Source organism: Paenibacillus stellifer (assembly GCF_000758685.1).
GTDB classification, from domain to species: Bacteria; Bacillota; Bacilli; order Paenibacillales; family Paenibacillaceae; genus Paenibacillus_AQ; species Paenibacillus_AQ stellifer.
Genome location: NZ_CP009286.1, coordinates 5,581,827 through 5,639,497, shown reverse-complemented (window position 1 = coordinate 5,639,497; position 57,671 = coordinate 5,581,827). Strand labels below are relative to the sequence as shown.

Annotated in this window: 53 protein-coding genes, 2 pseudogenes and 1 riboswitch (2 of these 56 cut by a window edge); of the genes and pseudogenes, 41 read left to right on the top strand and 14 right to left on the bottom strand. The window is 51.2% G+C overall.

Going from position 1 to position 57,671, the window contains the following annotated elements; genetic code table 11:
- From PSTEL_RS25795 to PSTEL_RS25715, 17 genes are all read left to right on the top strand, one after another.
- Positions 1-811, top strand: partial view of an LCP family protein gene (locus tag PSTEL_RS25795; RefSeq protein ID WP_038699815.1) — the 3' portion only. The gene continues 218 nt to the left of window position 1, outside the view; 811 of the gene's 1,029 nt are visible here — the last part of the coding sequence; its start codon lies beyond the left edge, outside the window; the stop codon is at positions 809-811.
- 146 nt (positions 812-957) lie between these two features.
- Complete coding sequence (locus PSTEL_RS25790) at positions 958-1,383, top strand: CBS domain-containing protein (protein WP_038699813.1); 426 nt, start codon at positions 958-960, stop codon at positions 1,381-1,383.
- A 152-nt stretch (positions 1,384-1,535) separates the two neighbouring features.
- Positions 1,536-2,549 (top strand): transposase, encoded by a 1,014-nt coding sequence (locus tag PSTEL_RS25785; RefSeq protein ID WP_156995731.1) that lies wholly within the window; start codon positions 1,536-1,538, stop codon positions 2,547-2,549.
- Positions 2,546-3,127, top strand: a complete 582-nt coding sequence (locus PSTEL_RS25780; RefSeq protein ID WP_038692815.1) for a hypothetical protein — start codon at positions 2,546-2,548, stop codon at positions 3,125-3,127. Before PSTEL_RS25785 ends, PSTEL_RS25780 begins: the two co-directional genes overlap by 4 nt.
- Before the next feature lie 167 nt (positions 3,128-3,294).
- Entirely contained in the window at positions 3,295-3,597 is a 303-nt protein-coding gene (locus tag PSTEL_RS25775) for a MazG-like family protein (RefSeq protein WP_179944947.1), read from the top strand.
- Between the two features lie 6 nt (positions 3,598-3,603).
- Positions 3,604-4,518 carry a DUF2232 domain-containing protein gene (locus PSTEL_RS25770; RefSeq protein ID WP_038699809.1) on the top strand — a complete coding sequence of 305 codons (915 nt, stop codon included), beginning with the start codon at positions 3,604-3,606 and terminating at the stop codon, positions 4,516-4,518.
- An 11-nt stretch (positions 4,519-4,529) separates the two neighbouring features.
- Positions 4,530-6,530: a DHH family phosphoesterase gene (locus PSTEL_RS25765; protein ID WP_038699807.1), complete on the top strand. Its 2,001-nt coding sequence runs from the start codon at positions 4,530-4,532 to the stop codon at positions 6,528-6,530.
- A complete protein-coding gene (rplI, locus tag PSTEL_RS25760) occupies positions 6,527-6,973 on the top strand; it encodes a 50S ribosomal protein L9 (protein WP_038699806.1) in 447 nt (148 codons plus the stop codon). The genes PSTEL_RS25765 and rplI overlap by 4 nt, the downstream gene beginning before the upstream one ends.
- Position 6,974: 1 nt before the next feature.
- Positions 6,975-8,336 carry a replicative DNA helicase gene (gene dnaB, locus PSTEL_RS25755; RefSeq protein ID WP_038699804.1) on the top strand — a complete coding sequence of 454 codons (1,362 nt, stop codon included), beginning with the start codon at positions 6,975-6,977 and terminating at the stop codon, positions 8,334-8,336.
- Positions 8,337-8,550: 214 nt separating this feature from the next.
- Positions 8,551-9,837, top strand: a complete 1,287-nt coding sequence (locus PSTEL_RS25750; protein WP_038699802.1) for an adenylosuccinate synthase — start codon at positions 8,551-8,553, stop codon at positions 9,835-9,837.
- A gap of 334 nt (positions 9,838-10,171) precedes the next feature.
- Positions 10,172-10,882: a hypothetical protein gene (locus PSTEL_RS25745; RefSeq protein WP_038699800.1), complete on the top strand. Its 711-nt coding sequence runs from the start codon at positions 10,172-10,174 to the stop codon at positions 10,880-10,882.
- A 337-nt stretch (positions 10,883-11,219) separates the two neighbouring features.
- Positions 11,220-12,749 (top strand): M23 family metallopeptidase, encoded by a 1,530-nt coding sequence (locus PSTEL_RS25740; RefSeq protein ID WP_052099070.1) that lies wholly within the window; start codon positions 11,220-11,222, stop codon positions 12,747-12,749.
- 424 nt (positions 12,750-13,173) lie between these two features.
- A complete protein-coding gene (gene yycF / locus PSTEL_RS25735; RefSeq protein WP_052099067.1) occupies positions 13,174-13,905 on the top strand; it encodes a response regulator YycF in 732 nt (243 codons plus the stop codon).
- Positions 13,905-15,737, top strand: coding sequence for a cell wall metabolism sensor histidine kinase WalK (gene walK / locus PSTEL_RS25730; protein WP_038699796.1), 1,833 nt, complete (start codon positions 13,905-13,907; stop codon positions 15,735-15,737). Before yycF ends, walK begins: the two co-directional genes overlap by 1 nt.
- On the top strand, positions 15,734-17,026 hold the full coding sequence (locus PSTEL_RS25725) for a YycH family regulatory protein (protein WP_038699794.1): 1,293 nt from the start codon (positions 15,734-15,736) through the stop codon (positions 17,024-17,026). The genes walK and PSTEL_RS25725 overlap by 4 nt, the downstream gene beginning before the upstream one ends.
- A gap of 27 nt (positions 17,027-17,053) precedes the next feature.
- The gene (yycI, locus tag PSTEL_RS25720; protein ID WP_038699792.1) at positions 17,054-17,785 is read left to right on the top strand and encodes a two-component system regulatory protein YycI; all 732 of its coding nucleotides are present in this window, start codon (positions 17,054-17,056) and stop codon (positions 17,783-17,785) included.
- 38 nt (positions 17,786-17,823) lie between these two features.
- On the top strand, positions 17,824-18,630 hold the full coding sequence (locus PSTEL_RS25715) for an MBL fold metallo-hydrolase (protein ID WP_038699790.1): 807 nt from the start codon (positions 17,824-17,826) through the stop codon (positions 18,628-18,630).
- Here the strand turns inward: PSTEL_RS25715 and PSTEL_RS25710 are convergent.
- Positions 18,599-18,805 carry a hypothetical protein gene (locus PSTEL_RS25710; RefSeq protein WP_038699788.1) on the bottom strand — a complete coding sequence of 69 codons (207 nt, stop codon included), beginning with the start codon at positions 18,803-18,805 and terminating at the stop codon, positions 18,599-18,601. The genes PSTEL_RS25715 and PSTEL_RS25710 overlap by 32 nt on opposite strands.
- A gap of 299 nt (positions 18,806-19,104) precedes the next feature.
- Here PSTEL_RS25710 and PSTEL_RS25705 point away from each other — a divergent pair, with 299 nt between their 5' ends.
- The 14 genes from PSTEL_RS25705 to rlmH all read left to right on the top strand — a co-directional run bounded on the left by PSTEL_RS25705 (position 19,105) and on the right by rlmH (position 32,731).
- Positions 19,105-20,343 (top strand): S1C family serine protease, encoded by a 1,239-nt coding sequence (locus PSTEL_RS25705; protein WP_038699786.1) that lies wholly within the window; start codon positions 19,105-19,107, stop codon positions 20,341-20,343.
- Positions 20,344-20,630: 287 nt separating this feature from the next.
- On the top strand, positions 20,631-20,831 hold the full coding sequence (locus tag PSTEL_RS25700) for a cold-shock protein (protein ID WP_038699784.1): 201 nt from the start codon (positions 20,631-20,633) through the stop codon (positions 20,829-20,831).
- 299 nt (positions 20,832-21,130) lie between these two features.
- Positions 21,131-21,361, top strand: a complete 231-nt coding sequence (locus PSTEL_RS25695; RefSeq protein WP_038699782.1) for a cold-shock protein — start codon at positions 21,131-21,133, stop codon at positions 21,359-21,361.
- Positions 21,362-21,594: 233 nt separating this feature from the next.
- Positions 21,595-22,983: a cytochrome ubiquinol oxidase subunit I gene (locus tag PSTEL_RS25690; protein ID WP_038699780.1), complete on the top strand. Its 1,389-nt coding sequence runs from the start codon at positions 21,595-21,597 to the stop codon at positions 22,981-22,983.
- A 4-nt stretch (positions 22,984-22,987) separates the two neighbouring features.
- Positions 22,988-24,007 carry a cytochrome d ubiquinol oxidase subunit II gene (gene cydB / locus PSTEL_RS25685; protein WP_038699778.1) on the top strand — a complete coding sequence of 340 codons (1,020 nt, stop codon included), beginning with the start codon at positions 22,988-22,990 and terminating at the stop codon, positions 24,005-24,007.
- Entirely contained in the window at positions 24,007-26,034 is a 2,028-nt protein-coding gene (locus tag PSTEL_RS25680) for an ABC transporter ATP-binding protein/permease (protein WP_038699776.1), read from the top strand. Before cydB ends, PSTEL_RS25680 begins: the two co-directional genes overlap by 1 nt.
- A complete protein-coding gene (locus PSTEL_RS25675; RefSeq protein WP_038699773.1) occupies positions 26,031-28,067 on the top strand; it encodes an amino acid ABC transporter ATP-binding/permease protein in 2,037 nt (678 codons plus the stop codon). The genes PSTEL_RS25680 and PSTEL_RS25675 overlap by 4 nt, the downstream gene beginning before the upstream one ends.
- A 144-nt stretch (positions 28,068-28,211) precedes the next feature.
- A complete protein-coding gene (locus PSTEL_RS25670) occupies positions 28,212-28,523 on the top strand; it encodes an HTH domain-containing protein (RefSeq protein ID WP_038699772.1) in 312 nt (103 codons plus the stop codon).
- Positions 28,524-28,713: 190 nt separating this feature from the next.
- Positions 28,714-28,881, top strand: a complete 168-nt coding sequence (locus tag PSTEL_RS27295; protein ID WP_084065344.1) for a CxxH/CxxC protein — start codon at positions 28,714-28,716, stop codon at positions 28,879-28,881.
- Between the two features lie 262 nt (positions 28,882-29,143).
- Positions 29,144-30,454 carry a Keratin, type I cytoskeletal 18 gene (locus tag PSTEL_RS25665; RefSeq protein ID WP_038699770.1) on the top strand — a complete coding sequence of 437 codons (1,311 nt, stop codon included), beginning with the start codon at positions 29,144-29,146 and terminating at the stop codon, positions 30,452-30,454.
- 163 nt (positions 30,455-30,617) lie between these two features.
- A complete protein-coding gene (locus PSTEL_RS27820) occupies positions 30,618-30,788 on the top strand; it encodes a hypothetical protein (RefSeq protein ID WP_156995969.1) in 171 nt (56 codons plus the stop codon).
- A gap of 107 nt (positions 30,789-30,895) precedes the next feature.
- The gene (locus PSTEL_RS25660; RefSeq protein ID WP_038699768.1) at positions 30,896-31,267 is read left to right on the top strand and encodes a VOC family protein; all 372 of its coding nucleotides are present in this window, start codon (positions 30,896-30,898) and stop codon (positions 31,265-31,267) included.
- Between the two features lie 106 nt (positions 31,268-31,373).
- Positions 31,374-31,793, top strand: a complete 420-nt coding sequence (locus tag PSTEL_RS25655; protein WP_218917600.1) for a pyridoxamine 5'-phosphate oxidase family protein — start codon at positions 31,374-31,376, stop codon at positions 31,791-31,793.
- A gap of 458 nt (positions 31,794-32,251) precedes the next feature.
- A complete protein-coding gene (gene rlmH, locus PSTEL_RS25650; protein WP_038699763.1) occupies positions 32,252-32,731 on the top strand; it encodes a 23S rRNA (pseudouridine(1915)-N(3))-methyltransferase RlmH in 480 nt (159 codons plus the stop codon).
- A gap of 143 nt (positions 32,732-32,874) precedes the next feature.
- Here rlmH and PSTEL_RS25645 read toward each other — a convergent pair whose 3' ends face one another.
- Together PSTEL_RS25645 and PSTEL_RS29025 are read right to left on the bottom strand one after the other, a co-directional pair.
- On the bottom strand, positions 32,875-33,354 hold the full coding sequence (locus PSTEL_RS25645) for a DUF4365 domain-containing protein (RefSeq protein WP_245625038.1): 480 nt from the start codon (positions 33,352-33,354) through the stop codon (positions 32,875-32,877).
- A 474-nt stretch (positions 33,355-33,828) separates the two neighbouring features.
- Positions 33,829-34,179 (bottom strand): DUF6431 domain-containing protein, encoded by a 351-nt coding sequence (locus PSTEL_RS29025; protein WP_425415251.1) that lies wholly within the window; start codon positions 34,177-34,179, stop codon positions 33,829-33,831.
- A 169-nt stretch (positions 34,180-34,348) separates the two neighbouring features.
- On the opposite strand from PSTEL_RS29025, the gene PSTEL_RS25640 reads away from it, so the two are divergent.
- The 3 genes from PSTEL_RS25640 to PSTEL_RS25630 are packed head-to-tail and all read left to right on the top strand — an operon-like array spanning position 34,349 to position 38,014.
- Complete coding sequence (locus tag PSTEL_RS25640) at positions 34,349-35,806, top strand: spore germination protein (RefSeq protein WP_038701724.1); 1,458 nt, start codon at positions 34,349-34,351, stop codon at positions 35,804-35,806.
- Complete coding sequence (locus PSTEL_RS25635) at positions 35,782-36,918, top strand: GerAB/ArcD/ProY family transporter (protein ID WP_245625037.1); 1,137 nt, start codon at positions 35,782-35,784, stop codon at positions 36,916-36,918. The genes PSTEL_RS25640 and PSTEL_RS25635 overlap by 25 nt, the downstream gene beginning before the upstream one ends.
- Position 36,919: 1 nt before the next feature.
- Positions 36,920-38,014: a Ger(x)C family spore germination protein gene (locus PSTEL_RS25630; protein WP_038699759.1), complete on the top strand. Its 1,095-nt coding sequence runs from the start codon at positions 36,920-36,922 to the stop codon at positions 38,012-38,014.
- Between the two features lie 840 nt (positions 38,015-38,854).
- Here the strand turns inward: PSTEL_RS25630 and PSTEL_RS27810 are convergent.
- Positions 38,855-39,301, bottom strand: coding sequence for a hypothetical protein (locus tag PSTEL_RS27810; RefSeq protein WP_156995965.1), 447 nt, complete (start codon positions 39,299-39,301; stop codon positions 38,855-38,857).
- Between the two features lie 716 nt (positions 39,302-40,017).
- Here PSTEL_RS27810 and PSTEL_RS25625 point away from each other — a divergent pair.
- The 3 genes from PSTEL_RS25625 to PSTEL_RS25615 all read left to right on the top strand — a co-directional run bounded on the left by PSTEL_RS25625 (position 40,018) and on the right by PSTEL_RS25615 (position 43,658).
- A complete protein-coding gene (locus PSTEL_RS25625; RefSeq protein ID WP_038699757.1) occupies positions 40,018-41,895 on the top strand; it encodes a DUF2075 domain-containing protein in 1,878 nt (625 codons plus the stop codon).
- Between the two features lie 24 nt (positions 41,896-41,919).
- On the top strand, positions 41,920-42,642 hold the full coding sequence (locus tag PSTEL_RS25620; RefSeq protein WP_038699755.1) for a restriction endonuclease: 723 nt from the start codon (positions 41,920-41,922) through the stop codon (positions 42,640-42,642).
- A 131-nt stretch (positions 42,643-42,773) separates the two neighbouring features.
- Positions 42,774-43,658 (top strand): GNAT family N-acetyltransferase, encoded by an 885-nt coding sequence (locus PSTEL_RS25615; protein ID WP_038699753.1) that lies wholly within the window; start codon positions 42,774-42,776, stop codon positions 43,656-43,658.
- A 13-nt stretch (positions 43,659-43,671) separates the two neighbouring features.
- Here the strand turns inward: PSTEL_RS25615 and PSTEL_RS29020 are convergent.
- Both PSTEL_RS29020 and PSTEL_RS25610 read right to left on the bottom strand, forming a co-directional pair.
- Positions 43,672-43,877 (bottom strand): annotated as a pseudogene (locus PSTEL_RS29020) (helix-turn-helix domain-containing protein); the annotation flags it as partial.
- A gap of 109 nt (positions 43,878-43,986) precedes the next feature.
- On the bottom strand, positions 43,987-44,559 hold the full coding sequence (locus tag PSTEL_RS25610; RefSeq protein WP_052099064.1) for a DUF4352 domain-containing protein: 573 nt from the start codon (positions 44,557-44,559) through the stop codon (positions 43,987-43,989).
- Between the two features lie 300 nt (positions 44,560-44,859).
- Between PSTEL_RS25610 and PSTEL_RS25605 the strand changes: the two genes are divergently transcribed.
- Together PSTEL_RS25605 and PSTEL_RS25600 are read left to right on the top strand one after the other, a co-directional pair.
- The gene (locus tag PSTEL_RS25605) at positions 44,860-45,867 is read left to right on the top strand and encodes a LacI family DNA-binding transcriptional regulator (protein WP_038699751.1); all 1,008 of its coding nucleotides are present in this window, start codon (positions 44,860-44,862) and stop codon (positions 45,865-45,867) included.
- A 16-nt stretch (positions 45,868-45,883) separates the two neighbouring features.
- Positions 45,884-46,219 (top strand): hypothetical protein, encoded by a 336-nt coding sequence (locus PSTEL_RS25600; protein ID WP_156995964.1) that lies wholly within the window; start codon positions 45,884-45,886, stop codon positions 46,217-46,219.
- Positions 46,220-46,375: 156 nt separating this feature from the next.
- Here PSTEL_RS25600 and PSTEL_RS25595 read toward each other — a convergent pair whose 3' ends face one another.
- Positions 46,376-47,827, bottom strand: coding sequence for an IS1182 family transposase (locus tag PSTEL_RS25595; RefSeq protein ID WP_038692958.1), 1,452 nt, complete (start codon positions 47,825-47,827; stop codon positions 46,376-46,378).
- 92 nt (positions 47,828-47,919) lie between these two features.
- Here PSTEL_RS25595 and PSTEL_RS25590 point away from each other — a divergent pair, with 92 nt between their 5' ends.
- Positions 47,920-48,684, top strand: coding sequence for an amidohydrolase family protein (locus PSTEL_RS25590; protein WP_084065498.1), 765 nt, complete (start codon positions 47,920-47,922; stop codon positions 48,682-48,684).
- Between the two features lie 52 nt (positions 48,685-48,736).
- Here PSTEL_RS25590 and PSTEL_RS25585 read toward each other — a convergent pair.
- The 6 genes and pseudogenes from PSTEL_RS25585 to PSTEL_RS25560 form a co-directional block, all read right to left on the bottom strand.
- Positions 48,737-50,164, bottom strand: a pseudogene (locus PSTEL_RS25585) (MDR family MFS transporter).
- A 216-nt stretch (positions 50,165-50,380) separates the two neighbouring features.
- Complete coding sequence (locus PSTEL_RS25580) at positions 50,381-51,790, bottom strand: HAMP domain-containing sensor histidine kinase (protein WP_052099058.1); 1,410 nt, start codon at positions 51,788-51,790, stop codon at positions 50,381-50,383.
- Positions 51,778-52,440, bottom strand: a complete 663-nt coding sequence (locus PSTEL_RS25575; RefSeq protein ID WP_038699747.1) for a response regulator transcription factor — start codon at positions 52,438-52,440, stop codon at positions 51,778-51,780. The genes PSTEL_RS25580 and PSTEL_RS25575 overlap by 13 nt, the downstream gene beginning before the upstream one ends.
- A gap of 30 nt (positions 52,441-52,470) precedes the next feature.
- Positions 52,471-53,238, bottom strand: a complete 768-nt coding sequence (locus PSTEL_RS25570; protein ID WP_038699745.1) for a lantibiotic immunity ABC transporter MutG family permease subunit — start codon at positions 53,236-53,238, stop codon at positions 52,471-52,473.
- A 1-nt stretch (position 53,239) separates the two neighbouring features.
- Positions 53,240-53,968, bottom strand: a complete 729-nt coding sequence (locus tag PSTEL_RS25565) for a lantibiotic immunity ABC transporter MutE/EpiE family permease subunit (protein ID WP_038699743.1) — start codon at positions 53,966-53,968, stop codon at positions 53,240-53,242.
- A gap of 1 nt (position 53,969) precedes the next feature.
- A complete protein-coding gene (locus PSTEL_RS25560) occupies positions 53,970-54,677 on the bottom strand; it encodes a lantibiotic protection ABC transporter ATP-binding protein (RefSeq protein WP_038699742.1) in 708 nt (235 codons plus the stop codon).
- A gap of 228 nt (positions 54,678-54,905) precedes the next feature.
- Positions 54,906-54,985: riboswitch (glycine riboswitch) on the top strand.
- A gap of 131 nt (positions 54,986-55,116) precedes the next feature.
- On the opposite strand from PSTEL_RS25560, the gene PSTEL_RS25555 reads away from it, so the two are divergent.
- The gene (locus PSTEL_RS25555) at positions 55,117-56,490 is read left to right on the top strand and encodes an amino acid permease (RefSeq protein ID WP_038699740.1); all 1,374 of its coding nucleotides are present in this window, start codon (positions 55,117-55,119) and stop codon (positions 56,488-56,490) included.
- Positions 56,491-56,552: 62 nt separating this feature from the next.
- Here the strand turns inward: PSTEL_RS25555 and PSTEL_RS25550 are convergent, their stop codons facing one another.
- Positions 56,553-57,671, bottom strand: partial view of a histidine--tRNA ligase gene (locus PSTEL_RS25550; RefSeq protein WP_038699738.1) — the 3' portion only. The gene runs 171 nt beyond the window's last position; 1,119 of the gene's 1,290 nt are visible here — the last part of the coding sequence; its start codon lies beyond the right edge, outside the window; the stop codon is at positions 56,553-56,555.

Genomic DNA, 57,671 nt, shown 5'->3' with positions numbered 1-57,671 from the left:
CGTGATGCTGCTCGGTACGGACCAGCGCAAGAACGAGACGGCCCGTTCCGATACGATGATCTATGCGGTGGTAAGACCGAATGATTACAAGGTGCTGTTGATTTCCATACCGCGTGATACGTACACGGAAATTATCGGTCATGACGACAACAAGAAAGACAAGATCACCCATGCCTATGCTTTCGGTGGCCAACAGATGGCGAAAGACACGATGGAGGCGCTGCTCGGTCACGATATTCAGTATTATGCCACCATCAATTTCAATGGTGTCAAGGATGTTGTCGATGCGCTGGGCGGACTGCCGCTGCCGATCAAGAAGACGATCGAGAACAAAGGCAAGGACCATGAGAAGTTCACCATTGTCGGCGGTAAGGATCTGTACAATGGCGAGGATTCGCTCAACTATGTCCGTTACCGGGAAGACAGCGACTTTAACCGTACGAAGCGCCAGCAGGTCTTCATGGATGTATTGGCGAACAAGATGCTGTCGCTGGGGCAGATCAGCAAGGTGAATGATCTGCTGAGCATTCTGGGCGAGAACTTCAAGACGGATATGCCTCCGACGATGATTACCGATCTTGCCAAGAAGTTCATCGGCGGCAAGGAAGCGGATATTTCAAGCTTTACCGTAATGGGTGAGGGAACGAAGATTGACGGCATTTATTATGATCTGGTCGATGAAGAAGACCTGAAGGAAGCGAAGGCCTTGATCGACAATTGGATGAACGCCTCCACTCCGGTAGACCAGTTGATCGAGCCCGGAAAGGCAAGCAACGCGCTGGAAGCAAAGGCGACCTCCGCGGCTCAGTAAAGCCCTTTCAATTTATGAACATTGAGCGAACATAGAATCAAACCAAGCAGCAGCCCAGGTTAGGTAACCGGCTGCTGCTTGCCGTTCGTATGGTATACTGGAACAAAAAAAGATTTCCTGGGGGACTTTTGAGGAGGACCTGGATAATGAATATTGCGTTTTTTTTGCTGCCCAAGCAGGAGGTGGCCTGTGTGACGCTTGACTCCACGCTGCGCCAGACGCTGGAACGGATGGAGCATCACAGGTACACGGCCGTTCCCATTTTGAACTCGGACGGCGGATACGCCGGCACGGTAACGGAAGGCGACCTTCTGTGGTATATGAAAGACTCGGGAGGCAAGGTTGCGTTCGAGAATGCTTCTAAATTTTTGCTGAAGGACGTGCCGCTGAGAATGAGCAACAAAGCAGTGTCCATCGATGCGGATATGGAGGATTTGATCAATCTGGCCAAGGTGCAGAACTTTGTGCCGGTTGTCGATGATATGAACCGTTTTATCGGGATCGTGCGGCGCAGCCAAATTATTGAATACTGCGAGAAATTTGTTACCCGCCAGTCGCTGGAGTCCATGTAGCGGGCGGGCCGCCCTGAAGCCGATCAGGCCTGCATTTCCAGCCGAGGGAATGCGGGCTTTTTTCAAAAAAAACTACGCCTGCCCGTTTTACTAACGTTGGCAGAATACAAGCACAAACCGGGTAATAGAGGGTAAGGAAGGAGGAGGTTATAATGCCTTCAACCAAAAACCGAATTACTCCGGAACAACGGATCTACTTTCACAGTGAATTGCGGCAATGTCCGCATTGTGGCACCAAACTCAAGCGGCATCATACCGCTTGGCATAAATACGTGAATACATTAAGCGGCATCTATGACGTGTGGAATATGGCCTATGCCTGTCCGAATTCGGAATGCCCCTATCCCGGATCGTATTATCGCTCAGCTGAAGCCGATGCGCTAGTCATGAAGCATACCTCATATGGGTTTGACGTCCTCGCGCTTGTAGGCGAACTTCGTTTCAAACATCACTACACCTTGTCTGAATTGCATGAGGAATTGAATCGACGGGGCGTTGTCACCTCCGAGCGTAATTGCGAGCGGCTGTATGAGCGTTATCTCACGCTGCTTCGCGCTTCCGTCACCGACCATCTCCGGGAAAACTTGAAAGAAGTAGTCCGTGAACACGGCGGATTACTGCTATCCATGGATGGCATACAGCCTGAGAAAGGCAATGAAACTCTGTATGTGGTCCGCGAAGGATTCAGTGGAAGCATTCTGGCCGCGCAAAACCTCAAAAGCGGCAGCGCCGAAGAATTGAAACAACTGCTGAGACCCGTGGAAGCTTTAGGTTTTCCCATAATTGGACTGCTCAGCGACGGCCAACATTCTATCCGCCTGGCGATGTCCGGCCTGTGGCCGGAAGTACCCTACCAATACTGCCAGTACCATTACCTGAAAGACATTGCCAAACCGGTCGTGGAGTTGGATCGCAAACTCAAAACCGGGATTAAGAAAAACTTACGTGGTATTCGCGAACTGGAAAAACAAGTTCAGGCTGACCCTTCCGAAGAAGCAACCCTCGCTAAAGATTACCTGGCCGCTGTGCGCTCCGTTCTGCTCGAAGACGGCAACCCACCGCTCGACCTTCCCGGAGTACGAGTGTTTGAAGAAGCAGAAGCGATCCGAAATTCCTTGAAACGAAGCGCTAAAAAAGGGGGTTCACCTACAGCGAGAAACTCTTGAAGCTGTTTGAAAAACTGGATTCCTTCCGTCCTGCATACCGAAAGGTAAAGCGTTGGTGCCAGCCTCTTGAGGATGCCGCCCATATTTTGGGTGCTCCGTCTGGGACAAGCAGTGAGACAACGCAAGTTCGAATGAACTGGCTGAAGTTCGAACTAAGAGCGAAGTTTATCCGAAAAGAAGACCAGCCCATGGTGGAGAATTTCGAACGGTATACAACCGGATTTTGGACGGGACTGTTTGCTTGCTACAACACCGCTTATCTTCCCCGGACGAATAACGACCAGGAACGCTGTTTCCGCCGAACGAAGACCCGACACCGCCGAATGACGGGTCTTCGTAGCTGGAACCGGTATCTTTGGCGTAATGGCGAGTTTGTGATTTGGGTAGAGGATGCCTTGATGCAAGAAAATGTGCAGCACCGACTTCAGCAGGTTCCTTATGAAACCTACTTTCAGGAACGGCGTCAATGGGAATCCCGACTGCTTGAAGGAACGAAACGGCTCCGGTTTCGACGAGAGCCTCAGCAGTATTTAGCTCAGCTTGAACAACGCGTCTGTTCGTTAGTTGGGCAGGCGTAGAAAAAAAACAGGAATATATCCCGCTAAACGCTCGTGTCTGAACGATATCGCCAGCCCTTAACATTGAGCCGTCATCACCGGGGAGGGGCCATCAGTGTGGCATGGTATCATTTATGATATAATGGAGAATAAAGCTTTTTCCCGGAGGTAGAAGAGACGTGTCCAATATGCCGAAGGATTTGGATGTAGCCAAGCGGGCCAAGGTCATTGAATGGCTGAAGACCGAGGTCATCGATCAGGTTTCACGGTTGTTCAAAGCATTATGGGAGGGCAGCACCTCACGGGTCAGCGACAGCTTGGCGAGCCTCATTATGAGCTCTTATATTCTGGGGCGCAGGCTTGGCATATCATATCGCGACCTGGACGACGCGCTGTTGGAGAAGCTGAAGAAGCACCGGCAGGAAGGTCACCAGCTGGAAGATTGGTATCAGGATATATCCGCACTAGAAGAACATATGCGTAAGAGGTGAACATAGTTGAAATATCGCTGGACATCCCTGGCCTGGAGTGTTGCCTATCTGCTCCTGCTGTTATCGCTGTCAACCCCATTCATTATTATTACAACTTTGTTTTTGATGGTACCGGCCGTTGTATTGTTCGCGACGTTGAACGTGAGGCAGTTTATCTTAACGATTCTGCCAGTTTGGCTTATTCTGGGGATCATCAATCCGATATATATCGTGATTGCCGCCTACCTGATTATTCCCGCTCTTGTCATGGGACGGTGGTATAAAAGGAAGGCTCCGGCTCTGTCAACGATGCTGGCCGGCGCGATAACGCTGATGGGCGAGTTCCTGCTGCTGCTTCTGCTCGGCAAGACGCTGTTTCAATTCGATCTGTATTCCTACGTCTATGATGTGCTCAACGAAATGCGCACGATGGCATTGTCGCCGATACAGGAATTCGGAATGGGCGGCATTCTGGGGGATAGCTCCGATATCAGCAACAACAGCCGGGCCTTTATCCAGGTTATCCCGCTTGCGCTCATTATGGGCTCTGCCCTGATCACGGTGGTCACGCATTCGATTGTGAGACCGATTCTGGCAAGCATGGGCTATGCATTGCCGAAGCTGAAGCCCGCAAGGGAGTGGAGAATTCCCAAGTCGTTCATCTGGTACTATCTGATTGCTACAGTGCTGCAGCTGTTCTTCTATAATTCGAGCAATAACTTTGTGCTCATGATTACGGATAATTTGGTGCCGCTCTTACGGATCTGCTTCATTTTGCAGACAATCGGCTTCTTCTTCTTCGTCGCCCATGAGCGGAACTGGAACAAGATTTTTCCGGTTGCGCTTTCGGTAATCGCCATCCTGCTGCCTCCGATCTGGATTATCGGGATCATCGATCTGGTGGCGCCGGTGCGTGAAATGGTGTCCAAATCGAAACGATAGGGTGAGTGCTCATGCCAAAATTTTTGCAACGGCGCTGGCACGGCTATCACACCGTTTGGGCGTTCTTGCTGCTGCTGGTTCTGGTTATTGCCGTCAGTATATATAACTGGGTGCTTGGCGTAGTCTGTCTGTTCCTGGCCGGCACGCTGTGCATCACCATGTTGAAGACAGAGCTGTCATTTCGGCGCAATCTGGTGGAGTACATCAACAGCCTTACTTTCCGCATCAAGCGGGTGGAAGGCGAAGCGGTCAGCACTCTGCCGCTGGGTATTATTCTGTACGGCGAGGACCGGAATGTCGAATGGAGTAACCGCTACGCCGGAGAGATCTTTGCGCGGAAATCGCTGGTGGGCGATCTGCTGCCCGATTTGCTGCCGGATTTGGGGCCTGTGATGGTCCCGCCCGTGAAGCGGGAAGTCGGCAAGGACGGAGTTCAGAAGGACATCCGATTGGAAATTGGGGTTGACCAACGTTACTATCAGGCGGTGCTCGTACCGAGCGAACGGCTGCTGTATTTGTTCGAAATTACCGATCTGGTCGATCTGCGGCAGCGCTATGAAGAAGAGAAGCTGGCTCTTGGCATCCTTCTGATGGATAACCTTGACGAGGCCGCTCAGGGAATGGATGACCAGCAGCGAACCTCGCTGATCGCGAAGGTTACAAGTGAAATTACCGACTGGGCGAGACAGTTCGATGTATACCTGCGCCGCTTGTCGTCGGAGCGGTATTTGATGCTCCTGAACCACCGCAGCCTGCAGGCGCTGGAGGAGAGCCGGTTCGTCATTCTGGACGAAGTCCGGGAAATGACGGCCGATCTGAAGGTGCCGATGACGCTTAGCATCGGCCTTGCCTTCGGCGCCGAGTCCGCCAGCGAGCTCGGCGCTCTGGCTCAGTCGAGCCTTGATATGGCGCTCGGCAGAGGCGGTGACCAGGCCGCCGTCAAGGCAGGCCAGCGGCTGTCCTTCTATGGCGGCAAGACGAACGCCGCCGAGAAGCGGACCCGGGTGCGGGCACGGGTCATCGCGCATGCGCTGCGCGACCTGATGCAGGAGAGCGACCGGGTCATCATTATGGGCCACCGCAATCCCGATATCGACGCGGTCGGTGCGTCGATTGGCCTTCTGCGGGCGGCCCAGATGTACAATGTCGAGGCCGATATTGTGCTGGACGGCCCGAATCCCTCCATTACGCGCATGCTGGAGCAGCTGAAGCGGGATGAGGAGCTGTACAGCTCGTTCATCAGCACGGAGCAGGCGCTGCAGGTCATGACCGAACACACGCTGCTGATCGTGGTCGATACGCACAAGGCTTCCATGACGATGGAGCCGCGGCTTGTGCAGTACGCCAGCCGGATCGTGGTTGTGGATCACCACCGCCGGGGCGAGGAGTTTATCAACGAGGCGGTGCTTGTGTACCTGGAGCCATATGCATCCTCGACATGTGAGCTCGTGACCGAGCTTCTGCAGTATATCCACGAGAAGGTCAAGCTCAGCACGCTGGAGGCGACGATGCTGCTGGCGGGGATTACGGTCGATACCAAGCATTTCGCGCTGCATACGGGGTCGCGGACGTTCGAAGCGGCAGGATTTCTCCGCCGCTTGGGGGCCGATACCGTCCTTATACAGCGGATGCTGAAGGAAGACCTTCAGGAGTACATCTCCAAAGCGGAAATTATCAAGCATGCCCGAATGGTCTACGACCATATTGCGCTCGTCGTGACGGAGGCCGGCATGAAAATTCCACAGCTGCTGATCGCCCAGACGGCAGACACGCTGCTCGGGATGACGAATGTTCTGGCCTCGTTCGTGATCAGCGAGCGGACAGATGGCCTGATCGGCATCAGCGCCCGTTCCCTGGGACGAATGAATGTGCAGGTTGTAATGGAGAAGCTGGGCGGAGGAGGCCATTTGACGAATGCCGCGGCACAGCTGGAAGGAACATGCAAGGATGCAGAGGCCAGACTGCTGGAGGTACTGGCAGAAATTGAATCGAAAGAGGGTCTGTTCGAATGAAAGTGATATTCATCAAGGATGTTAAAGGACAAGGCAAGAAGGGACAAGTCAAGGAAGTATCGGAAGGCTATGCAACGAACTTCCTGCTGCCGCGCGGCATGGCGCGGCCGGCAACGGATGGCAACGTGAAGACGCTGGAGAATCAGGCAGCAGCCGAGCAGCGCCGCAAGGAGCAGGAGAAGGAAGAAGCGCAGAAGCTTGGCGAGAAGCTGAGTGCCCTGACGCTAGACATGAAAGCGAAAGCCGGAGAAGGCGGCCGGCTGTTCGGCGCCATTACGAGCAAGCAGATTGCCGAAGCGCTGGCCAAGCAGAACAGCATTACGATCGACAAGCGCAAGATTGAGCTTGAGGAGCCGATCCGCCATCTGGGAACGACTCAGGTTCAAGTGAAGCTTCATACGGAAGTCAAAGCTGTGCTGAAGGTCCAGGTTACGGAGGAATAGTATGGGCGGAGATCTCTTTTTCGATCGGGTTCCCCCGCAGAATCTGGAAGCGGAGCAGGCGGTCATCGGCGCAATTCTGCTGCAGGATGAAGCGCTGATTACCGTCATGGAGCGGGTGAGCACCGAAGACTTCTACGACAAGCCGCATCAAATGATCTTTGAAGCGATGATACAGCTCGGAGAAGAGAATCAGCCGATTGATTTGGTGACCCTGACAGCCAAGCTTCAGGATAAGGGAGAGCTCGAGGATATAGGTGGGGTCAGCTATCTGGCCAAGCTGGCGCATGCCGTGCCGACGGCTGCCAATGTGGACTATTACGCTCAAATTCTCGAAGAGAAGGCCATGCTCCGCCGGCTGATTCGCACGGCGACGCAGATTGTCAGCGAAGGCTACAGCGGCGGCGAGGATGTTGCCGGCATGTTAAGCGATGCGGAGCGGCGCATTCTTGAAATCTCCAACCGCCGGAGCGGCAGCGGCTTTATCGCTATCCGGGATGTGCTGATGGAGGTGTTCGAACGGGTCGAGCTGCTTCACCAGAACCGGGGGGGCACTTCGGGCATTCCTTCAGGCTTCGCCGATCTGGACCGGATGACGAACGGCTTCCAGCGCAACGACCTGATCATTGTGGCAGCCCGTCCTTCCGTCGGCAAGACGGCGTTCGCGCTGAATATCGCCCAGAACGTGGCCGTGCGGGCCAAGGAGACGGTTGCTATATTCAGTCTGGAAATGTCCGCTGCCCAGCTCGTACAGCGTATGATCTGCGCAGAGGCGAACCTGGATGCGAATCTGATGCGTACCGGCGACTTCAAGAGCGACGACGATTGGTCCAAGCTCACGATGGGCATTGCATCGCTCTCGGAAGCGGAAATCTATATTGACGATACGCCAGGGATTACTGTAGCCGATATCCGGGCCAAATGCCGGAGGCTCAAGAAGGAGAAGGGGCTCGGGATGATTCTGATCGACTATCTCCAGCTGATTCAGGGCCGCGGCAAGAGCGGGGAGAACCGCCAGCAGGAGGTCTCGGATATTTCCCGGACACTGAAGCAGATTGCGCGTGAGCTGGACGTTCCGGTCATTGCGCTCTCCCAGCTGAGCCGTGGCGTCGAGCAGCGGCAGGACAAGCGGCCGATGATGTCGGACCTTCGCGAGTCGGGCTCAATCGAGCAGGATGCCGATATTGTGGCGTTCCTGTACCGGGACGACTACTACAATCAGGAGACCGAGAAGAAGAACATTATCGAGATCATTATTGCCAAACAGCGTAACGGTCCTGTGGGGACCGTGGAGCTGGTGTTTCTGAAAAACTTCAACAAGTTCGTTAACTACGAGCGTACTCATGCCGAACCGTTCGCCGGTTAAGGATAGTTCTGACAATTTCCGAACGATTGCACATTTACCCGTGCAATCGTTCGTTTTTATTTGACTTTGAAAATAACGGCTGTTACACTGATAATTGTGCTTTAGCGGATTAAACCGTCTAAGGCGACCGTTTGGGGCTGCTTAACCAGTATGATTTTAAGAGGCCCTATAAGAAAATAATGGTGCCGACAGCAGCACCTACGGAGGAATGAACATGTCAACGGTAGTCGTTGTGGGAACACAATGGGGAGACGAAGGCAAAGGCAAAATCACGGACTTTCTGGCAGAGCGTGCGGATGTGGTCGCCCGTTATCAAGGGGGCAACAATGCCGGCCACACGATTCTGATTGACGGCAAGAAATTCAAGCTCAGCCTGATCCCATCGGGCATCTTCTATAAGGAAAAAACCTGCGTTATCGGCAACGGCATGGTGATCAATCCGGCCGCACTGATCGACGAAATCAACTATATTCACGAGAACGGCTTCGATACGGATAATCTGAAGCTCAGTGACCGCGCCCATGTCATTATGCCTTACCATATGGTGCTTGATGCGCTGGAGGAAGACCGCAAGGGTCCGAACAAGATCGGCACAACCCGCAAAGGCATCGGCCCGGCTTACATGGACAAAGCAGCCCGGGGCGGCATCCGAATCGCCGATCTGATGGATGCGGAGGAGTTCGAGCTGAAGCTGCGTCACCTGATGAACGAGAAGAATCAGGTCATCACCCAGGTATACGGCGGCGAGCCGCTGGATGTCGAAGAGACGCTGAAGCAGTATCTGGAATATGCGGAAGTGCTCCGCCCTTACGTAACTGATACTTCGGTCGTGCTGAACGATGCGATCGATGCAGGTACCAAAGTGCTGTTCGAAGGCGCCCAGGGCGTCATGCTCGATATCGACCAGGGCACATATCCGTTCGTCACATCGTCCAATCCGTCGGCGGGCGGCGTCTGCATCGGCTCCGGAGTCGGACCTTCCAAGATCAAGCAGGTCATCGGGGTAGCCAAATCGTACACGACCCGTGTCGGCGACGGTCCGTTCCCGACCGAGCTGAATGACGAGATCGGCGATCTGATCCGCGAGACCGGACATGAATACGGAACTGTAACCGGACGCCCGCGCCGCGTAGGCTGGTTCGACAGCGTCGTTGTCCGCCATGCACGCCGGGTAAGCGGCCTGACCGGCCTGTCGCTGAACTCGCTGGACGTGCTGAGCGGTCTGAAGACGGTCAAGATCTGCACAGGCTACAAATACCGCGGCGAAGTCATCACCCACTATCCGGCAAGCCTGAAGATGCTGGCGGAATGCGAAGCGGTGTATGAAGAGCTTCCGGGCTGGGACGAGGACATCACCTCGGCCAAGACGCTGGAGGATCTGCCGGTGAATACCCGCAGATATGTGGAGCGCGTCTCCGAGCTGACGGGCATCCCGATCGCCATCTTCTCCGTCGGCCGCAACCGCGAGCAGACGAACCAGGTGCTGCCGATTTACGAATAATCCAGCAGAAGTACGGATGAAGTACGGATCAACCCGCCGGAGCCAGCGCTCCAGCGGGTTTTTTAAGCTATTAGGCCAAACCCCCGTAAGCGGCGTCCAGTTCATCGCATCACATCACATCGCAATACATCGCAATACATCGCAATACATCGCAATCACATCGTTCCGTACACTCCGGATAACCATAACAGGCAACTGGCCAATTTGGATAAGCCCGCTTCTCTACACGTTTCTCCCGGCCCTTATCGGGCATACTGAAGAATAGCTGATCTATGCCCAACCGGGCATGATGAAATACGCGAGATCATGTGCCAGTTACAGGGGAGAGATGAACATGAAATGGGTAACACGCGGGCTGGGCATTTGCCTGATCGCGGTGCTGGCCGGGAGTCTGACTATACTGACAACGGGTGTTGTCGTCAACGCCTATGTCCGTTCTGTGCTGAATGAAGTCGGCTTGAAGGTGGAGACGCCGGGTCCGGGCTTTGGCGGTATGTTAAGCGCGCTGCTGGGAACTGGAGATTCCAAGACAGCCGACAAGGGCGACGGGGCAGACAAGAATAAGCGGGACGGCTCGCAGACGGCACTGGGCACGGCCGGGGCCGAGCCTACGCCATCGGCTTCAGGTTCATCCAGTGATGAGGCCGCTGTGGCTTCAGCGGATTCCGGCGGGGCGGTGCCCGCAGCAACAGCGCAGAGAAGCGGAGCCACCGGCGGGAAGGAGCAGGCTCAGGACGATGCGCTGCCTGTTATGGGCGCCGTATCTGAAGACAGTGCAGCCGGGAGCGACCAGCAGCTTGTCATAACACCGGACGATATGAAGGACATCAAGAAGAATCTGCCTTCCGAGGATAAGGTGAGTATTTTCAACATTTTGATGAACAAGGTCCCTCAGGAAGAGATGCAGAAAATATCCGCCGACATGGAGAACGGGCTGACGGAGCAGGAGGTCGCGGAGATCCAGTCGATTATTTCCAAGTACGTCACCCAGGAGGAATATAACAAGCTGATGGCGATGCTGACTGCGGATTCCAGTGCGCCGTAGCATGGCAATTTCAAGCAGAATTGCGTTGAACACCTTGTGGGTGAAGAGGGAACCAGCCTAATAAAACCGGGAGAAACCGGCACGTAAAGCGGAAGTACGAGCTTTCATGCCGGTTCTTTGTGTGCCGTGCCAAAGTTGAAATGTCTCTTTCGCCTGTGTTAAAGTAAACAGGGACCTGATTTGGTTAATTTTTTGTAACTTATTCCACGTCATTCGAATGCGCTTGCTTAAGCGCTCAGCATATACTTTCTGCTCACGCAAAAAAGAGATCAAGCGGTCTTACCATAGTCCCGGCTGCTTAAGGCGGTATAAGGGACAGGCTGAAAGGGAGAGTTTCATGATAGGGAAGAACGACTTCCAGGATTGGAAGGGGCATGTGCCGTCTTCCGGCCTGGTGACAGGACAATCGGAGGACGAGGCCGGCATGGTGCATACGCCGCCGGAGAAGCGTTCCCGCCGCCGGGTGCGCCTCGCCTGGCTGGGTGCCGTTGCCGGTATTGCGCTGGTGGTCGTCTCCACCGCCGGAGTCCGCCAGCATTACGTCGAAGCCAATACGGAGAGCTATTACCGGGTTCTGCTGCATGGCAAGGATATCGGAACGCTCTATAACAAGGATGATTTGCAGACCCTCTTCAAGACGAAGCAGCAGGAATATCAGGACAAGTACCCGGATGAAGTGATGGTGCTCCAGACGGACGGCATTACGACGGAAGCGGCGAGAGCCTACAAGCCGGAAGTGAATAGCGAAGCGACGCTGGATAAGCTGGGTGATATGCTGAAGGCTTATGCCGTAGGTGTACAGATGGTGGTCGACGGCAAAACGATTGGCGTTGTGAAGGACCAAGAGACGGCAAGCGCCGTCCTGAAGGGCGTGAAGGACTATTACATATCCGGAGAGACGGAGGCTGCAGCCGCCAAGTCGAAGCTGACCCGGACGGCCGCTTCAGCGGCTTCCGCCACTTCCGGAGGTGATGTACAGTCGGCGGATATTCGCGAGAAGATTTCCATCGTGCCCATTAAGGCCGATCCGAATAAAGTGCTGGATGTGAAGGAAGCCGTCAAGGTGCTCACCCAGGGAGTCGAATCGCCGCTTGTCTATACTGTCCGTGAAGGCGATACGATTTCCAGCATCGCCAAGCGCTATGGCGTGACGCAGAAGGAGATTTATCAGAACAATCCTGATGTGAAGGAACTGACGCTGCAGATCGATGACGAGCTGAAGCTGACGGTTCCCCAGCCTCCGGTAACGGTCGTAACGACCGAGACGGCGAAGGAGACCATCGTCACAGAGCCCGAGGTGGAGGTTCGCACAAGCAGCCTGCTGCCGAAGGGCAAGGTCAAGGTCGTGCGTCCGGGACAGACCGGACTGAAGGAAATGCAGTACCGGCTGACCAAGGAGAACGGAGAAGTCGTCAAGGAGGAATGGCTCGGACAGACCGTTCTGAAGGCTTCGCTGCCGACTGTCGTGTACCGTGGAACGAAGGTGGTCGGCGTCGGTTCGGGCGGCTTCGCCTGGCCGGTTAGCGGAGCGGTGATCTCCAGCAGCTTCGGCGAACGCTGGGGAAGAGCGCATAAAGGCGTCGATCTCGTCTCCGGCAATCGTACGATCAAAGCGGCCGATGCCGGAACCGTCACCTTTGCCGGTGTCCAGAACGGATATGGCAATGTCGTCGTAATCAGCCATGGCAACGGGTACGAGACCTACTACGGCCACTTAAGCAAAATTCTCGTCTCTACCGGCCAGAAGCTGAGCCAGGGCGAGTCGATTGGCATTATGGGAAGCACGGGGCGCTCTACGGGCACTCATTTGCATTTCGAAATCCGCAAGAGCGGCACGGCGCTGAACCCGCTAAAATTTTTGAACTAAAATTGCAATAAGATTTGGAAGAGCCGTCCGGCAGCCGCCGGGCGGTTTTTGTTGAGAAGAGAGAATGCTACAGGCCGGCGGGGGTTCCGTAAACACCTGAATCCGCTTCGACTGCCTTGGCTGCCCTGTTCGCCTTGACTGCCCCGTGACCACCCTGATTATCTTGACTGCTCCGACCGCCACAACTGCCCTAGCTGCCCTAGCTGCCCTAATCACCCCGACTGCCTTGACCGCTTCGATGGCTTCAACTACCTTGATTGCCTCGATTGCAACTAACGCTTCGAAGCCAAGTCTTCACGGTGCGGGGTTATTTTGCTATCAGGGGGACTGCGTGTATACTTCGTAGGATGTGACGCCAGAGCAGGTATGTTAAAATAAGAAGGAAGAATCCTATAGTAACAATGAAGGGTGAAACGGTGGAATTATGGCGATGGGAACGATTCTGGTTGTAGACGACGAGCAGCCGATTGCAGATATCTTAAAGTTTAACCTCGAAAAAGAAGGATACGAAGTAGTATGCGCCTTTGACGGGATCAGTGCTGTGGATCTGGCTCTGTCCAAACGGCCCGACCTAATGCTGCTGGATCTCATGCTGCCCGGCAAGGACGGCATGGATGTGTGCCGTGAGGTACGCTCCGCGCATCTGGATATCCCTATCATCATGCTGACCGCCAAGGACGGGGAGATCGACAAAGTGCTCGGCCTTGAGATGGGCGCGGACGATTATGTGACCAAGCCGTTCAGCACGCGCGAGCTGCTGGCCCGGGTGAAGGCGCAGATGCGGCGGCAGAACAAGCCGGTTCCGGCAGAGACAGCCAGCGGGCCTGAGGAGAGCAAGCAGGGCATCCATCATTTCGATCTGTTCATCGATACGGACATGTATACCGTCTATAAGAACGGGGAGCCGCTCGATCTGACGCACCGTGAATACGAGCTGCTGTATTATATGGTCCGCCATGCCGGCAAGGTCATGACAAGGGAGCATCTGCTTCAGGCGGTGTGGGGATTTGAATATTTCGGAGACGTCCGGACCGTCGATGTCACCATCCGGCGGCTTAGAGAGAAAATTGAGGAGAATCCGAGCAAGCCGGAATATATCTTCACGCGCCGCGGGCTCGGTTATTTGATGCACAGTCCCAAAAACGGAGGATTGTGATGAAAGGGATGTCCTTCTTCCGGACAATTCAAGCGAAGCTGATCATTATTTACGTGCTGCTGATTCTGATTGCGATGCAGCTGATCGGCGTGTATTTTGTAAGCTCCATGAAGAATTCGCTGACCGACAACTTCACGAAGGATCTGAAGGCCCGGGCGGAGATGCTGTCCATCCTGACGGCGGATAAGTTCGGCAGCGAAGCGGGCGGCGCGGACGAGGACTCCTCGGTCGACAGCCTCCGCGGCATGGTGAACAATCTGTACATCAGCGGTGCGGAAATTCAGGTGCTGGATGCCAGCGGCAAAATCATCACGACCTCGATTCCATCGCAGACCGATTATGTGGGACAGCGCAACACGCAGACCGTGGTCAGCCGGGCGCTCCAGGGAATTGGCGACAACGAGGAATATATCACCGGCGACGACAATGTGCGGAAAAAGGTTGTGGCCAAGCCCGTATGGCTTGGCGGCAAGGTGGTCGGTGCCATCTACATCGCCGCTGACATGAAGGATCTGTATGCGACGATAAGCCGGATCAACAGCGTGTTCATCTCCGGCATGCTGATTGCATTGACGCTGACGGCGGTGCTGGGCGTCATTCTGGCTCATACGATAACGCAGCCGATCAAGGAGATGACCCGGCATGCCACGGCGGTCGCCGAGGGCAGCTTCGACCGGAAGATGCCGATCTTCGGCAGCGACGAGATCGGCCAGCTCAGCAAGGCGTTCAACTATATGACAGGCAGGCTGAGAGACGCGCTGTCCCAGAACGAGGAGGAGAAGGAGAAGCTCGCCTCCATTCTGACGAATATGAGCGACGGGGTTGTCGCAACCGATGAGACCGGCCGGGTCATCCTGATGAACCGCCGGGCTTCGCTGATGCTGGGCTGCTCGGAGAAGCCGCTGCCTGCAGGACTGCGGCTGGAGGGGTTGCTCGGCCTGGCCCCTGACCAGACGATGGCTCTGGAAGGCGGCATGGCGCAGTCGACCATGCTGCGGCTGGGCGAGGAGGAGGAAGAGAACCCGAACATCGTCCGGGTCACCTTCACGCCGATTCACCGGCGCGAGGGCGGTACAGCGGGCACGATTGCCGTGCTGCAGGACGTGACCGAGCAGGAGAATCTCGAGGCTTCCCGCCGCGAGTTCGTTGCCAACGTCTCGCATGAGCTGCGTACGCCGCTGACAACGATCAAGAGCTATGCGGAAGCGCTCGATGACGGCGCGCTGGAGGACCCGCAGCTCGCCGGACGCTTCGTCGGCGTCATCCGCAGCGAGACGGAGCGGATGATCCGTCTCGTTACGGATCTGCTGCATCTGTCGCGCTTCGATTCGCGGGAAGCGCAGCTGCGCTACCAGGAGACCGATATCGCCGAGATGCTGGAGGATGTGGCGGACCGCTTCTCCTTCCAGATCCGGCAGAAGCGGATCTCGATCAGCACCGTTGTGCGACGGGGCGTCACAACGGCCTGGCTGGACCGCGACCAGATCGATCAGGTGCTTGGCAATCTGGTCTCCAATGCGCTGAAGTATACGCCCGAGGGCGGGCGTATTGAACTGGAAGCGGGGAAGAGCGAGTTCGGGATGCTGGAGGTGTCCGTTCAGGACTCCGGCATCGGCATCCCGAAGAAGGATATCGAGCGCATCTTCGAGCGCTTCTACCGGGTGGACAAGGCCCGCTCGCGCAATATGGGCGGCACCGGACTCGGGCTGTCCATTGCCCGGGAAATTGTGAAGGCGCATGGTGGGGCGATTTGGCTTCAATCAGAGCTGAACCAGGGCTCCAAGGTAACCTTTACGCTGCCTCTTAACACGCAAAGGGGGGAGCGGGCATGAAGGAACGGGTGAAATCCTGGATTCTGGCGCTGCTGGTCCTGAGCAGTCTGGTCGAGAGCTATTATCTCGTCTACCGGCTGCCGGGCAGCGATTCGGCCGTATTCTCCGAGAATCTGTATGTGAAGACCGACAACATGGGTCCTGAGGAGAAAGCGGAGAATCTGCTGTATCCGAGCCGGATGGTCATTCATCTCGGTAACGGCAAGCATACGCTGTTCTACCCGAGCTCCACTTTCTATAACTTGATCCTGACGCGGCTGAAGGGGCGCAGCTTTGAGAGCTTTCAGCGCCGCTCTGTCCAGGATTTCGACTGGGCCAAAATCCGGACCGAGAATCCGGGCATCGAGCTATCCTTCGGCTCCGGGATTCCCGTCGCGCTGCTGCAGCGGGTTATGCAGTTGTCGCCGGACTCTCTGTTCGAGGAGGAGAGCATCAACCGGATCTGGATCTACACGGCGAAGAATGATTCGAAGCCGCATGCCGTCTTTTTCAGCACAAGGGGAGATATCGTCTACGAGGCCGCCAAGGCGGACCTTACCGTTCAGGACGTGCAGCAGCATGTGGATTTCGGCAAGTCGTGGACGCCCTATACGACAGTGAACGGCAGTTACTATGTGCCGGAGAGCAGCCTCACTTTGCTTCAGGCCGAGATGCCCTCCGGGCTGTATACGGTGGAGCAGATGCAGAGCAGTCTCTTCTTTGACGCAGGCAGCACCCGGTATATACTGGAAAAAGATGGTTCGGAAATCTACACGGACAGCAAGCGCAGTCTTCAGGTCGACGAAGACCGGAAATGGATGAGCTACAGCGATCCGACGGCACTGCCGGCCGGGGAGAGCACCGATGCCAAGGATGTGCTGGAGGCGGTTGATTTCGTCAATCAGCACGGCGGCTGGAATGGAACGTACCGGTTCCAGTCGTCGCAGGAGAGCGACCAGGACCGGACGGTCACCTTCCAGCGGTATTTCGGCTCCTATCCATACGGAGCCTATCCGGTGCTGGATCAGCCGCAGCTTCATTATGGGCTGATTCACCTTCAGCTTCAGCAGGGCACGGTGACGGCCTATGAACGGTCCCTCATGTACAGCCAGGAGGCTGAGGGCACCAAGAAGGTGACCGAGCTGCCGGGAGGGGACGAGCTCCGTGCGAAGCTGGCGGTAGTCTCCAAGGGCACATCAATTACCGATTTGTATCCGGTCTACAAGCCGGTGGAGAAGGAGAAGAACCTGGAGCTGGTGCCGGTCTGGCAGGTTGTGCTGGGCAATGGAAATACCGTGACGCTGGAATGAGGACATATGGACAAAGGAGGGAAGTTCATGGATTGGGGAAGGGCCAAAAGCGTGCTGATCTACTCGTTTCTGCTGCTGAATCTGCTGCTGTGCTACCAGCTCTGGGTTGATCTGCGCGATCAGGCGAGCGCCAGCATGGACTTCACCTCCTTGTCGGACGCTACCCAGCAGATCATGAAGCAGAAGGATATCCGAATCCTGTCTCCGATACCGGCGAATACGCCGCAGCTTCCCGACATTACCTACCGCTATTCGGCAGGCGAGGGGGACGGGAAGGTGAAGCTGGACCAGCCGGTCGACAGCAAGCTGATCTTCACTTTCTCCGAGTTGAGCGCGGCACTTCAGGATGAAATTCCGGATATCGGAAATTTCCGGTTCGATTCGCTGGAGAGCGAGGGCGGCGTGTTCGTGCTCCATCCGCTAGTCGACGGCAAGTGGCCTCTGTTCAGCGTGAAGCTGGAGCTGATCTACGACAATCAGAAGATCGTCGCCTACCGGCGTCCGCAGATCGAGATCGGCGAGAATGGAGCAGGCAAGGTTCAGAAGGTGCTGCCGGCGTCGAAGGCGCTTGGCAGTCTGATTGAGAAGTTCTTCCCGCAGGGAGCAGCGGTGAAGGAAATCGAGCTCGGTTATTACGGCGAGCTGTTCAATTCGGAGAACCAGGTGGCGGCGCCGATGTGGCGGTTCATGCTGGAGGACGGCAGAACGTATTATGTGAACGGCATCAGCGCCGATATCATCAGTCCCAAGACGCCTTGAGCAGATAGTCTGGGATGAATATAGAGGGGAAGACAACGATGGGAATATCATTTACGGTGCTGTCCAGCGGCTCCACCGGTAACGCTACGGTCATACGGGGCGGCGGCAAGACGCTGATGATTGATGCGGGCCTCAGCGCGAAGCGGATTGATGAGCTGATGGCCATGCGCGAGATGAAAGGCGATGAACTAGCCGGCATCCTCGTGACGCATGAGCACTCCGACCATATCAAGGGGCTTGGAGCGGTGGCGCGCAAATATAATCTGCCGATCTATGCCAATACGAACACATGGGGAGCAATCGAGAAGAGCATCGGCAGCATCGAAGAGCATAACCGGCATACTCTGGAGACCGGGGAGCATCTTGACTTTGGGGACATGCGGGTCGAGTCGTTCGCCATCTCGCATGACGCCGCCGAGCCGGTCGGCTACAACTTCTATGTTGGCAAGGAGAAGCTCAGCGTGGCGACAGACCTGGGCTATGTCAGTGAGAAGGTGCGGATGGCAATCTCGGACGCTGATGTTCTCGTGCTGGAAGCCAATCACGACATAGAAATGCTCCGGATGGGGCGCTATCCCTGGAATACGAAGCGGCGGATTCTCGGCGATATGGGCCATTTGTCCAATGACGCGGCCGGCGCTGCGCTCAGCGAGATTTTGACAGGACGCACGAAGCGGACCTATCTTGCCCATCTAAGCCGCGATCATAACATGATCGATCTCGCGAGAATGTCGGTGCGCGCGGCAATGGAGGACCGAGGCTGCTTCTACAAGGACAGTGAGTTCAGACTGTGCGATACGTACTATGACCGGCCTACGCCATGGGATACGGTGAGCGAATCATAAGCTGGTCCAGCTCGGACATCTTGCCCTCAAGCTCACGGCGGGTAATGAGTTCTTTCTCGATCATGAGCTCGATCAGCGCGCTTAGAGTAAGCGTGAGATGGTAGTGCTCGTCCTTGAGATCGCCGAGCTTGCCGATAAACTGCACCAGATCCATACTGTTGAGTGAAGATTCCATGCCTCATTTCACAACCTTTATATGGGAATTTTTATTTTTGCCGGAACAGACCGCATCTTCCCGCCGCTGTGATACAATAGGAAGGCGAAGCGGAGCCCAGAGATTCGGATGCTGTATGGAAGAGCGTCTGGGGGCGTTCTCCGTCTGCATGCAAGCTATGAATATTCGCACTTTGCGTCTATTATTTTCTATTAGTATAGTCGAGGCTGCTGCCATATATTCCTTGAGATTATGATGAACGGGCACGGAAATGCTGCTTCATGCTTGATGCGGGAGTTACAGAGGGGAGAGAATGACGAATGGGACTGTTTGATGATGATTTCTATTCAACCAAAGTGTCCAGAAGGAGAGAGCAGAAGGCCTCCAAGCAGCCGATGCCCCGAGGATGGTCGGCACGGAGCAAGAGCCGCAATCTGTCCACCCTGCAGATTTCCGCCATCAGCTCAATCATCAGCGCGGTTGTTGCGGTTCTGCTGTTCAGCCTCGTGACCGGACAGCTGACCCATGACAAGTCCGTCCTGCCCGCTGTCATTCAGAACGTCAAGCCGAGCAGCGGCGATCCTTATGACCGCATTGTGCAAGCGGCGGCGGCTGTCCGTCCTGCGGTCGTCAGCATTATCAACCATAAAGAAGATACCGCAAAGAGCCAGCTTGACGAGTCGGCGCTCGGCTCGGGCGTGATTTATAAGAAAGCGAACGGGAAGGCTTACATTATCACCAATAACCATGTCATTTCCGGCGCAAGCAAGCTGGAGATCGTCATGGTGGACGGGGAGACCCGCAAAGCCGACCTTATCGGAGCGGATAAGGTCAGCGATCTGGCCGTGCTTACGGTAAATGCGGACGGCATTAACACTGTGGCGAAGATGGGCGATTCATCCAAGCTGCAGCTGGGTGAGACGGTCATCGCCATCGGCAACCCGCTCGGTCTGGGCGACACGTTGACCTCCGGCATTGTCAGCTACACGAACCGGACGATACCGGTGTCGCTGAACCAGGACGGTGTGTACGACTGGGAGCAGGAGGTCATCCAGACCGATGCGGCCATCAATGAAGGCAACAGCGGGGGCGCGCTTGTGGATTTGAACGGCCGGGTTATCGGCATCAACACCATGAAGATTTCCGATACCGGCGTTGAAGGCCTCGGATTCGCCATTCCGGCCAACCATGTCGAGAAGATCGCCGAGGAGCTGGCCGCGAATGGTAAGATCGTCCGTTCCTATCTTGGTGTATACTCCATGGATCTGAACAACCCTTACGTGCCGCTCGACGAGAACCAGCGCAAGTCGCTCAACCTGCCGAGCAGTGTAACCGAAGGGGTAGTCGTTCTCGATGTCGTAGGCCCGGCGAAGGAAGCGGGACTCAAGCTGAACGACGTAATCACGAAGTTCAACGGCCAGACGATCGATTCGACCATCAGCCTGCGCAAATACCTGTACGACGACACGAAGGTTGGCGACTCCCTTGTCATCACGTTCTACCGGGACGGGGTCGAGAAAGAGATTACCGTGAAGCTGGAGCAGAAACCGGAGGAATAATTCCGGAAGATCCCGGATATAATGATAAGGCATTCCTTTCAAGACAGGCCGCAGCCCTTGATGAATGAGGGTGAGCGGCTTGTTGCGAGAGGTGCTGAGCCTTAACTCAGCTTGCCTTTAGGGCTGTGATGTGTTACTATGATCTAAATCATATGTTATGCTCGAACCCGAATTTTCACATTGAAAAGGGTTGTCGGATTGGCGGAAAGCCTTTTTCAATGTGTGAATTTTTTCTTTGTTCAAAGACAAAAATAACATGTTAATTTCTCTTTTGGAGGCTATACACAATGCAAACAGGTACAGTTAAATGGTTCAACGCAGAAAAAGGCTTTGGCTTCATCGAAGTTGAAGGCGGAAGCGACGTATTCGTACACTTCAGCGCAATCGTCGGCGAAGGCTTCAAAACGCTGGACGAAGGTCAACAAGTTGAATTCAACGTTGTTCAAGGCAACCGCGGACCGCAAGCTGAGAACGTTGTAAAACTGTAAATCACCCCAGCCGTCCCGCTTGTCATAAAGTCGGGGCGGCCTTTTTTTAAAAATGTAGGAATGCTTGAACATCACCTTATACTTGGCTTTCTATTTCGCGGTAAACGTCCGTCGTCTGCAAGGCGCCGCCAGGCGTTTATCCTTGGATATAAGAATGTATTGGCTGCACTGTCCATCAGGATGGAGCGGTTTCTTTCTGCGGATAGGAGAGCGGGTGTATGGTGCCGCTTTGATCCTATAGATGCATGCGTCTAACCTTTTGCCCAAGCAATTTAGCGAGAGAAAGGGAGGGAACGGCAATGAACTACCGGAAGAAGCCCATGGAAGAGATACCGGAAGAGATGACGGCCGTATGGTCCTGCACGAACGATGATTGCAACGGATGGATGAGAGACAACTTCACGTTTGAAGCTGCGCCGACCTGCCCTTTATGCCAGGCTCCGATGGAGCAGGGAACAAAAATGCTTCCCCAGCTGTACAATTCAAACGGCGATCTGAAGTCGCTGAAAAAAGGAATCTCCATTTCCTAAACGAACATCTTGTTCCTCGCTATAGAGAAATAGAATGCCAATAGAGATAAAAAGACAAAAGACGGAAAACCGTCTTATTTTTTTTGCTTTTTTCTATATCTTTTGTGATCAATGTCACAAATTTATTGATTTTAACCGATAAAAAGCCTGTTGATGTGTGACATATATCACAATCTATCGCTTTAAATTTTGACAGAATAAAAGCAATTAAACGGGGGGAAGGAAGGGAAACCATGGACGTTCTAATGCTGTCGCGCATGCAGTTTGCGTCGACAACGATTTTTCACTTTTTCTTTGTGCCTGTCACGATCGGATTATCATTCATCATCGCGATCATGGAGACCATGTATGTGCGCAAAGGGGACGAGGTATACAAACGGATGGCGAAATTCTGGGGCAAGCTGTTCCTGGTCAATTTCGCTATTGGCGTGGTTACCGGTATTCTTCAGGAATTCCAGTTCGGCATGAACTGGTCGGATTATTCCCGATTTGTCGGAGATATCTTCGGAGCGCCGCTGGCGATTGAAGCGCTGCTAGCGTTCTTTCTGGAATCGACGTTCATCGGGATCTGGATCTTCGGCTGGGAGAAGGTCTCGAAGAAAATCCACCTGCTCTCCATCTGGTTCGTAGCCATCGGCACAACGCTGTCCGCGTTCTGGATTCTGGCTGCGAATTCCTTCATGCAGCATCCGGTAGGTTATACGATTAACAACGGGCGGGCGGAAATGAACGATTTCCTCTCCCTGATCACGAACGGCCAGGTTCTGGTAGAGTTCCCGCATACGGTGCTCGGCGCTTTCGCCACCGGTGCGTTTCTGATCATCGGCATCAGCGCATTCAAGCTGCTGAAGAAGCAGGATACGGACTTCTTTAAGCGTTCCTTCCAAATTGCAGTGATTGTTGGTGTTATCTCCTCCATCGGCGTTGCCTTTGCCGGACACTGGCAGGCTCAGTATCTGGTCAAGACACAGCCGATGAAGATGGCCGCGTCCGAAGGACTTTGGGAGGACAGCGCCGACCCTGCGCCATGGACTGTTGTGGCCAGCATTGACCCAGAGAACAAAATGAGCAGTCATGAGCTCAAGGTTCCGTACGTCCTCAGCTTCCTGTCTTACAGCAAGTTCTCGGGTTCGGTCAAAGGGATGAACACGCTGCAAAGCGAATATGAGCAAGCTTATGGTCCCGGAGACTATATTCCGCCGGTCCGCACAACGTTCTGGAGCTTCCGGATTATGATTGCGGCCGGTATGGCCATGATTTTCATTACGCTGTGGGCAATATATTTGATGTGGCGCAAAAAAATGGATCAGCCGAACACGAAGTTTATGCGGATCTGCCTTACCGGTCTGCTGCTGCCGCCGATCGCCAACACCGCAGGCTGGACGATGACCGAATTCGGGCGTCAGCCTTGGACCGTATTCGGCCTCTTGACGACCGACAAGAGCGTCTCGCCGAATATTACATCCGGGCAGGTGCTGTTCTCGCTCATTACTTTTAATACCGCATACGCCGCACTGCTTATCGTGCTGATCTATCTGTTCGTCAAGGTAATCAAAAAGGGACCGAATGGCGTCGACGAGGAGTCGGAGCATTCGACAGATCCTTATAATACGAAGGAGTGATACCATGCTCTCACTTAATGAACTATGGTTTGTGCTGATCGCGGTACTCTTCGTCGGATTTTTCTTCCTAGAAGGCTTCGACTTCGGAGTCGGCATGCAGTCTCAGCTGCTGCCGGCCAATGAGAAGCAGCGGCGGGTCATGATCAACTCGATCGGCCCTTTCTGGGATGCCAACGAAGTATGGCTGATCACCGGGGCGGGCGCAATGTTCGCGGCGTTCCCCAACTGGTACGCGACGCTGTTCAGCGGCTTCTACGTGCCGTTCGTATTTGCTCTGTTCGGCCTGATTCTGCGCGGCGTCGCCTTCGAATACAGAGGCAAGGCACAGTCGGCGGGCTGGAGAAAAACCTGGGACCTGTCCATTCTGATCGGCAGCTTCCTGCCGCCTTTCCTGCTGGCCATCGTGTTCGCGAGCTTCATCAAAGGGCTGCCGATTGACGGCGATATGCAGATGCATGCCTCCTTCTTCGGCGATATCGTCAATGTCTACACGGTTCTTGCCGGCTTGACCGTTATTCTGCTCTGCAATGTGCACGGCCTGCTCTTTACGGCGCTGCGCACCTTCGGCGAGCTGCAGGACCGGGCGCGCAAGCGGGCGCAGGTGCTGCTGCTGCCGACAGGCGCACTGCTGCTGGCATTCGTCATCATGACGTACTTCGAGACCGATATTTTTGAAGTTCGCGGAATCCTGCTGTGGGCGATTGTCTTGCTTGGCATTGTGGCGTTCGTGCTGTCCGGTTACTTCTGCAAGAAGAAGCGCGACGGCTGGGCCTTCGGCATGACGGGCGCGGTGCTTGGCCTCTCGGTAATCTCCGTCTTCGTGGGCCTGTTCCCGCGGGTTATGGTGAGCTCGCTCGGCGAGGCGTTCAACCTGACAATCACAAATTCGGCTTCCGGCCATTACTCGCTCAAGGTCATGACGATTGTGGCGCTCACGCTGCTTCCGTTCGTGCTGGGCTATCAGATCTGGAGCTACTTCATCTTCCACAAACGGCTTAGCGACAAGGAGACTCTGGAATATTAATGGATAAAAATTTGCTTGGGTATAAAGGAGTCAAGCCAGTCTTTCTGGCGGTAGGCTTCCTGACCCTGGTGCAAAGCTTATCCATCCTTCTGCTGGCGAAGTCGCTCGCGGAAGTCATCTCCGCGCTGTTCGCGGGCGATCCGCTGAAGGAACAATGGGGCACTGCGCTGTTGTTCCTTCTTGCGTTTCTGGTCCGCCATGCGTGCGGACAGCTCATGAGCGGGCTGGCCTACCGGTTCGCGGAGAAGACTAGCGGCGACATGCGCCGGAGGATGATGGAGAAGCTGTTCCGGCTCGGACCGCGTATGGCCGGAGATCAGGGAACGGGAACGCTGGTTACGCTGGCGCTTGAAGGCGTAACCAAGTTCCGCACCTATCTGGAGCTGATCATTCCCCGGATGGTTGGAATGGGAGTGACGCCATGGGTGCTGCTGCTGTATGTGTTCCTGCAGGACAAGACAAGCGGGATCATTCTGACCTTGACGATGCCGATCATCGTGGTCTTCATGATTCTGATCGGCACGACCGCACAGAAGCATATGGACCGCCAGCTGGCGTCGTACCGGACGCTGTCGAATCACTTCGTCGATTCGCTGCGCGGCCTGGAGACGCTGAAATTCCTCGGACGGAGCAAGAGCCACAAGCGCTCCATCGCCGAGGTCAGCGACCGCTACCGGTCGGCGACGATGAAGACGCTGCGGGTGGCGTTCCTGTCTTCGTTCGCGCTCGACTTCTTCACGATGCTGTCGGTCGCTTCCGTCGCCGTCAGCCTCGGTCTTCGCCTGGTGAATGGCGATATGACGCTTGTGACCGGACTTACGATTCTGATTCTCGCCCCGGAGTACTTTTTGCCCGTGCGGCTCGTAGGCGCGGACTTCCACGCCACGCTGGACGGCAAGGAGGCGGGAGAGAAGATGAAGAGTATTATTGATAAAGTTGAGGAACAGGTTACGTTGATCGGGGAGAAGACCGCCCCGGTTCAGGCAGGGACAGCCGGGGCAGCGACTGCTTCTGGACAGACAGTAACGGCCGGACAAGCGCTGCTGGCTGAACAAGCGGTGCCGGCTGAACATGCAACGCCAGCCGAACATGCAGCGCTGACTGAACATGCAGCTCCGGCTGAACATGAACAAGCGAAGCAAGGCGATCGGACGGAATTCTCCGGAGCGATAGAGGAGAGTGAACCGTCCATAGGAGACGGAAAGAGCCGAGACGGTCAGACAATTGCCCCGTCCGTCTCGGACACTCCGTTTGCTCCGCCCAAGGCTGAGGTTTTCACGTGGAACAATGGCAGCACCCTGTCGCTTCGCGGTATCGGGCTGTGCCATGAGGCGGACGGCCCGGCTTCGCTGACCGATGTCCATCTGCAGTTTGCCGGAACCGGCAAAATTGGCATCATCGGCGAGAGCGGCGCTGGTAAATCGACGCTGATCGATATTCTGGCCGGCTTCCTGCATCCAGGGGGAGGTGCGATTGCGATCAACGGCCAGGAGGTTAGCGGATTGACAGATGACGCCTGGCGTCGCCAGACCTCGTACATTCCGCAGCGGCCGTATATTTTCAGCGGTACGCTTGCCGATAATGTCCGGTTCTACCATCCGGAGGCTTCGATGGAAGCTGTCGAAGGGGCCGTTGCGGCGGCGGGCCTGGCGCCTCTTGCCGCCAGCTTGCCTGGCGGCCTTAACGAACCCATCGGCGGCGGCGGACGCAGACTCAGCGGCGGGCAGGAGCAGCGTGTGGCGCTCTCCCGGGCGCTGCTCAGCGACCGGCCGATCATGCTGCTCGATGAACCGACGGCCCACCTCGATATCGAAACCGAGTATGAGCTGAAAGGGACGATGCTGCCGCTGTTCGAAGGCAAGCTGGTCTTCCTGGCTACACACCGCCTGCACTGGATGGCGGATATGGACCAAATCATTGTCATGAAGCAGGGACGGGTCGCCGAGGTCGGCACCCACCGCGAGCTCCTGGAACGCAGGGGAGCCTATTATGAGCTGGCGATGGCGCAATTGGAGGCGATCGGATGAAGAAGGAAGGCTGGTTAACTGCATACGTCCCTACGTACTTCTGGCGCTTCCTGCTGATCGTGCTGCTCGGAACGCTGACGATCTTCACGGCATCGTCCCTGATGTATACGTCCGGGTTCCTGATCTCCAAGGCGTCCATCCCGCCGGAGAACATTCTGATGATCTATGTACCGATCGTCGGTGTCCGCGCGTTCGGTACGAGCCGGGCGGTCGTCCACTATGTGGAGCGCCTGGTCAGCCATGACACAATTCTGCGCATTCTCTCCAAAATGCGCCAGCGCCTGTATGACATTCTGGAACCGCAAGCGCTGCTGCTGTCCTCGCGCTTCCGCACGGGCGACATTCTCGGCATGCTGGCGGATGATATTGAATATCTTCAAAATATATATCTGCGCACCGTATTTCCCGCTGTCATCTCGCTGATCGTCTACGCGGGAGCAGTGATTGCCATCGGAACCTTCGATATTAGGTTCGCGCTTGTTACGGCGCTGTATATTTTCGTGCTGGTTGCGGTGCTGCCAGCCTTGTCGCTTCTGCTGACCCAGCGACGCCAGCGCGAGGTGAAGCAGGAGCGGAACCGGCTGTATCAGAAGCTGACGGACGCCGTACTCGGTATGAGCGACTGGATGATCAGCGGACGGCAGAGCCAGTTCGTTGAGACGTATGAACAGGACGAGCGGGCGGTGGCCCGCACCGACGCCGCGCTGCGCCGCTGGGCGCGCGCCAGGACCTTCATCGGCCAGGCGGTGATCGGCCTCGGCGTTCTCTCCATGATCTGGTGGGCGGGCGGCGAGTTCGCGGACGGGGCCATCCCCGGAACGCTGATTGCCGCGTTCGCGCTGGTCGTCTTCCCGGTCGCCGACGCGTTCCTTCCGGTATCGGAGGCGATCGAGAAGATTCCGCAATACCGGAACTCCCTGGAACGGCTGCAGGGAGTGGAGGAGCCGCAGGGTGAAGCGGCAGGCGCTGCTGCTCCGGCCGGTCGGGCTGCCGCTCCGGTCGCCGGGGCGAATGACGGCGGGGAGGCGGCCGCCGGACCGGCAGGTTGGTCTCCCGCGTCAGCGGATGGACCAACTGTAAGCGCCGAAGCGGAGCGGGCAGGGTCCGCAGCCGCTGTCGGGATCGCGGAGTCCGCATCGGGCGCACCCGCCACGTCCGCAAGAACTGGTGAGGGAGCTGCCGGAGCCGCCGCATTGAGCGCTTCTGCTGCCGCTTCCTCCGCAAGAACTACCGCGGAGGCTGCTGAAGCCGCTTCCGGCGGCTTGAACAACCGCTCGGCCCATATCTCCATCACCCAGGCGGGCTACCGCTACGGCCAGGATGGAGAATGGTCGGTGCAGGGCCTGAACCTCGACATTCCGCAGGGCAAGCGGATTGCCATCATCGGCCGCAGCGGCGCCGGCAAATCGACGCTGCTGAAAATGATCCAGGGGGCCCTGTCGCCGGGCGCCGGGCATGCGGACATTAACGGCAAGCCTGCCGTCTCCTACGGAGACGACATTCCGAAGCTCATCTCCGTCCTGAACCAGAGTCCCCACTTGTTCGATACGACGGTGGGGAATAACATCCGCCTCGGCCGCCCCGATGCGTCCGAGGCCGATATCGCCGCTGCTGGCGTGCTGGCGAAGCTGGACGGCCTGATCGCGTCGCTTCCGGCCGGGTATGATACGCCGGTTCGCGAGGCGGGCCAACGCTTCTCCGGCGGCGAACGGCAGCGGATCGCGCTGGCGCGCATCCTGCTGCAGAACACCCCGGTCGTCCTGCTCGACGAGCCGACCGTCGGTCTCGACCCGCGCACCGAGCGGGAGCTGCTGTCGACGATGTTCGCCGCCATGCAGGGCAAGACGCTGGTGTGGGTCACCCATCACCTCGTCGGCGCGGAGAGCATGGACGAAGTTATTTTTATGGAACATGGACAAATCATCATGCGCGGCACTCACGACGAACTGATGGCAGCTGAGCCGCGCTATCGCAGACTGTATGAGCTGGACCGTCCGGGCTTCGCGAACGAGACCTTGACGATTGGCTGGTAAGGACGTACGCTGGATTCCGGTAACTTCATAGAGCAACTTAAGACCCGCATAAGCACGAGCGCCCGGCGCTCTCTTCTGCGGGTTATTTGCATTACATAAGCTGTTAAGTTACGAGCGAATGTCCAAAGAAAGGAAGGGAACCCTATGAACCGGGCAAAAGGGTATTCGGACGAGGAAAGGCGGGAGCTCCGGCGCAATCCTTATATTTTGAATGTGTCGGAGAAGAGCATCACCTATGCCCCGGCCTTCAAGCTGGCAGCCGTCAAGGCTTATGAGGCGGGGCTGTCGCCAATGGAGATATTTGTGAAGGCGGGCTTCAATGTCGATCTGATCGGCCGCCGCAAACCAAAAGCCTGTCTCAAGCGCTGGCGCGACATTTACGCGGCCCATGGTTCCAAAGGTCTGCTGGAGGAGCGAAGAGGCATGCTGCCCGCCGAGCATCCAAAGAGCCGATAACCTTGAAAGATGAGGGAAAAAGCCGAGCTCATCCTTTCTTACTTTTCTCGGTAAACGCATGGCGCGTCAGGTACAGGACATCGCAGGGCGTTTATCGTGCGCGTATGGATTCCTTTTTGGACGGAATTGTGGTAGAACAGAAGGAGAACGGCTTGAAGCCGAGCCAAAGAGAAAGGGATGCTTGCAGTAAATGTACGTCGTATGCAAAGAACATCTGGAACTGGCCATCGACATGTTCGTGGACGAATATGAGGATGCGCCTGACATCGTGGATTTGAAGGACACCGAATTCTCCGACTGGGACCCGCCGGCCAAATGCGCGGAGTGCGAGAAGAACGCGGAATATTTGGTCGTGTGAAATAGGATGGTCATGGGAAAGCACCCGAGAGGGTGCTTTTTTTAACAGAAGAGAATTTATTTCGGAGGTAAGATGCCTCTAAAGTAATTCAATACTAAAGAAAGTCGAGTATAAAGAATGCTCAATTCTCTAGCCGCAAAGCTTCACTGGTTTTCCTTAAAAGAATGTATATCATTGAAGCTGATACAAAAAATAAGTAGTATTCGTTATACTTATAGTTCTTCATAATCTTGTCAAACAAGTTAACTAGGAGTGAGTACGAATGGATTTATCACTAAGGGATGTCTTCGGCGTTTCTAAGGATGTTTTAAAGAGTTATGTCACTCGACAAGTTGATTTCGATTTTAAAGATAGATTCGAATTGACAGACCACCATCTTGTAATATTTGGCGAAACAAAAGTAGGCAAAACATTTTTACGAAAACAGTACATCCCTATTACGGAAGAGGTTATTGTTGTTGATTGTACTAAAGGTATTAACTTAAATGATATATATATCCAGATCCTTTACAAGGCAGGAATAGACTTAACCGAAAAAATTACTAGAACTATTGAAGAGTCAAATAAGTTAAAGGGAGAAGTTAGTTCGGGTTTTTTAGACTTTCTAAAGGCAAAAATAACTGGTGAGTTAAATGAAAGGGACCTACTAAGCGAAGTAAGAAAACCCTATATTCCTAATACCGTTAGCGTTTTAGTATCCAATGAGCTTGAAAAAGCAAATAAAACAACTGTTGTTCTTGATGATTTTCATTACCTACCTTTAATTGAGCAATATCAATTATCATTTGACCTGAAAATGTTTTATCAAAATGGGATACGTTTTATCATACTTGGCACAAAAATTACCTCTGGGTATTTTGAAAAATTTAATGGAGAACTTTCTCATCGAATTGACTATTTTGATGCTACCACGTGGAAAACCGAAGAACTGAGAGAAATTACAAAAAAAGGATCCGAACATCTAAATATTTCTTTCTCCGAAGAGGTAATTGAATTTTTTATTAAGTCCTCAAACGGTATAGTCTCAGTATTTCAAGGACTATTGTTTGAAATATGCAGAACTAATGATGTAAAAAGAACTCAACGAAGAGTAAAAGAAATAAATAATCTAGATCAGGCAAAAGAAATTATGAGAAATTATTGGGAAAACATGAGTGTAACATATTTTACAAAAATTAAGGATATTGCTGGAGGAGGTAGAAGAAGGAAATTACAATTATATTATTATATAACAAAAATTGTACTTAATTCAGAGCAAGGCATAATTCGAAATGGGTTTCCTTTTCAATATATCTTTGAAAAACTCAAAGATATCCATCCTTTAGGAAGTAGTATAAATCATGGCGCTCTTACTACAGTTTTAAGCCATTTAGATGAATTGCAGATTGAAAAAGAAATATTTCCAAAAGTATTCACCTACTTTGACAAGCGATTGTCGATTGTTGATTCAGACTTTTATTTTATAACAAAACACTTGGACCGTAACAAAATTGATGAAATCCTCCCACCTCATGAATATGTGATTAATATCGAAGAGCAGGAAGAAGAACTTCAGTTAAAGCTGTTTGATTAAGATACTTATGCCATGCACTTGCTGCTCACCATTTCACTTTCAAGTAGATGGTGTATAGCTGGGTCTGTGGCACATCGAGGGTAGAGAGATTCCCTTGAGTCTTGAAAGGAGTATCGTGAGTGCTGAAAAGAGACAGAAAGAGAACGGCGGGAATCTCACCTGAATGGAAGCAAACAAAATAAATACAGTCATTGAATTACAAGCATATCATGTCATGACCGTGGACCCCGAAACGAGCATCCTAACAATTTCGGACTACCAATGCAAAGGTGGCATCTGTAAGGAAATGATCGCGAGCGGCCAGGACGATCCAAACGAAGCCGGATTTACTTAAACAGAGACGGTTGTAGACAATGGGAACTGGGAGACTTCTTATGGTATTTAGGGTTCCAGCACATTAACAGAGTTCACTTTATTAAGAGAAGAAAGGGGGAGAAGCTCATGAATTTAAGCCTGAATTGGATTACACTCCGGGTACGGGATCTGGAGGCGTCCCTGAATTTCTATCACGGAATTCTCAAGCTGCCGCTTCAACGCAGATTCGAGAGCAGGGGCAAGCAGATCGCCATGCTGGGGAGAGAGGAACAGCCGAAGCTTGAACTGATTCAGGGAAACGATCCGGCGCTGAAGCCGGAATGCGGTGTGTCCGTTGGCTTTGAGGTGGAGTCCCTGAATGATGCGATGGAGTATTTGCAGAGTTTGGGCATCCCGGTTGCCCGCGGGCCGATTGCGCCCAATCCGCGCTTGCGATTCTTCTATGTGCTGGACCCGGACGGTTTTGAGGTGCAGTTGGCGGAGCATAGCAAGGAATAAGCCTGCTTTTTCATAAAAAATGGGTCATGGACAGCCCCCTGCCTCTCCCTTAAAATGGAAGAACGAGCAAGTCATTCTTATGTGCCGGGAGGAAAATAGGGTGGAAATGGAGCAGACGATTGAGGAGTTAATCGACCAGGCCGAGGTGTCGTTTATCGGTTCCGTGGATGACGAAGGATTTCCGAACATGAAGGCGATGCTGCCGCCGCGCCGCAGAGAAGGACAAGGGGTCTTTTATTTCACGACCAACACTTCCTCCATGCGGGTTCGGCAGTATCGGGACTATCCGCAGGCCTGTGTGTATTTTTGCAATCCGCGCACGTTCAAGGGAGTTATGCTGAGAGGGACGATGGAGGTGCTGGAGGACCAGGCCTCCAAAGACCTGATCTGGCGTGAAGGCGACACGGACTATTATTCGCTCGGCGTGACCGACCCGGACTACTGTGTGCTGAGATTTACGGCGGAGAACGGGCGGTTCTACAGCCATTTTCATTCGGATAATTTTGACGTGTCTATGGTGCGGTAACTCTACGTAGTGGGGGCAGGCTGGGGGGCCTCTTGTGCTGAAAAAAGTGGGTTGGCGCTTCAGAGTCCCGGCTCCAACTCTTACTTCCGCTTCCTCCTCCGGTTGATCTGATTCCGCCTCGACTGAAGGACCAGCTATAGCTGAACAATGGTGTGCCGCAGACATGCGCTGGATACATAGCGGTTAAAGGGACTAATAATGTTGCATGGCTCTGCTGCATGAGGATGAGGCCACTCCAGGCTTGGAGTGGTTTTGTTGTTTCTGGACGCAGCTTTCGGGGGAGAATGTGCATCAGCGGGCTGGGATTGTTTGTCGCCGGGCCTGTCGATTTCATGGCTTGATGCGGGTGGGAGACGAGACTTTTTTGATATCGATATCTGTAGTTAGGGCGCCTTTGTTGTGTATTCATCGGCCCTTGTTTATCATTAGAGGATCGAAGAAGGGGGAGTTCGGCGCATATGTTCATTCAGCTCATTACGGTCGGCAAATTGAAGGAGAAGTATCTGGTGCAGGGTATCCAGGAATACGCGAAACGCCTGACGCCCTACCTCAAGTTCCAGATGATTGAGGTAGCGGATGAAAAAGCGCCCGATACCCTGAGTGAAGCCGAGGTATCGGGCGTGAAGGCGCGCGAGGGCGAACGCATCCTCGCGCATGTGAAGGAGGGCGCGCATGTGATCGCGCTCGCCATCGACGGCAAGCTCTGGAGCTCGGAGGAGCTTGCCGCGGAGATCGACAGGCTCGGCACCTACGGGACGAGCCATGTCGTGTTCGTCATCGGAGGCAGCCACGGGCTCTCCGATGCGGTCCTGAGCCGCGCGCAGCAGCGGCTCAGCTTCGGGCGCATGACGCTGCCTCATCAGCTCATGCGCCTGGTGCTAGTGGAGCAGATTTATCGGGCGGTGAAGATAAATCGGGGGGAACCGTATCATAAATGAGGCGAAATTTTTCGCATTAACCGCTTGCTGGGCGCGGAAAGTTGCCCCCGAGGGGCAGGGTGGGGGATGGGCCACCTGAGGGCAAGATCGCTCGGCAGGTGGCCTCGTATGGGTTATTTCGACGTGTCAGGGGCGCGGCCTCCTCAAAAACTTTCGGAAACTGGCGGGGCCAGCAGAAAGTCTTTAATGGACTCTTCAAATTTGAAAATCTCCAAGATGTCGTAATTTTTCTGTGAAATGTTAACCCCGTATTCAGGCTTACTTGTTTGTCCGGGTTTGTCATAGTTTCGGTCTACGAAAACCTCGTTAGGTGCCTTCCAAGCTTCGGAAGGTATTAAAAAGAAATCAGGCATGGTGCCTTCTTTGAAGATTAGAAGTGCCATGTACAAGTTTGAATTGCTGATATTAAATTTGCTCTTTTGTGCAAAAACATATCCAGATCCTCTTAACGATTTGACATGAATTTCCGAAAAGCGTCCCATTTTGTCCTTTACTATGAAGTCTATTCCTCGATCGTCAACCTCTGATGAAAATACCTCAAGTCCATAAGATGCAAACTCCATCTTGGCAAAGTATTCAGCGTATTTTCCGAGTTGTAATGAATTAAGTACAGCCCAGTTCATATTCGGCATCCAAGATCACCTTTCTTTAGGGGTATGGTCCTTTGTATTGAATGGTTATTCCTCCCGGACTGCTCCGGAGTCTTTTACCCAATAGATTCGAAATGGCATGGATTCTTTTAGCCATTTATACGAGGGACTAAGTTCCCATAAGTCGTGAAACCGTCAGGCAGAGCAATGCCAAGCCGTACCTCTGGATTCTCTCCATGGTAAAGAATGAGGTCAAACAGTGCTCCAGAGAACCAGTGACGTGCTTGAACGTGATGGCTTTTTTCAGGGTATCCCTTCACGCTTATCCATAACTCATTATCGTCTATAGAAGCGATGATGTCTTTGCCAGTTGTGCGGGAAGCTGTATCCGCGACGCTGCGAATTGTGTGACCGTTTAATACTAGATAATTTACGACTTTGCTCTGGACGTTTCCTTCCCAGTACCAGGGTTGAGTTGTTGAATCCGTTGGACTTGGTATACTTACCTCAACCGATCTTAATTCGTTCCCATTGAGCAGTCGATTGGTGGTTTTTGTTTTGTGACAATGATCGCAAATGCCGCGATACCGATGGACCAAAGACGGTTCGCTGGGACTCTGCGCATCCATCTTGAAGTTGAGTAAAAAACAAACTACCTCGAGCATCTCTCGATGGGATCTTCCGGCACTGCGTACAACGCAGGCGGCGAATCACGAGCAAGCGGCGCTCCCCGCCTTCGCCTGCAAGCTTCCGCTCGCGGCTGCCAATGACACTAAGCTCTTCCCCGCAGCAGGGGGAGGGAACCCTAGATGCCTTCACTAACCTCAAGATCCCGGATCCATCGACAACTTCTTTCATACTTAGACTCCCTTAGGCCACATATAGTGTTGTTGTTTAATTGATTCAAACCATATCTCGAATGTTATGCGGTTTGAAATACAAAATTGCTGGTCGTATGAATTTTTTTTGGATTACAGAGCAAGATAAAACCACAGGATTTTGATTACTTTAAATGATGGAGAAGACTATGGTTGAAAAATACGACCCACAAATGAAAAGTTATCAATTGCCCACATGGCTTGATGAATTAAAACAGAAATTAAACCATATGGATGATGCCGAAGTCGTTGAACACAGAATGGGTACCAGTGCCTCAGTCCATCTTTTATACATAAATACGTTAATCGATCAAGAGCGTTTAAACGAGGCGATTATTCAGCCGCTTCATCGATGTGACGGCAATTCCCTTTCTTCATGCATAACCAATGCCAAAGTTTCGGAAGTGACATCGATCGAAGAAGCTCAACAAAAAATAATGCAAGGATATATTCTTCTAAACGATGCAGTCAACGATCAATGGGTAGGCGTCCAGTTGGAAACCACCTTGGGTAGGGCAGTTGAATCTTCTCAAACGGAAACGGTTATCTATGGAGCGAAAGACAGCTTCAGCGAACAAATCGATAAAAACATTACAATGTTGCGCAGGCGCTTGCCTATAACGACATTAAAGTCGGAAAGCTTCACTGTCGGTTCACTGAGTAAAACGAAAGTTGTGTTGCTGTACATAGACGGATTAACGAATCCGAAATTTATTTCCTATGCAAGAAAAAAGATTGAGAGTGTGGATTTCGATCAATTTTTAGACTCCTCGCAGCTCGCAGCTTTTATGGAAGATCATCATCATTCGGTCTTTCCGCAGTTTCTACAAACGGATCGGCCGGATGCCTGCGCCTACGCTTTAGGTGAGGGAAAGCTGACGCTGTTAGTCTCCAATTCACCGTTTGCCTTACTGGCGCCCATTACTTTTTTTCATCTATTCCAATCGCCGGAAGACTACTTCCTTCGTTGGACGGTAGCCAGTTTATTACGTTTAATCCGGTACGGAAGTTTTATTGTTTCTTTGGCGTTGATTCCTTTTTATGTTGCGTTAACGACGTTTCATTACCAAATGGTTCCGCTTCCGATTCTGTTCGTATTATTGGAATCGAGAAGTAAATTGCCCTTTACTCCGTTTGTGGAGGGATTATCCATGATTGTAACGCTGGAAATCATCAAAGAAGCAAGTTTGCGAATGCCGACCAAAACGAGTCAAACGTTAGGGGTTATCGGGGGTATCGTCATTGGACAAGCGGCTGTAGAAGCAGGCTTTGCAAGTAAAGTATTGATTGTTTTGATGGGGATATCCGCTATTGCTTTCTTCTTAGTCCCTAATTATCAAATGACGAAATCCATGGTGCTGGTGCAAGTGTTTCTTCTTATCCTTGCATCGTTTCTTGGGTTGCCGGGAATCGTGATCGGGCTGATCGGGACACTAGCACATCTCCATGGATTAACGTCATTAGGTCAACCTTATTTCGCGCCGATCTCCCCCTTTTATGGAAAGGGTTGGTTGGATCTTTTTATCCGCGGCCCTTTAATATGGATGAGAACGCGTCCAGATTACCTAAAACCACTACGGAAATGGCGGCAGGAGATGAAGAAGTGAAGAGCTTATCCTTGTACAATCGAACTTCCACCCTTGGCGGCATCTACTTCCTTTTATTGGTGAACCGCACACAAATGCATTATTTTATTTTAATAATGCCAACTTTTCTGGTTCATTCGTATATGGTTTGGGGAATTATCGTCATGGGGCTGCTGTCTCAACTGAATTTGATGATGCTTTCTAAATGGTTTACTTCCCGTTATGCAGCGAAAGGATATCAAGGATTTATACAGCTCTTCGGGAAACGGACGGTTCAAATTTTCGCGATACTTGGGTTTCTGATACTATTGCCAAAAATTTCTGTCATCACACTGGGGTACGTTGAAATGCTCCATAGTTTTATTTATCCATCAATGAATAAGAATTGGCTGATCCTAATGATTCTTTTGATCAGCTTATTTGTGGCTTCACATGGAATGGAGAAAACATTGCGTTTTGTTGTCATCGCCTTTCTTGGCGGGGTTTGGATCGTAATCATGTTTATTCCTTTTTTCTTTCCGCCGATTGCAAATTACCGCGATTTGTATCCTCTCATACCCACCGAATGGTCAGAACAATCATGGCGCGGTTTGCTGTTTATTTGGTCGGCACTTTCCGGTCCGGTATATTTGGCCTTTATGGTTCCATGGTTAAGCTCCAATAAAAAAATAATGAAATATCTGGTCATTGGAAACATGCTGTCGATCATGGAATATTCATTTTTGTTCATTGCCTCGGTATTGTTTTACGGTTCTCACTACTTGAGCAAGATCAATTTTCCGTTAGTATATATGGGAAGCTATATTCAAACGGGCGGTTTAGAACGAATCGATTATATCCTTATTTCTTTCCATATGTTTACTTATGTGTTTGATATCTCGATTCTTTTGTTGTGTTTTTATGGAGCCGGAAGAATCTTTATGAGGAAAATGAACGAACAAACGACCCGGATCGGATTATTGTCCAGCTGGTTCGTTATTTTGATAAGCATCATCTTCATGAATCATTGGTTATGGCAAACCGTTCCGGGTCAAAAGATGTTACTAAACATTCAAATCTGGATTAGCGCATTCCTTTATCTACTTGTTCCTACGATCCTTTTCACTGCAGTGAAACGAAAGGAGAGTATGTAGCATGGTACCCTACAAGCACTATAGTTTATTGGCGATTGCTTGCCTTATGTGGATGGCCGGCTGTTCTTCTCCATATGTCGAGAACAATATGATCGAAGAGATCGCTCCGGTAGTTTTCTGGTCGGTTGACAAGGGGACGGAAGGAAAGTTTAAAATCAGCACATTAGTACCGCCGCTCATCCAAGAAAAGAAACGTCTTCTCACCAAGGAAGTCGATCTTTTAAAACAGGGAGGCAAGGAGTTTAATTTAATTTATAATCGGGAACTAAAGCAGGGGCAGCTGCGAATGGTATTAATTAATGAGGAACTGGCAAAAAAAGGGGGCATTGAAAAACTGGTCAATACGATACTTGTTGATCCCGATATTTCAATGCGTGTCTATTTGTTGATTGTCAGAGGCAATTTTGATGAATACATAAAACATCAATTGACGAAGCAAGAGAACCAAGATTATTTTCTTTATCGGATGTTAAAGCATTACGAGGATTATAACCAAGGTGAAATGAGCATCGTCAATATTCATCAATTTATGAAGAAGTTATACTCCCCACTTGAGGCTCCGATCCTGCCGGTTTTTCGTTCGGATAAGAACAATTTCAATTACATAGGGACAGCTTTCTTCCAAGAGGATAAAGAAGTAATGGTTATTCAAGACGTAGATGATGAAATCTTTCAACTTCTGGATAACGATCATTTCCTAAAAGTCTTGGCCATTCCAAAGTTATCTGTCAGTTTAGGACGTGTTCGATCCAATGTTCGAATGAAACTATCCAGAGACTATTCTTCCTTGTCTTTACACGTGGGATTGAACGGAAGAATTGAGGAATACCAAGGAGAAAAGGAGATTCAAAGTGAGGAACAATTGGAACATGTAATTCAAGAGATTGAGATTTACCTGGAGGAACAGACGTCAGATTTATTAAAAAGAATGCAACGGTGGAAAGTAGATCCCTTAGAGGTAGGAACACATTCGCTTAAGCCGTTTTCTAAAGAAATTACGGAAAAGCAATGGTTGAAATATTGGGGAAACATTAAGATTAATGTTGACTACGACATCAAAATACAACCTTTAAATAATGTTGAGCGGTTGATGTGATTCAAAACAAGCAAATCGTACCGAGCCGCTTGAAATAAGCGGTTTTTTGTTAGCAGTCAGATTGTTTTGTTGTATAACGATATAATTTTTCGCCGTTAGAGTGATACGGAGAACCATATCACAAGTAGGCGAAATTATCGATACTACTTATTTGCTTTGTAAAGGTAGAGTTCTTTTTCGATGTGGGTTCAGCCGAGAGGAGGTCGACTTGTATCATTAACGTGATTTACGTTCTTAACATATCAAAGTTCTTTGTGGCCTCCGTATTGAGCGAGGGACCGAAGGGATCCATTGGCGTTCAGGCAGTGGCGAGTGTCATGACAGTTGTTAACAGAACACTAGGAGTGAAAGGGTGGATGGAAGAGATGGATGAGTCAGATCAAGATTGATTTTCCGTAATTCCATATTAAGCTGAGGGTGTGTTCGGCCCGGTGATCCATTTCTTTGAGTTAAGAGTATCTATAAAAGGCAAAGTTTCTGCCCAAGGGTTATAGTCATCCTTGTAATCACCACGTCTAAATAATATGTTGGGCATAAAGAAAACATATCCATAAACGAAGGATATGTTTTCTTTATAATTTTTTCAATTAAGTATGAGATTCAGCTAAGAAGTTTTGTGTGAGAACTATACTAGTTTTTGAAAGAGAAGATTAGAGGGATAAATAATAATAAGAAAACAATGAAGAAAGAAAATTTGTATTTTACTGGGAACTTATCATTTTTCTTCTTCACTCTTAAATAAAGAATCAAATACGAGAAACTGATTAATATAATTAATATTGATAGGGTGGTTTGAACACTAGTATTCACCAGCTGCCAGCCTCCGTTCTCAATATTATTTTATAACGGTTCAACATTAAATGCGGCGACCCAAGTCACACCAATATATACGCCATTACCCTGGTTATTAGCAACAACACGTGCACCGAGCAAAGTAAAGTATCCAGTTGTGACACCAAAAATGGCAGCAACTGGTGGGAAAAATGAGGTAGCACCTGTAACAATCCCAGCCCCGCCCGCAATTGAATTGCAATAATCTACAAAGTCCTGTGTTTCACTGTTGCTAAAATTACGGTCATACCCCCACCAGTGATATGTCCATTGGCCATAAACAGCCATAGTTGATATTGATTGGTTAACAATACTTAAGTCACTATTGATGATGATATCACCGTTTCGAACTAATGAATTTAGGTTGTCAAAATGTTTTTGTAGTTCATCAAGTCTATATTTATCATATATAGCCTGGGGAACTTTTTTAAATTGTAGTAGTCCATCTTTAGTCACTTCAACATATGGCTCTACTGCATCAATAAGGCTTTTTGATGAATTTAAAGAAATATCCGACTTGGATCCTGAGCTAAGTTCTTAAACAGGAGCGGCAGAAGCAGCAGGAACAACCAACGTGAAAATAAGTACAAAGGAACATAAAACTACAAGCATTTGTTTCATAATCAATACTACCTCCTCAAGAATATATTGGGTTACTTACAAATAATGACATGGAAAAATTATGATTTGAAATATATTATTTGTATTTTTGTTGAAAATAATGGATGGAATTATTCTCTGGTCAAATTAACTCCAGGGATTTTTTTAAATATCCAACTTTCCTTGGAAATGGTTCGTCCGGTGAAGGATCAGGTGAGAAATCACTGAATTTCTGATTCAATATATATCTTTCTCTTTTTTTCACCTTGTTGATTTTCAGGCGAAGGTATACCATCAGGCACTGATGCAAAATATCGAAGATTATACGATCTCATGAACATATACATTTCAATGAAACCTCGGTATCCTCCAGCCTCTTATTTAGTTTGACTATTCCTTAAACCCATAATATTCTTATTTAAGAAGCATATAACAAGGCCAAAGCATGGCCGTGACCTGACCATTCAGAGGCATTTATCCCAGCGAAGGGATAGTTGCCTCTTTTTTGCGTATCCGGCTGAGCAAGCATGTGGCAAGAAAGGCAAATATACCGATTTATAGGAGCAGCCGACATGATCATTTATAGCAGCAGTGCACTAGCCTTCAAGGAGAAGGTCGATAATAACGAGTTAACTGTAGAGATTGAGAATGCTTTTATCAGCAAAATGGGGATGCGGCCAAGCCCCGGAGAACGAAGAGCCTGGAATAATTCCATGCAGTTTATGGAGCGGGTCGTGCGCAATTCCAAGATCGCCGATGACTGCGGAATTATGATCGAATACAACATTCCGGCTACGAGTAAGCGGGTGGATTTCATTGTGGCGGGGCAGAACGCGGAGGGTAAGGACAACTTTGTGATCGTGGAGTTAAAGCAGTGGGATGCCGCTAAGGAGACGGACCGTGAAGATGTGGTCATTGCCCATATCGGAAGCAAGGAGCGCGAAACACCTCATCCATCCTATCAGGCATGGTCTTACCGGCAGCAATTGGAGGATATGAATGAAGCGATTCATAGCAGCGATTTAACCAGCCATTCCTGCGCGTACTTACATAATTACCGGACGCCTCAGCCAGACCCGCTTAAGAACGAACGCTATGAAACATATATTCGCAAGGCACCTTTATTTATGGCGGAAGACACGCAAAAGCTCCAGGAATTCCTTCATAAGCACATCGGTAACGGAAACGGAGTAAATCTGCTGTATCTCATAGAGAACGGGAGAATTCGGCCTTCGAAGAAGCTCATCGATCATATAGACGGATTGTTTCAAGGGAACTCCGAGTTTATTTTACTGGACGAGCAGAAGGTCGCATATGAAACGATCATAAGGTTAGCCAAAGACACGAGCAAGAAGCGTACCATCCTAATTAAAGGCGGCCCGGGCACAGGAAAATCGGTCATTTCAATGAATGCGTTAGGTGGCCTGCTGAAACAAAAGCTAAACGTTAGATTTATTGCGCCGAATGCCTCTTTTCGAACGGTAATGGTGGAGACATTGGCGAAGCGGCAGGCGAAGAACAAAGCCAGGGCTCGGTCACTTTTTGCCGGATCTGGGCAGTTCTATGATGCACCTAAGCATTTCTATGATGTGTTGGTTGTTGATGAAGCCCATCGCTTAAAGGGGAAAGGGGCGTATCAATACCGGGGCCTCAACCAGATCGAGGATATTATTGCTGCCTCCAAAATTAATGTGTTCTTCATTGACGATTTCCAGCGGATTCGGCCGGACGATATCGGATCGGTAGCGGAAATTAAACGGGTTGCGGAACTTCATCAATCTGAGGTCCATGAATATACGCTTACTGCGCAGTTTCGCTGTTCGGGAGCGGAGGGGTTTCTCAACTGGATTGATCATATTTTTCAAATTCGTCAGACAGGCAACTTCAATGGTTGGGATCAGGATGCTTTTGAATTCAGACTTATGGATACTCCCCATGCGCTCTATCAGGCCATCAAGGATAAAGTGAATGAGGGGCACAAAGCCCGGATGCTTGCCGGATTCGCCTGGAACTGGACCAAGGATACCGAGGGTAACCGGAATGGCGAAATTGACGATGTCGTTATTGAAGAGCATAACTTCCGGATGCCGTGGAATGGACGGGCCATCTCAAACATGTGGGCAATTCATGAGCAAGGACTTGAGCAAATCGGATGCGTCCACACTTCACAGGGCCTGGAGTTCGACTATGTGGGCGTAATCATCGGCAATGATTTGAAGTTTGATGTGCAGAACATGGAGATATACGCCGATTATGATGAATACAAAGATAGCATGGGGAAAAGAGGCCTTAAGAATGACAATCATCAGCTTACGGCATTGATCAAGAATATCTACAAAGTGCTGATCTCCAGAGGCATAAAGGGCTGTTATGTGTATTGCCGCAATCCTGAGCTAAAGAATTATATTGAAGGACAACTTCAGCGGGTAGCGCTAGAGGAAGGCAGATAAATAACGATAACGAAGGAGTATTTTATGAAAGAAATCATCGGATTTATAATACTGATTATTGCCCTGTCCGTAGTATCTGGCCTATTACAAGGCATCAAGAAGAAAAAACGCCGTAGCCCGAGCAAACGGCAACCAGCAGTAAAGAAGAACACTTCCGCTTCCTTTAACCGGTCTTCCACAACGTGCAGACCTGATGAAGTTATTCTAAAGACCCCTTTGGATCAAATCAACGGTGCGGAGTTCGAAAGGCTATTGTCGCTTTATTTCCGGGATCAAGGCTACAAAGTTAAAGAGGTAGGTGTTGGTGGCAGGGATGGCGGGGTTGATTTGGTCATTACCGATAAACGGGGTGAAAAGACCGCGGTACAAGCCAAATGTTACGCTGATCACAATAAAGTGCAGGTGATGACGGTTCGCGAACTGGTGGCTGCCAAGCGCAATCATGACTGTATCCTATCACTGCTCATTACCACTTCCGATCTTACTGCGGATGCGAAGCGGGAAGCCGAACAATTCAAGGTAGATTACTGGCATGGCGGACTTATCGAGAATAAGCTTCGTGCCTGGGGAAAATGGCAGCCGGGCAAAGGGAAGCCGAAGCCGAAAAAAGCTGCTCCAACCGGATCTGTTGTCAAAACCGTAACATGCGCATGCGGCGCTCCGATGGTGGCACGCAAGAACAAAGAGGGACAAGCCTTTTGGGGATGCAGTACCTATCCAGCTTGCCGAAAGACAAAGGCGATGTAATTAAAAGAAGAAGCCGTGGTACACGATTAAGGAGGCGGTTCCATTGGTAACGATAAAAATGCGGACAGATTTTAGAAGGATAGTGCCTACTCGTCCATAAACTGCACGTTTCCTTCTTGATGAGGTACTAGATGCAAGAATTTCAAATTATTAGAATGAAAGACTTCTCCATTCATCAAATCGATAAAATCCAAAGGTTAGAATATCTGTGCAAAACATCCGACAGGTCAAGTTTGAGAGTAGGTATAGAAAGCCTTAAGGAGATAGGTGGAGATGAGGCTTACCTTTGCCAAATTGAGAACCAGTTGGTCGGTTTTCTAAGTTGGTATACCTCGGATGGAATCGAAGCTAATATTAACGGGATGGTTCATCCTGACTTTCGACGCAAAGGTGTATTTATCGGCTTACTGAAACAAGCGCTATCAGATATGCAATTACAAGGCATCCAATCTTGCCGCTTTAGGATACCATCGAACTCTGAATCAGGCTTAGACACTATAAGACATTTAGGAGCAAGCTTAACAACGTCTGAATTCTCCATGATATTGAACCGATTACAAAGGGATGCATCATGTCGGACCGACATGGTGTTGCGGTTAGAAAATGACCAGGATTTAGAGTTTATGGTTAGGTGTTCATCACAAGCCTTTGGCGATACAGAGTCTTGGACTCGGAATTATTTTGCTCGTACGAGAGAACCGGAACGTATAACTTATGTTGCTAAGGATAACATGATCCCTGTGGGAATGATTAGAGTCAATTATGTTCAAATGGATCATGCTGTTATTCATGACTTTTGTGTACTTCCATCATGCCAGGGCAGTGGATACGGCCGTGCAATTCTTTCTGAACTAGTTAAACTCCTGCTCGACCAGAAATGTTCTAAGATACGTCTTGGAGTAGTCACTGAAAATAGACGCGCTTTAAACCTCTATCAGTCTGTAGGATTTGAGGTATCGGCTGAATCTCATTATTATGTGATCTCTACCAGCCGTATTTCTAAATGGTTGAAGTAGAAGCCTATCGGCCTTACTCACCATTTCTACCCATCTCCATAGCAGCAATCACTTCCCGGGTTATCCGAGTGATTGCTGCTATTTCGTCTGCGCTTTTACTGCTTAGTACAGCCATATGTTCATCCAGCACCTCGCTACAGCGGGCACACCAAATGCTGCAATGATTTTTTCTAGTGTCTCTAAAGAGATGTTCCGATCTCCGCGTTCGACACCACCTATGGGGGCTAAGCATTACAGACCATCAAAATCAAACCCAATATTAGATTAATTGTACTTATAAGTAACAAAAACCACCAACTCCTGTCGGTGGTTCATGATCCATATGGTACTATTTCAATTCAATTTCACCTTGCTCGGTTCCCCAGAATCCAGTCTGGACATTCAAAATAAAGCCAGTCAAGTTTTCCGGGATTTCAAATACTACATTGCCTGTCTGGGCCAATCCTGGATTGATTCCATCATATAAAAAATAGTCTCCGGACGAAGTAATCAACGTTGACGGGTTATACGTAACTTCGTCTTTTTTGAGCTGGAAGAATGATGAGTCTGTGGTAATCATCTCTTTACCAACGTTTTTCACCGTTATATTCACTACCAGGAAGACACTTCCTTCAGCCTGAGGCGAGTAGGATAAGAAATCTCCATCTTTGATTTTTTTGGTAGTGGTTACTTTATTAACTTTGAAGACGACATCTCCAACCTGCAATTCTTCTCCCTTTTTTGCAAGTTTTTTAGCTTCTTCTTTCTTGGTGTCCTTCGTTTCTACAGAGCTTGTGCCAGTATTGGATTTAGCGGTTGTACCGCTTGAGCTATCCTTATCCTTAGTAAGTACACCAATGAGAATAACCAGTACAATTAATGCGATGAAGCCCAGGCACCCGATTTTAAAAAACTTCTTCAATAAGAACCCTCCCAGTTAGGTAATTTGAACTATTTTTCTGTACTATCAATATATCGGAGAATGCCAGAAAATTCTTTATAAGGATTAGGTTTTATTTGAAAATAATTGTTTTTTGAGCAAGTCAAGTAAACTATGAATGATACTATCAGAAATAGAATGAATGCAGCTTTAAATTGTAGCTTTAACCCCCGTATCACCACTTTCGGGAACGTTCCCAAAATCCCCATTGCCAAATGCCTACATCTGGTATATATTCAAAATATATTTTTGGGAACGTTCCCAAAAAGGGGGTGCTTATCTTTGAGAGTTTCCATCCGGGATATCGCCAAGCATTGCAACATGTCGGTTAGCACCGTGTCCCGGGCGCTCAATGGCGACTACGGTGTGAAGGACAAGACGAGGAAGGCTGTGCTGGAAGCCGCCAAAGAGCTGGGCTATGTCCCCAACCTTTCCGCCAAGGAATTGGTGAGCCGGAAGAGCAAGCTCGTCGGGCTGCTGATTGATGACAGCGACTATGAAGCTCGTCCGGCTTTTTTCGAACAGCTTCCCTATATCAACAAGGCGTTGGCGCTGCACCAATATCGAGCGATTATTTATACGCTTAACGGAATGGGCTATGTGGATGGGGAACTGTCGGACATTCTGAGTCTGCGCAACTTAAGCGGATGCATTGTGCTGAGCCCACTTCCTTCCGACCACCCGCTCTATGATGAAATCAGGCGCATGAGTTATCCGACGGTGGTACTTGAGAACACGGTGCTGACCCGATATTGCTCCAATATCAACACGGATGAGGTGCTGGGCGCCTATATGGCTACACGCTATCTCATCGACTGCGGGCATCGGCGGATTGCGTTCGTGAATGGGTTCGAAGCGTTCGAGATGAGCCGGGAGCGCCTGGAAGGCTTCCTTAAGGCGACCGAAGAAGCGGGCCTGTCGAAAGATGAAACTCCCATCCTCTGGAGCGATTATACCGGCAATGGCGGAAAAAAAAGCGTGCAAGAGCTGCTTCGTCTCCACCCGGAGACTACGGCTGTGTTTTTCGCGAATGATTTTATGGCTATGGGCGCTATTTCGTTTTTGGCTGAGGCCGGCATTCCGGTACCGGATCAGCTCTCTGTCATTGGCTATGATGGGCATTTCACAGGCAAATATTATAATCCGCCGCTCGCAACCGTGATCATCGACAACCCGGCTATCGGAACGCGGGCCGCCGAACTGTTGCTTGAACTGATCAATGGCGGCAGCGGCAAGACGGTCAGAATCAAGCCCCAATTATTCAAAGGCAAGAGCGTTAGAACTTTATAAGGATGGTGGAATCGCAATGTCTAAAATGCTGCGTTATTATGGAATTTGTGCGCTCACTCTTACAGCAGTCACACTATCAGGATGCGCGTCGAAGCAAGCTGAGGTTATTGTCCAGCCAATGACCGAGTACACTCCCAAGGATGAAGTTGCGTTAATTGAGAAGATCCGGCAGAACAAGGATTCCAGCAAGGAGCTGTACGAGACTTACCGCGATCTTACCGTCATTGATATTCATAACCACGTGCCGCCGATCCGGCTGCCATTCAGAGGGAGAGGGAAGAGTACGGAGTCGACCGTATCGTTCTGTTCGGAAATATTTCGGAGCCGAGCGCGAAGTACACCGATCAATTAGCCTGGGATGAGTATAAAAAGACACCTGCGAATCTAGAGGCCGCTGAAGAACTTACAGTTTTTCAATCTTGGTGAGAAGTGAATACGTAAAAAAGACATCCATTCCCAGTATATGGGGGAGGGTGTCTTCTTTTTAGGGGCGTATTGCTCCTTATCCTTACTCTGCTATCTTTAATATTCGTTTTAGGTTTACAGCAAATATGGCCATCGCACCTTGTAACTGCATGCCAAGCAGACCCGAGGATATCGCTACATCATACCCGTGTCCATGTTTAAGCTCACTGTTCTTCGCTTCAATTTTGTAACGTTCCTTCGCTTTTGTCTTAAAATACTCCGTTTCCTGGAACGCCATCTGCTCCGTGTGCTCTTCAGATTTAATCGTTACGGAGTAGGTCTTGCTCTTGGCTCCTTCTTTGTAGCAGCCTTCCCTAAGCGGGCAACGCTTGCATTGATCCACATCAAAATAATAGGTAGTCTGCTGGTTTTGGCCCTCGCCCTTCTTGCCTTGCCGAGCCTTCCGAATGGCCATGTGTCCAGCTGGACATACGTACATGCCTGCATCTTTGTTGAACAAAAATTCGTCTTCTTTCTTTCGCGCGCCCTGCGTAATGAGCGGATTTAGTTTGGAAACCAGTTCAATTTCATTTGTTTTCGTGTAAGCAATATTTCCTTTTTCTGAATAGGCTGTATCCCCAATCACCGTTTTGACCTGCATGCCAGCCGCTACGCTCTTTTCGATGAGCGTCTGCAATTGCTTGCCGTCATTCTGTTCGCCTGTTGTAATTACAGCCGCTGTAATGATCCGTTCTTCGGTCATCGCAAGATGAGTTTTGTATCCAAAAAACGCGGAATCTGCACTCTTATGTCCCACGCGCGCATCCGGATCTGCCGCCAAACGAAGCTGCTCAACATCATCCGCAACCGTTTCTTTTAGCAGGTTGAGCGGCTCCAGAATTTTGGGCACCTGTGCAATGCCGCTCTCGTTTTCGATGAAGTGGACGAGTTTTTGGCAGTATGTAAGTTCATCCTCGAGTTCGCTCGTCGTATTCTTTGCCGGCATCTTGGCCTTGGCCGATTCATCCATGGTATACACGGCTTTTCGTAATTTACGTGCACGGTCTTGCAAAATTTCTTGGGGCGTTTTTTGGTTGTAGCGTGCTTTCGTATGCGTTGCGTCGACGATGATGGAGTTGCTCTTCAGGATATTCTGCTCGATGGCAAGTTCTACGGTCTTACCAATGAGCATGTCCAAGAGATTCATGTCTTTCAACCGCAGTTTACGGAATTTCGTCAGAGAACTGGGGTCGATTACCGAGTCTTCTGGTGCCATGCCAAGAAAAAATTTGAACGAGAGGTCGTACTTTGAACGCTCAACAATATCTACGTCAGACAATTCAAAGATTGCCTTCAGAAGCAAGTATTTAAACATGCGAATAGGGTCAATGGCGTTGCGTCCATTGTCCAAGCAGTATTTCTTTTCGAGTTCCTCGTATATGAAAGTGAAGTCCACCAAATCGTTAATTTGACGAAGCATATTGTCCTTTGGTACAACGATGTCATACAATGCCGCGTAAGGACTCAGGATTAAAGTTTGTTGTTGCCGTATCATCCGCACTCACCCGCTTTTCGTTATGACTCCATTATACAGAAAAAGGTACAGCCTCTTCAATTTAATTGAAAGACTGTACCTTTTTCTATGAGATGGACTTTTTCAGTGGCCTCGCGAATCTATACCCCTCCTTTGCGGGATTTCCGATCTATGAGGATGAGGGCGTGTCCATCGTTCAGGACAAACTGGAGAAGGGTTATTTGAACATTGGAGAAGTGGCGGCCGCTTCGACGTATTCGGAAGCCGTGTCCAGATTGCCATGGAAGTCTCAGCACCCGAATGACGGTAATTTCCCCAAAATCTACGACCTTGCGGCCAAGTATAAGGTGCCGGTACTCCTGCACATCGACCCGCTGAGCGGCGAGCCGATCAAGCATTTGGAGGAGGCCCTGGACCAGCATCCGGACACCACCATTATTTTCGGCCATGCCAACGCGTATAACACACCGGAAAATATCGAATCGCTGATCAGCAAGCATCCGAACCTGTATATCGATTTTTTCGCCGGGTTTACAGCTTATAACAGCGGTAGCACGAACAAACTGGAGGACTTCGTTCCCCTGATCGAGAAATATCCGGACCGCTTTATGATTTCCACCGACTCGGGATACGGTTTATCGAAAACGCTTGCAGCGAAAGGGCTCTATGATCTCATCGACCTGCTCTCCCCGGAAACGGCAGAGAAGGTTGCTTATCAGAATTACGAGGGCCTGATCGAACGGCAGCCTCCGACGGAGACGCAGATCGAGACGATCAAGAAGCTATCCGCCGAAGCTGGAAAGTCCGGGACGTATAAGCTGAACAAACGGATGGCGAATGAGCTGATCTTTAAGCTGGAGGAAGAGGCGAAAAAGTAACTATCATGGAACGAGACACATCATCCAAAATGAGTCCATGAGTCATGGTCAATTAATTCTGGTCAGGTTCAGCTGACCTTTTTATAAACCAGGCCAGTACGAAAATAATTATGGCCAGAATGAACTCGATCCCAAAAACGGTTTGCAGACCGGCGACCATGCTTTGTGTCTTCTCATGTACCGCATTGGGATCGGGTGAGTGGTGAAGATAGCGAGTGGCTCTGGACGACATGATGCCGACGAACAATGCGATGCCGATTCCCCCTGCAATCTGTGGAGCGTATTGTAAATGGCGGTGCCATGGGGGATCAGGTGATGCGGCAGATGATTCAATCCGGTTGTCTGAGCCGGCATGACGACGAACGACATGCCCAAGAACAAGAGAATATGATCGAACAGAATGGAGCCTCGCGTTGTATCACTGTCGATGCCGGCAAACAGCAGCAACGATAGGGCGATCAGGAACAGTCCGGGCATAATGACGAATCTCGGCCCGAATCGATCGAGTAATTTCCCAGACAGCGGCATCATGATTCCGTTCAAAATACAGCCTGGCATCAGAAGTAATCCTGCCCCGAATGCGGTTAGCTGCATCACATCCTGCATATAGATCGGCAGCAATGTCGTTGTGGCGAACAGAACCATCATCAAGATTACAATCAGTATTGCAACCAGAGAAAAAGTATGGTGCTTGAAGACGGAAAGATCAATCAATGGTTCTTTGAGCTTGAGCTGCCGCCATACGAGCAGGAGCAAGAAGAAGCTGCCAATGGCAATTATCCCGTAACCTTCAAGCTGGGTCCGGGCACTTGTCAGGCTGAAGCCGTAGGTGACACAGCCGAAACCGGCGGTAGACAGTATTATGGATACAAGATCGATCTTTGGCCTAGTTAGCTCTGTCACATTCTTCAAGTACAGGATTGCATACACAATCGAAAACAGCGCTACTGGAATCATCATATAGAACAGCCATCGCCAGTTCAGAGTATCAATGATCAGCCCGGACAAGGCCGGCCCGATGACAGGGGCGACCATGATGACCAGTCCCATAAGACCCATAGCGGCGCCCCGGCGTTCCGGAGGATAGAGGGCAAGAATCGTATTCATCATTAACGGGAGCAATAATCCTGTCCCACATGCTTGCACAACCCTGCCCGTCAGCAAGACTCCAAACCCCGGGGATACCGCACACAAGCAGGTTCCCGCCAAGAACAACGCCATCGCAGACAGAAACATCTGTCGGGTCGTGAACCATTGCTGCAATAATGCGGTCACCGGCACCAGTACGCCGAACGAGCATATAACCCGTCGATAACCATTGGATGGTCGCAGCCGCAACGTTGAATTCCCGCATCAATCCCGGTAGCGCATTGGTGAGCAAATTTTCATTAAGAAATGAAACAAATGCACCAATGAGCAGCGCGGTTAACATCGCCCCCCGCTTTATTCCGACGCTTGTCTCTTGAGTCTGTACGTTCATCTTCTACCTCCCGCATGTTCTTCATCAACCTGAGGAACATTTTACGTGAGGCTGCCATAATTGAAAAAAGCGAAATGGCTCTTCATACGTGGAATTTCATTCATCCATCGAAAGCATAAGAGGGGGGTTCTAGCTATGTCGTTTATTCGCGCGGTTTTTCTTGACAAGATGCGGTTTGGGGATTAGTATAGCGTACCGGTCAACTCCAATCCCGCTCTAACTCCAATCCCGTTCATCGCCATCGCCGCCAACCGCATGAATCGGAATGGTCAAGGTTACTTTCCCGCTGCCGGTTGATGCATCATTCTCCAGGGTCAAGGTCCCCCCATGATGCTGCGCGGCGGACGCGGCAATGTACAGACCCATGCCGTGATGATTGCCGGAGCTTCGGCTCGGGTCTCCCCTGTAGAACTGGGTGGCGGCTTCTTTCAAGTCGGCTGGCGAGAAGCCGCAGCCTGTATCCGTGACTGTGAAATGAACGGCGGCTGCATCCCCCCGGACAAGCAGCGCCACGCTCCCATTCGGAGGCGTATGCTCGGCCGCATTGGCGATCACATTGACAATCCCCCGATGAAGCAGCTCCTTATCGATGAAGATCGATTCCGGAAGGTCCTCCTTCCGGACAAGAGTGCGCAGATCCTTGCCAGACGCAAGAGCCTTCATCTGCAGCTCCAACTCTGCAAGCAGATCCTCTAAGCGTACCCTCGACTTTTCACGAACAGAACCGGTCTGCATGCTGGACAAATCAATGACCTCTTGTACGAATGCTTCAATCTCCCCGGCGCTTCTAAGAATGTATTCGTTATACTCCCGCTGGCTATCATCCTGCGATGTCTCCTGCAGCAGCTCTGCATTTCCCCGAATGATGGTAAGAGGGGTTTTGATGTCGTGAGCAAGGGCGGAAATCTGCTCTCTGCGGGAACGCTCCAGCTCCCATTGCTGCTTCAATGAAGCGTGTAGAGCTTCCTTCATCCGGTCCAATGAGGCAAGGACATCGTCTATTTCGCGGATGCCGCTGGGCTTGACGGTGAATTCGAGATTCTCGTTCTGGATGTTTTCAGTCGCTTCCTGGAGTCCCGCCATTTTCTTCGTGAGTCTTCTGCCGAAGTGGGCAGCAAGCACGGACGCTTGAATCAAGATGCCCACTATGAAGAGAAGCACCCCCAGCAGCTGCGGGTTTGGCAGATTGCTGCGCAGAAAGGAAGAAGCGTATTGTGGCCTTAAAGTATACCGGAAGATCCAAATCTCATGCTGGCGCTGGACGGTGGTGTAGAAATGCGGAGAGTCCTGGTTGTTCCCCTTCTGCATGAGCTCCCAGGCATGAGCGGCTTCCGCTTGGCTCAGATTGCCGGAGAGCAGCTTCCCTTCCTTGGAAAAAACCGCGTAATCCGCCAGCTCCGGAAGCTGTCCGGGCGCTGCCGCGCTGTCTGCTGTCAGGCTATTCTTGAACGCCTCAATCTGCTTCTCGGCATAGTTGGCAGGCAGTATGAGATTGGAGGAGAAGGCCATCGTGAACAGGCCAAGCAGCAGCACCAGCAGCAGAATCGTTCCGATGCTCAAGAACAGGAGGTACTGGAGAAAGAAGGTGCGAAGGCGTATCGTTTTCGTTCGGGTTATAGCTTCCACTTGTATCCAATCCCCCAGATGGTCTCAATCGCGTCGATGCCTGATTTGCTCAGCTTGGCGCGGATGTTCTTGATATGCTCCGTAATGGCGGTGCTGTCGCTTTCTCCATGGAACCCGAAGACCGCTTCATATATGCCTTCTTTGGAGAACACCTGTCCCCGGTTGCGCGCCAGAAATTCGCAAATTTCATATTCGCTTTTGGTAAGCGGCACTTTTTCCTCTTTGATATAGAGCTCTTTGCCGGAGAGGTTGAAGTGGACGTTCTCCAGATACAGGACATTTCGCCGTTCCCGGCTCTCCCGTCTTAAATGGGCGCCGATCCGCGCCCGCAGCGCACCTATGCCAAAAGGCTTTACAATATAGTCGTCCGCTCCCAGCCCAAGGCCGTACATCAGATCCGTCTCCAGTGTTTTAGCCGTTAGAAAAAGGATGGGGCAGTCCACGGCCGACCGGATTTCCCGGCAAATCGCAAAGCCGTCCATCCCCGGCATCATCACATCGAGCAAAATGAGATCATAAGCGCCAAGGTCGGTTTTGCATACCTTTGTAGAATCCGCTATCGTCGTCACCAGATGATTATCTTTGAGAAGTGCATTGCGGATCAGAGACAGAATGGCGGGTTCATCGTCCACCACGAGTATTTTTGCCATATGGGTATCCCTCGAATATGAGCTGTATTTCTAATTATCGGTTGATCGTCCTTCCCAACGTGTAAACCATGCACAAGATAGAATGGAAGCCAGCGCCGTTCCCAGAGTCCAAACCATTATTCCGGCGTCCAGCCCCGACAAGGCGGGCGATGCAGCAGTACCGGAGGACCAGACTGTCCACAGTGAAGCGAAGCGGGCGCTCCAGCCGAATGGAATAAACGGCCAGATTCCATCACCTAACCCGGTTAGCAGCAAGGCGGCTATCAGGCTTCCTACGATCCCGAGTCCGATGGAAGCGCCTCTTCCAAAGCGCATACTGGCGAACCCGTGCAGCAAATAAAGAGGCAGGCTGCTCCCGAATAGAATGAATGCCCCGGTGAGATAAAAGAGCATTCCCAGTCTGTCCTGATGCAGAATGCCACGGAAGCCCAGGCCGAACAGGGCGCTGGCAAGCAGGACGGCTCCAAAGCCGAATAACAGCAGCATCAGCAGCTTGCTTGCATAGGCCTTGATTTTATTTCCTGGAGTCGTGAGCATTCCTTGAAAATGTCCCGCAGCCGATTCCTGCTCCGCAGCCATTGAACAGACCAGCCCAATCAGGGTAGGAAGGGCGCAGCCCAGAACCTGCAAATAAGCCAGCACTTTGTCGGTGGAGCTCCACGGGGAGTACGAATAATACGCCAGGAACAATCCCGCTACAATTAGCGGAGCCAGCAGGTGAATCAGGAGAAACGGCGTCCGCCTCGTCTTGAGCATATCCGCCTTTAGCAATCCCAGCAATCCCGTTAATGGCGCCATCTTACTTAGCCTCCCGCTTGCGGAACCATAGCGCAGTAAGAACAGACAGCACTCCGAACCATGCTAGAGAAATCATAACACCTGGCAGGATCATCTCTGTGCTTCTCAGCGGGCTGTCTCCCGGTACGGGAAGACCGTTCGGCAGTACATAGAGAACCGGGCACATGAGCCTGAATGTAATGGTATAGGGAACAATGTTCCAGATACCACCGGCGCCGAAGACGACGACCCCGGCGATATTGCCGGCCATATTAAGCAGAGTGGCGGCGAATAATCCGCAGCTTGCGGCAAGAAACAGGCATAGCGGAATCTGCCATAGAAACGTGACGAAGATCAGGAAGCTGCCAACAATGCTGTTCAGCAGCGGAATTGTATTGCCAAATAGCATTCCGCCGGACGTAATGCCAGCCAGGAAAATGAGAGTGACCACCAAGAGCCATTCCGCACAGGCCACGATTTTCCCGGCCCACAGCATCTTCGGATCGACAGGCAGCGCCAGCAGCCCGCGGTACTTCATCTTGGCATCCTTCTGTACAGCCAGCGAGCAGGTGAGGGTAAGCGCTCCGGGCAAGAGCATCGTGTACCACCAGTTGTAAGCCCCGCCCTGAAAATAGCGTCCCCCCATCAAGAAGAAGCAGAGAAGCAGGGTTACCACAGGTCCGATCCAGGCCAGCTTGGGGATAAAGGTGCGAGTCCATTTCAACCGTTCAGCCTTGATGCAAGGAAGCATCCTATTCACCCGCTCTTCGGTTCACGGCGGCAACCTGCATGAACAAGGATTCCAGCTCCTGCCCCTCGGGGGCGATTCCCTGATACCCTAGAACTCCACCGGCGATAATTCCGATCTGATCCGCTACCTGTTCGACCTCGGAGAGGATATGGCTCGACAGTATGACGGTGATCCCCTGCCGGGGAAATGAGCGGATCAGCTCCCGAAGCTCCTGAATCCCGATGGGATCAAGCCCGTTGGTCGGTTCGTCAAGAATGAGCAGCTTCGGCTGGCCCAGCAGTGCGATTGCGATCCCCAGCCGCTGCTTCATGCCCATGGAGAACTGTCCGGCGCGCTTTTTTCCGGTATTGGTCAAATCGACTATGGCAAGCACCTCATCGATTCGGGATGGCGGCAATCCGAGCGCGAGGGTACGAACCTTGAGGTTCTCTCTTGCAGTCAGGTTCTCATAGAGCGGCGGCGCTTCAATCAGTACGCCAATATCGCTTAAATCCTTCCGGGTCCATTCATGTCCATGAAAGAGAATGCTTCCGGAATCGGGGCGCAGCATTCCTGCGATCATTTTGAGCGTTGTGGATTTGCCGGCGCCGTTCGGCCCCAGCAAACCATAGACCGAGTCCCGGGGAACGGTTAAGGATACGTTGTTTACAGCCGTTTGGCGTTTAAAGCTTTTGCATAAATTACTTGTCTGTAAAATAATGTCTCGCATATTATATCACCCTTTCCACATCCATAGTGTAGATGGCAATTCTAAGGATTCTCTAAGGAATCCTAAAGCGGAGGAAGATCCGTATTCCTGGGGCGCAAATGCTGTTGTAACTTTTATCACTGCCACAATACTAACACCACAAGTAATATGTTAAACTGTTAGAAGGCATTAACGCTTTAATGAACTGAATAACAAGCAGCTTTGAATGCTATGGATCGCACTATAGCAGGAGCGGCTTCTGGAGAGACTGCGGAGTTCCGCAGCGCCGAAGGGTTCACAATCTCAGGCAAAAGGACAGAAGAGTACTGAATATATTTGTTATGCTGATAGGAGTCGACAGGACAAGTAGTATTCATATTCTGATGAACCGGAGATTGGAGAACATCCAGTCTCTTTTTGTGTTGGCATCAATGTAAGGCACTCATAGGGGGGAATCAGCATGGCACAGCAAGAGTTAAAGAGAGATTTAGCCAACCGGCATGTTCAGCTCATCGCCATCGGCGGCACCATCGGTACGGGATTATTCCTGGGATCAGGCAAAGCGATTCAGCAGGCCGGACCGTCCATCATGTTTACGTACTTAATCGTGGGGATCGCCGTGTTCTTCGTGATGAGAGCGCTCGGAGAGCTGCTGCTGTCCAAGGCGGGCTATCAATCGTTCACGGATATTGCCGAGGACTATCTCGGGCCCCGGGCGGCGTTCATTACCGGATGGACCTATTGGTTCTGCTGGATCATGACGGCGATGGCGGATGTTATCGCGGTTGGCGTCTACGTGCAGTATTGGTTCGATATTCCGCAGTGGGTACCGGCCATTGTCTGTTTAATCATTTTGCTGGGACTCAATCTGTTAACGGTAAAAAGCTTCGGGGAACTGGAATTCTGGTTCGCTTTGATCAAAGTGGTCACGATTCTGGCCTTGATCGGCACCGGGATCGTACTGCTGGTTATGGGATTCAAGACGGACGCAGGAGCGGTGACCGTCAAGAACCTCTGGGAGCATGGGGGAGTGTTTCCGAACGGAGTTTCAGGCTTCTTATTTTCCTTCCAAATGGTCGTGTTCGCCTATGTCGGTGTAGAGTTAGTGGGGGTATCGGCAGCGGAAACGTCCAATCCGGAGAAAAATATTCCGTCCGCCATCAATAAAATTCCCTTGCGGATCTTATTCTTCTACGTCGGCGCGCTGTTTGTTCTGCTCTGCATTAACCCGTGGACGGAGCTTAGTCCGGCTGAAAGTCCCTTTGTCAAAACCTTTGCGCTGGTAGGGATTCCGATCGCCGCAGGCATTATCAATTTCGTCGTGTTGACTTCAGCTGCTTCTGCTTGCAACAGCGGGATGTTCTCCACAAGCCGGATTCTCTATAATTTGAGCAGGAACGACCAGGCGTCGCCCCGTTTTGCCAAGCTCAATAAAAATCATGTACCGGGAAATTCGTTGTTCATCTCCACACTTGTCATCTCCGTGGGCGCCCTTCTGAGCAAGCTCATTCCGGAGCAGGCTTTTGGAATCGTGACGACGGTCAGCGCCATTTGTTTTATATGGGTGTGGGGCGTTGTGCTCGTCTGCCATATCAAGTATAAGAAGACCCGGCCGGAATTGCAGGCTAAGTCCAAATTCAAGGCACCCTTTACGCCTTTCATTAACTATGCGGTCTTAACGCTGTTTGCCGCCATTCTCATCATTATGCTGTTCGCCAGCGAGACGCGTCCGGCTCTACTGTTCACCCCTCTATGGTTCATTCTACTGTTCGTTCTGTATTCGGGCAGAAGCAGAAGAGAGAAGAGCGGCAAGAACAGCATTATTCAATCATGAGCAATAACCCCGGAAGAGGAGTGGCCGTCGGCCGCTCCTTTTCTTTTGTGAACCGGAAGGCTTCAGCTTCTATCGGTCTGATCGGATATGATTGTAATGGCTTCATCAAGGGTCAGCACCGTTTCCGTCATCCCGGTCATATCTTTCAGGCGCACCTGTCCAAGGCTTGCTTCATTTTCTCCTATTAACATGACGTACCGGATTCCTCGGGAAGAGGCGGCCGCAAGCGACTTTTTCAGTTTCCGTCCACTTGTGTCCATACTTGTCCGAATCCCATTAGCCCGCAGCAATGCCGCTGACTTCAAGACCTCTGCAACTGTATCTCCGATAGGGATGACCGTAACGATAGCGCCTTTGGTTTGGACCGGACGATTCGCAAGCATCTCCATGATGGATTCCATGCCAAAAGAAATGCCCACGGTCGGATATTGAATATCCTCTCTGCCGACCAGCTGTCCAATTATGGCATCATACCGGCCGCCGGCTCCCAGGCTGGAGCTAAACGTGCCCGAAGCATCGAAGATCTCATACACCGTTCCCGTGTAGAAAGACAGCCCGCGTGACAGGAAGAGATCGAACCTGCCTATTTCCGCCAGCCCTATTTGCTCAATGAGAGCTTGAAGGGACCGCACCTCTTGCGCGCCGGGTTTGTCCTGGATTCCATACATGCCGGATACATCTTCAAACGCAGGGTTATCCAGCTGAATTAACTCCATGATTGCAGCTGCTGTTTGAGCATCCAGCCCTTTGCTTCGCAATTCCTGCATAACCCCGTCTAGTCCAATTTTCTTCAGCTTGTCGAGCGTCAGCATGACAGACAGCCATTCATCCGAGGGCACTCCAATGGATTCAAGCACTTCACCCAGGAAGCGTCGGTTGTTCCACCTTAATGTAATCGGGATTTCCAGTCTCTTGAATACTTCAACGGCCAACTGCATGAGCTCAGCCTCAGCTTCAGGTCCCGCAATTCCAACGACATCGGCATCACACTGTAAAAATTCGCGCAGACGGCCCCGCTTCACAGGTCCATCCCGAAATACTTTCCCCATCTCATACCGCTTGTAAGGAAACTCAATACTGGGATTTAAGGCGATCACCTTGGCAAAAGGAATGGTCAGATCATACCGGAGTCCAAGTCTCCGCGAGCCTTGATCACTTAGTTGGTACATTTCCTTCAGGAT

Excerpts from the sequence above, each read along its gene's own strand:
- PSTEL_RS25790 (WP_038699813.1), top strand. The coding sequence starts at position 958 with ATGAATATTGCGTTTTTTTTGCTGCCCAAGCAGGAGGTGGCCTGTGTG.
- PSTEL_RS25785 (WP_156995731.1), top strand. The coding sequence starts at position 1,536 with ATGCCTTCAACCAAAAACCGAATTACTCCGGAACAACGGATCTACTTT.
- PSTEL_RS25775 (WP_179944947.1), top strand. The coding sequence starts at position 3,295 with ATGCCGAAGGATTTGGATGTAGCCAAGCGGGCCAAGGTCATTGAATGG.
- PSTEL_RS25765 (WP_038699807.1), top strand. The coding sequence starts at position 4,530 with ATGCCAAAATTTTTGCAACGGCGCTGGCACGGCTATCACACCGTTTGG.
- rplI (WP_038699806.1), top strand. The coding sequence starts at position 6,527 with ATGAAAGTGATATTCATCAAGGATGTTAAAGGACAAGGCAAGAAGGGA.
- dnaB (WP_038699804.1), top strand. The coding sequence starts at position 6,975 with ATGGGCGGAGATCTCTTTTTCGATCGGGTTCCCCCGCAGAATCTGGAA.
- PSTEL_RS25750 (WP_038699802.1), top strand. The coding sequence starts at position 8,551 with ATGTCAACGGTAGTCGTTGTGGGAACACAATGGGGAGACGAAGGCAAA.
- PSTEL_RS25745 (WP_038699800.1), top strand. The coding sequence starts at position 10,172 with ATGAAATGGGTAACACGCGGGCTGGGCATTTGCCTGATCGCGGTGCTG.
- PSTEL_RS25740 (WP_052099070.1), top strand. The coding sequence starts at position 11,220 with ATGATAGGGAAGAACGACTTCCAGGATTGGAAGGGGCATGTGCCGTCT.
- yycF (WP_052099067.1), top strand. The coding sequence starts at position 13,174 with ATGGCGATGGGAACGATTCTGGTTGTAGACGACGAGCAGCCGATTGCA.
- walK (WP_038699796.1), top strand. The coding sequence starts at position 13,905 with ATGAAAGGGATGTCCTTCTTCCGGACAATTCAAGCGAAGCTGATCATT.
- PSTEL_RS25725 (WP_038699794.1), top strand. The coding sequence starts at position 15,734 with ATGAAGGAACGGGTGAAATCCTGGATTCTGGCGCTGCTGGTCCTGAGC.
- yycI (WP_038699792.1), top strand. The coding sequence starts at position 17,054 with ATGGATTGGGGAAGGGCCAAAAGCGTGCTGATCTACTCGTTTCTGCTG.
- PSTEL_RS25715 (WP_038699790.1), top strand. The coding sequence starts at position 17,824 with ATGGGAATATCATTTACGGTGCTGTCCAGCGGCTCCACCGGTAACGCT.
- PSTEL_RS25710 (WP_038699788.1), bottom strand. The coding sequence starts at position 18,805 with ATGGAATCTTCACTCAACAGTATGGATCTGGTGCAGTTTATCGGCAAG.
- PSTEL_RS25705 (WP_038699786.1), top strand. The coding sequence starts at position 19,105 with ATGGGACTGTTTGATGATGATTTCTATTCAACCAAAGTGTCCAGAAGG.
- PSTEL_RS25700 (WP_038699784.1), top strand. The coding sequence starts at position 20,631 with ATGCAAACAGGTACAGTTAAATGGTTCAACGCAGAAAAAGGCTTTGGC.
- PSTEL_RS25695 (WP_038699782.1), top strand. The coding sequence starts at position 21,131 with ATGAACTACCGGAAGAAGCCCATGGAAGAGATACCGGAAGAGATGACG.
- PSTEL_RS25690 (WP_038699780.1), top strand. The coding sequence starts at position 21,595 with ATGGACGTTCTAATGCTGTCGCGCATGCAGTTTGCGTCGACAACGATT.
- cydB (WP_038699778.1), top strand. The coding sequence starts at position 22,988 with ATGCTCTCACTTAATGAACTATGGTTTGTGCTGATCGCGGTACTCTTC.
- PSTEL_RS25680 (WP_038699776.1), top strand. The coding sequence starts at position 24,007 with ATGGATAAAAATTTGCTTGGGTATAAAGGAGTCAAGCCAGTCTTTCTG.
- PSTEL_RS25675 (WP_038699773.1), top strand. The coding sequence starts at position 26,031 with ATGAAGAAGGAAGGCTGGTTAACTGCATACGTCCCTACGTACTTCTGG.
- PSTEL_RS25670 (WP_038699772.1), top strand. The coding sequence starts at position 28,212 with ATGAACCGGGCAAAAGGGTATTCGGACGAGGAAAGGCGGGAGCTCCGG.
- PSTEL_RS27295 (WP_084065344.1), top strand. The coding sequence starts at position 28,714 with ATGTACGTCGTATGCAAAGAACATCTGGAACTGGCCATCGACATGTTC.
- PSTEL_RS25665 (WP_038699770.1), top strand. The coding sequence starts at position 29,144 with ATGGATTTATCACTAAGGGATGTCTTCGGCGTTTCTAAGGATGTTTTA.
- PSTEL_RS27820 (WP_156995969.1), top strand. The coding sequence starts at position 30,618 with ATGGAAGCAAACAAAATAAATACAGTCATTGAATTACAAGCATATCAT.
- PSTEL_RS25660 (WP_038699768.1), top strand. The coding sequence starts at position 30,896 with ATGAATTTAAGCCTGAATTGGATTACACTCCGGGTACGGGATCTGGAG.
- PSTEL_RS25655 (WP_218917600.1), top strand. The coding sequence starts at position 31,374 with ATGGAGCAGACGATTGAGGAGTTAATCGACCAGGCCGAGGTGTCGTTT.
- rlmH (WP_038699763.1), top strand. The coding sequence starts at position 32,252 with ATGTTCATTCAGCTCATTACGGTCGGCAAATTGAAGGAGAAGTATCTG.
- PSTEL_RS25645 (WP_245625038.1), bottom strand. The coding sequence starts at position 33,354 with ATGAACTGGGCTGTACTTAATTCATTACAACTCGGAAAATACGCTGAA.
- PSTEL_RS29025 (WP_425415251.1), bottom strand. The coding sequence starts at position 34,179 with ATGAAAGAAGTTGTCGATGGATCCGGGATCTTGAGGTTAGTGAAGGCA.
- PSTEL_RS25640 (WP_038701724.1), top strand. The coding sequence starts at position 34,349 with ATGGTTGAAAAATACGACCCACAAATGAAAAGTTATCAATTGCCCACA.
- PSTEL_RS25635 (WP_245625037.1), top strand. The coding sequence starts at position 35,782 with ATGGCGGCAGGAGATGAAGAAGTGAAGAGCTTATCCTTGTACAATCGA.
- PSTEL_RS25630 (WP_038699759.1), top strand. The coding sequence starts at position 36,920 with ATGGTACCCTACAAGCACTATAGTTTATTGGCGATTGCTTGCCTTATG.
- PSTEL_RS25625 (WP_038699757.1), top strand. The coding sequence starts at position 40,018 with ATGATCATTTATAGCAGCAGTGCACTAGCCTTCAAGGAGAAGGTCGAT.
- PSTEL_RS25620 (WP_038699755.1), top strand. The coding sequence starts at position 41,920 with ATGAAAGAAATCATCGGATTTATAATACTGATTATTGCCCTGTCCGTA.
- PSTEL_RS25615 (WP_038699753.1), top strand. The coding sequence starts at position 42,774 with ATGCAAGAATTTCAAATTATTAGAATGAAAGACTTCTCCATTCATCAA.
- PSTEL_RS25600 (WP_156995964.1), top strand. The coding sequence starts at position 45,884 with ATGTCTAAAATGCTGCGTTATTATGGAATTTGTGCGCTCACTCTTACA.
- PSTEL_RS25595 (WP_038692958.1), bottom strand. The coding sequence starts at position 47,827 with ATGATACGGCAACAACAAACTTTAATCCTGAGTCCTTACGCGGCATTG.
- PSTEL_RS25590 (WP_084065498.1), top strand. The coding sequence starts at position 47,920 with ATGGACTTTTTCAGTGGCCTCGCGAATCTATACCCCTCCTTTGCGGGA.
- PSTEL_RS25575 (WP_038699747.1), bottom strand. The coding sequence starts at position 52,440 with ATGGCAAAAATACTCGTGGTGGACGATGAACCCGCCATTCTGTCTCTG.
- PSTEL_RS25570 (WP_038699745.1), bottom strand. The coding sequence starts at position 53,238 with ATGGCGCCATTAACGGGATTGCTGGGATTGCTAAAGGCGGATATGCTC.
- PSTEL_RS25565 (WP_038699743.1), bottom strand. The coding sequence starts at position 53,968 with ATGCTTCCTTGCATCAAGGCTGAACGGTTGAAATGGACTCGCACCTTT.
- PSTEL_RS25560 (WP_038699742.1), bottom strand. The coding sequence starts at position 54,677 with ATGCGAGACATTATTTTACAGACAAGTAATTTATGCAAAAGCTTTAAA.
- PSTEL_RS25555 (WP_038699740.1), top strand. The coding sequence starts at position 55,117 with ATGGCACAGCAAGAGTTAAAGAGAGATTTAGCCAACCGGCATGTTCAG.